The following is a 57,671-nucleotide window of genomic DNA, read 5'->3' as shown; positions in this document are numbered from 1 at the left end:
TTCAAAAGACCAGACCTTCCCGAGCGACCCGATTGGCGACGGGCGTTGTTTCTATACCGATGGCCCACGCGTCCACGAATTCCTGCAAGAAATGAGTCGCGATGTGTTTATTCCACGTGACCTGATGACGGTGGGCGAAATGTCCTCCACTACGCTCGATAACTGTCAGCAATACGCCTCGCTCGATGGCAACGAACTGTCGATGACCTTTAACTTCCATCATCTGAAAGTCGATTATCCGGGCGGAGAAAAATGGACGCTCGCCAAACCGGATTATGTGGCGTTGAAAGCACTGTTCAGCCACTGGCAGCAAGGGATGCACAACGTGGCGTGGAACGCGCTGTTCTGGTGTAACCACGATCAGCCGCGCATCGTTTCGCGCTTTGGTGACGAGGGCAAATACCACGTTCCGGCGGCAAAAATGCTGGCAATGGTTTTGCACGGCATGCAGGGCACGCCGTACATCTATCAGGGCGAAGAAATAGGCATGACCAATCCGCATTTCGCAAAGATCACCGATTATCGCGATGTGGAAAGTCACAACATGTACGCCGAATTGCGCTCACAGGGCCGTGATGCCGACGAGCTTTTGGCGATCCTTGCCAGTAAATCTCGTGACAATAGCCGCACGCCGATGCAATGGAACGCTGAAAAACACGGCGGTTTCACGACCGGCGAACCGTGGATTGGCCTCGGCGATAACGTGCAGCAGATCAACGCCGACGTAGCATTGAAAGATCGTGATTCCGTGTTTTACACCTATCAGCAGCTTATTGCTCTGCGTAAAGCAGAGCCGCTGCTGATATGGGGTAATTATCTCGATCTGCTGCCGGAGCATCCGTCGCTATGGTGCTATCGCCGTGAGTGGCAAGGCCAGCAGTTGTTGGTGATCGCAAATCTCAGCCGGGATCAGCAACACTGTGAGCTGGAAGCGATGGAAGGCGAGTGGGAAGTGGCGATAAGCAACTACCCACAGCCGCAAGACAAACCGGGCACGATGACGCTGCGCCCGTTTGAAGCCATTTGGTGGACCCAGAAAACCGAACGGTGATTATCGTAAGCCGGATAAGCGTTCACGCCATCCGGCATTAGACCAGCAGAAAAATGCCGGGCGGCGCGTAGTTTGCCCGGCCTACCACGCCCCTCAGGCAATTACGCGTTCGGCAACCCCTCCACCGCCGCAAACACTTCAGCGATGGCTACAGCACCTGGATCGGTCACACCTTCAAGATTTTCTTTATTGACATAGGACGAACGCCCCGCCCCCGCTTTCTGCATTCTTGCCGTACTTTCAGCCCCGGTTTTGGCAGCATTAACGGCGGCTTGTGGTCCTTGATCGCGCAGCGCTTCTAGCGCTGGTTGTAGAGAGTCGATCAGAGTGCGATCACCAAGATCGGCGCCACCGTAATGCTTCATCTGCAGCAAACCGCTCAATAGCGCATCCGGCAGTTTTTTACCGTCATGGAGCGCTTGCCCGGCTGCGGTAAAGAAGATAGACATCAGCACGCCGCTCGACCCACCCATCACCGTTGCTAGCCGTTCACCAATCAACTGCAAAAGTAGCGCGCTATCGTTCAGCGGCAGTTTGCCCTCTTTCAGCAAACGGGCAATGTCCCTTGCTCCTTCGGCAAAGGTCGATCCCGTATCACCATCACCCACTTTCGCATCCAGCGCGTTGAGGTGATTTTCGAGATCGATAAGCGTTTGAGTCGCGGCAGCCAGAACCGCTTTCGCGTGCGAATTGTCAGACGGCGTAATCTCCAGATTGTCCTGGATTTTACCGTGCGCTTCGGTTTTCAATGGCGCAAAAGCAACAGGCTTCTGCCAGCCAATGGTTTCCACTTCGGCCTGTAACGCCAGCTCAAACGCTGGAGTCAGCTTGAGAACGGAGAGCGAAAAACCTTTCATGTCGAGCGAGCTGACCAGCGCGGCAGGACCAATCAACCAACTTATCTGATCTTTCAGCGCCGAATGCGCCAGTTCTTTGGTCAGCAGCGCCATCTCCAGCGCCGACACGCCGCCGAGGTTGTTGATTAGCACCGCCACCTTCGCGTCGCCCACTTTCTGTTGCAACGGCTTTACCAGGGTGTCGATAATCGACTTGCTGTTGTGGCTCTCGACCACCGACGCTCCCGGCTCGCCGTGAATACCCAATCCAAGTTCCACGTGACCGGGCTTGATCCGCCCTTCTTCTTCATCGCTGCCCGGCAGATTACAACTTTCCATCGCCACGCCAAGACTGAACACACTGTCGCACGCATGCTGCGCGATACTGCGTACTTCGCTGAGGGTTTTACCTTGTTCTGCTGCATGGCCCGCTATCTTGTGCACCAGCGCCGTGCCCGCAATACCGCGCGGCTGTTTGTTATCCGGCAGCGCAATGTCGTCGGCGACGATCACCATCTCGACTTTCAGGCCATGACGTTTGGCTTTTTCCGCTGCCAGACCGAAGTTCAGACGGTCTCCGGTGTAGTTTTTGACAATCAGCAGGCAGCCGCGATCGCCTGTCACTGCCACAATAGCGTTGAGAACGGCGTCTACGCTCGGCGACGCGAACAAGTCGCCACACACCGCTGCGGTGAGCATGCCTTTGCCAACAAACCCGGCGTGCGCGGGTTCATGACCGGAGCCGCCGCCTGAAATCACCGCCACTCGACTTTTATCCCAATCGCCCCGCGCAATGATACGAATCGCCGGGTCGATATCCAAACGCACCAGATTGCCGTGCGGCGCGGATAAGACTATGCCTTCAATGGCATCGTTGACCAGCTGTTTGCGGTCATTAAAGAAGAATCTGGACATTACCTTCCACTCTTTTGAAACAGGTATGCAAAGCATAGTCGGCGCTGCGTGTTACGCCGCAAAGACCAGAATTGCCTGAGCATAATTTCTGCGGCTTTGACCTATACTCGACGCATGAGAAACGGAGGAAACATCATGAGCTCACCTTTGCTAATTGCCCGAACAACGGATCAACAACTCTCTTTACTGCCCGGAATGGCCAACCGCCACGGACTGATCACTGGCGCGACAGGGACAGGGAAAACAGTGACCCTGCAAAAAATGGCGGAGTCGTTTTCGGAAATTGGCGTGCCCGTCTTTATGGCTGATGTGAAAGGTGACTTAACCGGCGTGGCACAGGAAGGTCAGGCTTCTGAAAAATTAATGGAGCGGCTGAAAAAAATCGGCGTGACCGACTGGCAGCCGCATAGCAATCCGGTGGTGGTGTGGGATATTTTTGGCGAGAAAGGGCATCCGGTTCGTGCGACTGTCTCTGACCTCGGTCCACTGTTGCTCGCGCGCTTGCTCAATCTGAACGACGTACAGTCGGGCGTACTGAACATCATTTTCCGTATCGCTGACGATCAGGGGCTGCTGTTACTCGATTTCAAAGACCTGCGTGCCATTACCCAATACATCGGTGATAACGCCAAATCGTTCCAAAATCAGTACGGCAACATTAGCGGGGCGTCCGTGGGTGCCATTCAGCGTGGGCTGTTAACGCTCGAACAACAAGGCGCGGAGCATTTCTTCGGCGAGCCGATGCTCGATATCAAAGACTGGATGCGCACCGACAGCAATGGCAAAGGGGTTATCAACATTCTGAGCGCCGAAAAGCTCTACCAAATGCCGAAACTGTACGCCGCCAGCCTGCTGTGGATGTTATCAGAGCTGTATGAACAACTGCCGGAAGCGGGTGATCTCGATAAACCGAAATTGGTGTTCTTCTTCGATGAAGCGCATTTGCTGTTCAGCGATGCGCCGCAGGTGCTACTTGATAAAATCGAGCAGGTGATCCGCCTGATCCGCTCAAAAGCGGTGGGCGTCTATTTCGTTTCGCAGAACCCGTCAGACATTCCGGATAACGTGCTTGGGCAGTTGGGTAATCGCGTTCAGCATGCGCTGCGCGCCTTTACCCCAAAAGATCAAAAAGCGGTGAAAACAGCGGCGCAGACCATGCGCGCGAATCCGGCGTTCGACACCGAAAAAGCAATTCAGGAACTCGGCACTGGCGAAGCATTAGTGTCATTCCTCGACGAGAAAGGCAGCCCATCGATGGTTGAACGCGCAATGGTGATTGCGCCTTGTTCGCGTATGGGGCCAGTAACCGATGACGAGCGCAACGGCCTTATCAACAATTCGTCGCTGTATGGCAAGTATGAAGATGCCGTCGACCGCGAATCTGCGTTCGAGAAACTACAAAAAGGCGTGCAGGCGACAACAGAACAGCAGAACGCACCTCCGGTGAAAGGCGCTACCGCCGACGTTGATGACGGTATTCTTGGCGGCTTGAAAGATATTTTGTTTGGCACGACCGGGCCGCGTGGCGGCAAGCGAGATGGTGTCGTACAAACTATGGCGAAAAGCGCAACGCGACAGATTACCAATCAAATTGTACGTGGGATGCTGGGCAGTTTGCTTGGGGGAAGAAGACGGTAATTGAGGGTTGTTGCCAGTGAAGTGTCGCTGAATTGCCCGGCGGCGCTTCGCTTGCCAGGCCTACAGAATCCGGGCCAGCAGGACCGTTCTTTTGTAGGCCGGGTCAGGCGTAGCCGCCACCCGGCACAACATGTTACCCGCGCTGACGTACCGCTTCGAACAGACAGATGCCTGTGGCAACGGAAACGTTCAGTGACGACACGCTACCCGCCATCGGGATGCTGATCAGCTCATCGCAGTGCTCACGGGTCAGGCGACGCATCCCTTCCCCTTCCGCACCCATTACCAGCGCCATACGGCCCGTCATTTTGCTCTGATACAGCGTGTGGTCAGCTTCACCAGCGGTGCCGACGATCCAGATATTCTCTTCCTGCAACAGACGCATGGTGCGCGCCAGGTTGGTGACGGAAATCAGCGGCACATTTTCAGCGGCTCCGCAGGCGACTTTTTTCGCCGTCGCGTTAAGTTGCGCGGAACGATCGCGCGGCACAATCACCGCATGAACACCCGCGGCATCCGCGCTACGCAAGCATGCGCCGAGATTATGCGGATCAGTAACGCCATCAAGGATCAGCAGGAAAGGGTTCTCGAACTGAGCGAGCAAGTCTGGCAGATCGTTTTCCTGATACTTACGCCCCTCTTTCACACGGGCGATGATCCCCTGATGCACAGCGCCTTCGCTTTTTTCGTCAAGGTACTGGCGGTTAGCGACCTGAATCACCACACCTTGCGCTTCCAGCGCGTGGATAAGCGGCATCAGACGTTTATCTTCGCGGCCTTTCAGAATAAAGACTTCCTGAAAACGCTCCGGGGCGCGCTCCAACAGGGCCTGCACCGCGTGGATGCCGTAAATCATTTCACTCATGAATATACTCGTAAATTGTTGATCGTTAATCCCCTCGCCCCGGCCTCTCTTTTTAGAGAGAAGCGAGGGCGAAGGTTAAAATTACTCGGCTACGTTTTTCTTCGTTGCGCGTTTAGCCCTGGTGGCCGATGCGATTTTCTGCGTTTTTTCCGACGGCTTTTTGGCTTTTTTACTGGCAGCTTCTTTCTTCGCCGCTTTTGGCTTCTGTTTGGCCTGGCCTTTCTCGCCACGGAACGCGCTATCCGGCTCAAAGTTTACCTTTTTGCCAGCCTGACGACGTTTGCTGCCAGACTTACCGTTACCCGGTTTTTTCGCATTTTCACGTGCGGTTTTACCGACGTTACGCGGGCCACGCTCGCTGGAAATCAACGAGAAGTCGATTTTACGCTCATCCATGTTGACGGCTTCCACGCGCACTTCCACGCGGTCGCCCAGACGGTAAGTCTGCCCGCCAGATTCGCCAATTAGACGCTGACCAATTTGGTCGAAACGATAGTAGTCATTGTCGAGCGAAGAGACATGCACCAGACCGTCGATGAACAGATCGGTCAGACGCACAAAGAAGCCAAAGCCGGTGACGCTGGCGATAACGCCCGGGAAGACATTCCCCACCTGATCCTGCATGAAGTCGCACTTCAGCCAGTCAGACACTTCACGGGTCGCTTCGTCGGCGCGGCGTTCGGTCAAGGAACAGTGCTGACCCAATTGCAGCATCTCTTCCATGGTGTAGTGCCAGCCGCCGGTATCCGTTGAGTTGCCTGTATGGCCTTCATCTTTCGCCAGCAGATATTTAATGGCGCGGTGAAGCGACAGGTCCGGATAACGACGAATCGGGGAGGTAAAGTGCGCATAAGATTGCAGCGCCAGGCCGAAATGACCGCGGTTTTCTGGATCGTAGATCGCCTGTTTCATCGAACGCAGCAGCATAGTTTGCAGCATTTCGTGATCCGGACGATCAGCGATGGAGGTCAGCAGATCGGCGTAATCGCGCGGCTCTGGCTTCGCACCACCCGGCAATTCAAGGCCTAGTTCCGCAAGGACTGTACGGAAAGAGGTGATCGCTTCTTCGGTAGGCTTATCGTGAATACGGAACAACGCAGGCTCCGACTCTTTCTCGACAAAACGCGCTGCCGAAATATTGGCGAGGATCATGCACTCTTCAATAAGCTTATGGGCATCGTTGCGCTGGGTTTGCTCAATGCGCTCAATGCGACGCTCGGCGTTGAAGATAAACTTCGCTTCTTCGCTTTCAAACGAGATCCCACCACGCTCCGCGCGGGAGACATCCAGCACTTTGTAGAGGTTGTGCAGCTCTTCGATATGCTTCACCAGCGGGGCGTACTGCTCGCGCAGATCCTGATCGCCTTGCAGAATATGCCAGACTTTGTTGTACGTCAGGCGAGCATGAGAACTCATTACCGCTTCGTAGAATGTATAGCTCGTCAGGCGGCCTTTAGCCGAAATGGTCATTTCACAGACCATACAGAGTCTGTCGACCTGCGGGTTCAGAGAGCACAGACCGTTGGACAGCACTTCCGGCAGCATCGGCACAACCTGCGACGGGAAGTAAACTGAAGTGCCACGGTTGCGGGCTTCGGCATCCAGTGCGGTCGGTGGACGCACGTAATAACTGACGTCAGCGATAGCTACCCACAAACGCCAGCCGCCGCCGCGTTTCTTCTCACAGAATACGGCGTCATCAAAGTCACGGGCGTCTTCACCGTCGATGGTCACCAGCGGTAAATCACGAAGATCCACACGGCCGATTTTTGCTTCTTCCGGCACCTGTTCTTTCAGGTTGGCAATCTGTTTTTCGACTTCTGGCGGCCAGACGTAAGGAATGTCATGGGTACGCAGCGCCATATCAACGGCCATGCCGGTGCCCATGTTATCGCCCAGCACTTCCACAATTTTACCGATGGCTTTGGTACGGCGCGTCGGACGTTGAGTCAGCTCAACGACCACCACAAAGCCCATCATCGCGCCCATCAGATCTTCTGCCGGGATGAGAATATCAAAACTCAGACGGCTGTCGTCTGGCACCACAAAGCCGATGCCCGCATCGGTAAAGTAGCGGCCCACGATCTGCCCGGTTCTTGGCTCCAGCACGCGAACAATGCGCGCTTCGCGACGGCCTTTACGATCGGCACCCAGCGGTTGCGCCAGCACCAGATCGCCGTGCATGCACATTTTCATCTGTTCAGATGAAAGATAGAGATCGTCTTTACGCCCTTCGACGCGCAGGAAGCCAAAGCCATCGCGATGACCAATGACTTTCCCCTTCAGCAAATCAAGACGTTCCGGCAGCGCATAACACTGGCGGCGGGTGAAAACGAGTTGCCCGTCGCGCTCCATGGCGCGCAGGCGGCGACGCAGGGCTTCCTGCTGTTCTTCACCTTCGATATTCAGCTCATTCGCCAGCTCATCTCGGCTGACGGGTTTTTCGCGTTTGGTGATGAATTCGAGGATGAATTCCCGGCTAGGGATTGGGTTCGCGTATTTTTCAGCTTCGCGTTCTTTGAAAGGATCGTGTGACATAGCGGTTCCTCCGTTGTCAGCTCCAATGAAGTGATGGTTCACTCCACCAGCAATAATTTATAAAGCGGTTGATTCTCTTCAACCAAATCGGCCAGTGTGTAGTTATCCAGCTCCTTGAGAAAACTGTTCACGGCCTTAGAAAGCGCCTGTTTCAAACGGCAGGCGGGCGTAATGTGGCAAAATTCGCTGCTGCAATTCACCAGCGTTAAAGGTTCTAATTCACGCACCACATCGCCAACACAAATGTCCTTTGCCGGTTTGCCCAGACGAATACCCCCGTTTTTTCCGCGCACGGCATCTACGAAACCTGCACGGCTTAACTGGTTGATTATTTTAACCATATGATTACGGGATACGCCATACACCTCTGTCACCTCAGAGATATTGGTCATTCGACCGTCCGGCAGCGATGCCATATAGATTAGCGCACGCAATCCGTAATCGGTGAAACTCGTTAACTGCACATCAACCTCAAAGCAGGGAAAAACGGGGTGTTATTACCATTGATGATAAACCAGCCAGCTAAATAGCGGTTAATTAATTTAAGCAGAGGAAGGTGGAAAGCGGGAACAGAGGGGCGCAAGAGTTGCGCCCCTGGCATGATTATGCGTCGAACGGGTCGCGCAGGATCATGGTTTCACTACGGTCTGGGCCTGTTGAAATAATATCAATCGGCACACCGGTCAGTTCTTCGATACGTTTTACGTAGTCCAGAGCAGCCTGTGGCAAGCCACTGCGCTCTTTCACACCGAAGGTGGTCTCAGACCAGCCCGGCATGGACTCATAAATCGGCTCGATACCTTCCCAGTCGTCTGCTGCCAGTGGAGTGGTGGTCACTTCACGGCCATCAGGCATACGGTAGCCTACGCAGATTTTCACTTCTTTAAGACCATCCAGAACGTCCAGTTTGGTCAGGCAGAAGCCAGAGAGGGAGTTGATCTGTACAGCACGGCGCACAGCAACCGCATCCAGCCAACCACAGCGACGACGACGACCGGTGGTCGCACCAAACTCGTTACCCTGCTTGCAGAGGAACTCGCCGGTTTCATCGAACAGTTCGGTTGGGAATGGACCTGCACCTACACGGGTAGAGTAGGCTTTGATGATGCCCAGTACGTAATCAACATAACGTGGACCCAGGCCGGAACCTGTCGCTACGCCACCTGCGGTGGTGTTGGAAGAGGTCACGTACGGATAAGTACCGTGGTCAATGTCCAGCAGCGTACCCTGAGCACCTTCAAACATGATGAAATCACCACGCTTACGCGCTTGATCCAGCAGTTCGGAAACGTCGACAACCATAGCGGTCAGGATGTCAGCAACCGCCATGACATCATCCAGCACTTTCTGGAAATCAACGGCTTCGGCTTTGTAGAAGTTCACCAGCTGGAAGTTGTGATATTCCATCACTTCTTTCAGTTTGTCGGCGAAGGTCGCTTTGTCGAACAGGTCACCAACGCGCAGGCCACGACGGGCCACTTTATCTTCATAAGCAGGGCCGATACCACGACCGGTGGTGCCGATAGCTTTTGCACCGCGCGCTTTTTCACGAGCTACGTCCAGCGCAACATGATAATCAAGGATCAACGGGCATGCTTCGGAGAGCAGCAGACGTTCGCGAACCGGGATCCCACGGTCTTCCAGTTCTTTCATCTCTTTCATCAGTGCAGCAGGAGACAGCACAACGCCGTTACCGATGATGCTGGTCACGTTGTCACGAAGAATGCCTGATGGAATAAGATGGAGGACGGTTTTTTCACCGTTGATTACGAGAGTATGGCCTGCGTTGTGACCGCCCTGGTAGCGTACAACATATTTAGCCCGTTCAGTCAGGAGATCGACGATCTTCCCTTTACCTTCGTCACCCCATTGGGTGCCCAGTACGACGACGTTGTTACCCATTTTTCAAAATCACCGTTTGCTTAAAAAAGGATTCTACCATCGCTTTTTCAGAGATACAGCACTTTTTCCAGGCAAAATCCGACCGGGCAAGCTAACAGGGTGTCAACCCAACGCTTTTGTCAACATGTAGTAGATAACCACGCCAGCAACCACAAGACCGCCGCCAAAACGACGTAAAATATGATCCGGTAACTGCGAAAGTGCGGCCACCATTTTGCGCCACGCCTGCGGATAGAGCATCGGCCCAAGCCCTTCAAGGACCAACACCAGCGCAAGCGCGAGCCAAATTGTTGAGTTCATGGTTTATCCTGATAAAAGAAAACCACCGCCAGTGCGGTGGTTTTTCAATAAAGCGACTGCCGGGTAGTTTAGCGCGTTGCGCTGGTCGGCGTCTTCATGTAGCGGAAGAAATCGCTGTCCGGGCTGAGCACCATCACATCCTGATTGCTCTGGAAGCTGTTCTCATAGGCACGCAGGCTACGGATAAAGGCATAGAAATCCGGATCCTGGCTGAATGCATCAGCAAACAGTTTCGCAGCCTCAGCATCACCTTCACCGCGCAGGATACGACCCTGACGCTCAGACTCTGCCAGTGTTTTAGTCACTTCATAATCCGCTGTTGCACGCAGTTTTTCAGCTTCTTCCTGACCCTGTGAACGGTGGCGACGGGCAACCGCTTCACGCTCAGCGCGCATACGATTGTAAATCGCTTCCGACACTTCCGCCGGGAGGTTGATCTGCTTGATGCGGACATCAACCACTTCAATCCCTAACGCCGCCATGCTGTTGGTATTGATAACAGGCACTTTACCGTTGGTTTCCGCCGCTACACGCTCAGCGGCTTCAGCGATAGCGCTGTCTGCTGCTGGCGTTTCGACTTCGTCATCCGCACCAGAAGAACCGGAGTTCAGGGCATCGCGCACTTCGATAGTCAGACGACCACGGGAATCGGTCACGATGTCTTTCACATCCAGACGACCAATTTCAGAACGCAGACGGTCAGAGAACTTACGTTTCAGCAGCACTTCTGCCTGAGAGACGTCACCGCCGCCCGTTGCCAGATAGTAGCGGCTGAAATCGCTGATACGCCATTTGATGTAGGAATCAACGATCAGATCTTTCTTCTCTTTGGTGACGAAGCGATCGGCCTGGTTGTCCATAGTCTGAATGCGCGCATCCAGCGTTTTAACAGATTCAATAAACGGCACTTTGAAGTGCAGACCTGGCGCGTACACCAGCGGTTTATTTTCATCGTCACGAACGACTTTACCAAATCGCAGCGTAATACCGCGCTCGCCCTCTTTCACCACGAATACTGAGGTGTAGAGACCCACCAGCACGATGATAATTATCGCAATTACTGACTTACGCATCGTTATTCCCCCTGACGCTGGTAGTCGTTACGCTGCGCATTAGCACGGCGTTGGTCCATGATATTGTCATCGGTTGAAGACGGTGCGCTGCTACTGCTACCGGCACTACTGCTCGAGCTGGACGCAGGCGGCAGGCGCAACAGGCTGTCGGCGCCACTGCTGTCACTCTTTTTTGCAGGTGCGGCACTGCCACCTTTCAGCATCTGGTCGAGCGGCAGAACCATCAGGTTGCCCCCTTTATCGTTGACCAGCACTTTACGGGTATGGCTCAGCACTTTCTCCATGGTTTCGATATACAAACGTTCACGGGTAATTTCCGGTGCAGCCTTATATTCAGGCAGAAGCTTGGCGAAACGCGCCACTTCACCTTGTGCTTCGAGGACAGTCTGGGTTTTGTATGCACGCGCTTCTTCGAGAATACGCTGCGCCTGACCGTTCGCACGAGGCTGAACTTCGTTGGTGTACGCTTCCGCTTCACGGATGTACTGCTGCTCGTTCTCACGCGCGGCAATGGCATCATCAAACGCGGCTTTCACTTCTTCCGGCGGACGGGCCGTCTGGAAGTTGACGTCCAGCAGAGTGATACCCATGTTGTACGGTTTAATGGTCTCTTCCAGCTCACGCTGAGTATCGCTACGAATAACGGTACGACCTTCGGTCAGGATGCGATCCATGGAGTATTTACCGATAACACCACGCAGGGCACTGTCCGTTGCCTGACGCAGGCTGTCATCAGGACTGGTGACGCTGAACAGGTATTTCTGCGGGTCGGTAATGCGGTACTGCACGTTCATTTCAACGCGCACCACGTTTTCGTCAGACGTCAGCATTACGCCGGACGCTGCAAGCTCGCGAACCGCTTCCACGTTCACCGGAGTCACTTCATCAACAAACGTTGGCTTCCAGTTAAGACCTGGCTCAACCAGATGGCTGAATTTACCAAAGCGCGTTACCACACCGCGTTCTGCTTCCTTAATGGTATAGAAACCGCTCGCCGCCCAAATGATGACGACAGCCGCAGCAGCGATACCCACGATGCGTCCACCCATTGGCGCGCGCGGCCCTTGAGAAGAGCTGGTGCCACCGCCTGAACCACCTTTACCGCCACCCAAGCCACCGAGCTTTTTGCTCAGTTTGCGGAAGATATCATCCAGATCAGGAGGCCCCTGATCGCGACCACCTTTGTTTCCATTTCCCCCAGAGTTGCCGCCTTGATTATTGCTGCTTCCCCACGGGTCGCGGTCTTGTCCGTTATTACCGGGCTGATTCCACGCCATGTATATGCTCCATATTTGTTATGCGGTGTATACTCTTCATATTTCAAGCGACAGGGGCGTGGCTGCACTCCTTCCCCCCAGTCACTTACTAAAGTAAGCTCCTGGAGATTCACTCCCTTGCCGCCTGCCTGCCACTCGAACTATTTAGAGTATCTGGCTGTATTGCCAGGTATAAAGGCGAATAATCTTCAGGCTAACTGTCTGTCAGACGATGTAGTCTGACAGCGCAGGTTCTTGCTTACAGAGGCGACGCCAGTCCACGATCGGCATACGAATTTCCAAACCGACGCTGCCGTCCTCCTCCATCCACTCTTTTTCTATCGCCTGAAGCTGATAAAACCGGCTTCGTAAACGCCCTTCCTGCGGGGGTAAACGCAGCGTGTGCTGTGCCACCTCACCGGAAAGCCGCTCGGTTAAAGCCTGGAAAAGCAGTGGTACACCCACTCCGGTCTGAGCAGAAAGCCAGACCCGAATCGGTTTGTTTTCATCATCTCTGTCGATACGCGGTTCGAAATCGTCCAGCATATCGATCTTGTTCATCACCATCAGTGACGGGATGTCGTCAGCCTCGATTTCATCGAGAACAACATTTACCGCATCAATGTTTTCCTGCAAGCGAACATCCGCAGCATCCACCACGTGCAACAGCAGCGTCGCCTGACGCGTCTCCTGCAAGGTCGCTTTAAACGCCGCCACTAAGTCATGTGGCAAATGGCGAATAAACCCGACGGTATCAGCCAGTACGGTTTCGCCCACATCGTCGACGTTAATCCGGCGCAGAGTTGGGTCAAGTGTCGCAAACAGTTGGTCTGCGGCGTAAACCTGCGCCTCTGTAATCTGATTAAACAGCGTCGATTTCCCGGCGTTGGTGTAACCCACCAGCGACACAGTTGGGATATCGGCTTTCTTGCGTGAACGGCGTCCCTGTTCACGCTGCTTCTCGACTCTCGCCAGACGAGAGAGAATGAGCATGATGCGGTTTCGCAGCAAACGACGGTCAGTTTCGAGCTGGGTTTCACCCGGGCCGCGCAAACCAATTCCGCCTTTCTGTCGTTCAAGGTGGGTCCAGCCGCGTACCAGACGCGTAGCCAGATGGCGCAACTGCGCCAGCTCAACCTGCAATTTCCCTTCATGGGTGCGGGCACGTTGAGCAAAAATATCGAGAATAAGACCGGTACGATCGATAACCCTGCACTCGCACAAACGCTCCAGGTTTCGCTCCTGGGCCGGACTTAATGCATGGTCGAATAAGACAACGGACGCACCCGTCGCTTTCACGGCTTCCGCAATTTCGACAGCCTTACCTTCACCAACAAAATACTTTGGGTGCGGCGCTTTACGGCTACCGGTAATCACCTGCAATGCTTCGACACCGGCGGAAGAGACCAGGGATTCGAACTCCTGAAGGTCTTCCATATCTTTGTCTTGCGTAAAATAGATGTGTACCAGCACCGCCTGCTCACCGGCGTCATAACGGTCAAACAAGCGTAATATCTCCTAAAATACCAGCGGGGAACCGGATAATCTGGCTCCCCGACATGGAAAAACAGCCAGCAACCTTATTCGGTTTCTTCGCTGTCTTGCGGCGCAGATGAAGACTGCGCGTTGCTACCATGATGGTAGTTGCTACCTGTAGTCGTACCGCCGGCGTTATTGCTATGATGAGAGACCGGACGAGACGGAACTACCGTAGAAATTGCGTGCTTATAGACCATCTGGCTGACCGTGTTTTTCAACAGGATCACGAACTGATCGAAAGACTCAATTTGACCTTGCAGCTTGATACCATTCACCAAATAAATAGAAACTGGAACACGTTCCCGACGCAGTGCGTTCAGAAACGGATCTTGTAAAGATTGCCCCTTAGCCATTCTCTTTTCCTTATATGCTTGTTATACCCAGGTTTTCAGGGTGTTACCCACAAACTTCGGGCTTGTACTTAGAACCTTACGATTCTGAAAAATTGCGCACGATACGTCTTAATTTTACACGTTCAGTCCAGACCCGCACCAACAACCTTTAACATATCGTTGAACGCCTGTTCAGGTTGTTCACTGTCTAACCAGTGAACGCCATCCCAACCGCGCAACCAGGTTACCTGGCGCTTGGCCAACTGTCTCGTGGCGCAAATACCTCTATAAACCATTTCATCATATGAAATTTCGCCTTCAATGTACGACCACATCTGGCGGTATCCCACACAACGAACGGAAGGCATATCCGTATGCAAATCACCACGGGCAAAAAGCGCCCGTACTTCTGCTTCAAAACCTGAAGCCAACATCTGATGAAAACGCTGCTCAATTCGTTGATGGAGCAGTTCACGGCTCGCCGGGGCGATGGCGAACTGATGCACCTTATACGGCAGAGCTTCTCCTGACGTTTGCGTCAGTTCCGTTAAAGTTTTACCCGAAATGAAAAAAACTTCCAGTGCCCGGGAAAGTCTTTGCGGATCATTTGGATGAATACGTGCGCCCGCAACCGGATCGATTTCGACGAGTTGCTGATGCAGTGCATTCCACCCTTGCTCTGCTGCCTGTTGTTCAATTCTGGCTCTGATGACCGGATCTGCCGACGGTAACGGCGACAACCCCTCCAACAATGCCTTGAAATACAACATGGTACCACCCACCAACAGCGGGATTCGCCCTGCTGCGGTAATCTCTGCCATCTCGGCCAACGCATCGCGGCGGAAATCCGCTGCGGAATACGATAGAGCCGGATCGAGAATATCCAGCAACCGATGCGGTGCAGCGGCAAGCTCCGCCGCATCCGGTTTCGCGGTTCCGATATCCATCCCTCGGTAAATGAGGGCAGAATCCACGCTAATCAACTCTACGGGCAAAACTTTACGCAACTCAATGGCTAGCGCGGTTTTACCGGAGGCCGTCGGGCCCATCAAAAATAGGGCCTTTGGCAGGCCTGCTTCTGTTACATCACTCATGTTTAAGGGCATTCATCGCCGTATTCAAATCAACAGGTTGTAACAGGCCACCCGGCGGCGCTTTCACCAACTGTGGACACAGACGTTCGACGTCGGTCAGCATGGCAATCGCCTGCGCCATATTCCACTGCGCGTGTTCACTTGCGAGGTTACGCGCCAGCCATTGCGCCAGCGTTCCTGCCTCGAAGGTTGATTGCTGCGCGAGGTAGCCTATCAGTTCAGGAATCAAGATTTGTAAATTTTGTTGTCTTAAGGGTAAAGGCACCGCTCGCACCGTCACATGATGCGCTTCTGATTGAATTTCAATGCCTAATTGCCCTAATACTGTCAGGGACTTTTTGAGTGCCGCTTGCTCATCTGCCGAGATTTTTAAGCGCAGCGGGATCAGCAATGGTTGCGCGCAAACAGTGGTACTTTCCGGCGAAAGTTGCGCCTGACGCAGCCAGCGTTCGGCAACAGGCAAAGCCAATACACTCAATTTGCCGTCACGTTCGAGCAGTGCGCGGTCACCCGCCACAATCGTCAGCACCCGACCAAAGCTATGACTGTGCCCCGCAAGACTTTCCGCAGCAGGCTCGGCCTTCGTTTTGTGTTCAGCGACGGGGGTATTCAACAATTGCTTATACAGCGCGCCCTGCTGTTTCTGATAGCCCGGCTGCGCATTCGGCCAGTTTGCACCAACCTGAGTACGTGTGCTTTCGCCAGCAGTTGAAGCGCCGGAGGCAGAACCGTAGCGTGGCGCGACAGGTTCGCGTGCAACAGCAGGTTCGGCAAAATGATTACGCCCGGCGGCTACCCGGTTTTCCGGTAGTGCGCGCGGGGCCGGCATTTCATCTTCTTCAACCAGCGCCAGTGGCGCGGCGATTTGCTGTTGCAGTACGCTCACTACGCCCTGATAGATAAAATCATGTACCAGTCGCGACTGATGGAAACGCACTTCGTGCTTCGCCGGATGCACATTCACATCCACCTGATGCGGGTCGATGGTCAGATACAACACAAACGCGGGCTGTTCCCCGGCCCCCAACTTGTCTTCACAAGCCTGGCGAATCGCGTGATTAATCAATCGGTCACGCATCATGCGGCCATTGACGTAGCAATACTGGATTTCAGTAAACTGACCGTTAGAGTGCTGCGGATCTGCCACCCAACCGTGCATCGCTAAATCACCGTGCTGCCATTCGATAGCCAACGCATGCTCGACAAACGGTGTGCCACAAATAGCTGCCAGGCGGCGTTCTTTCTGCCCGTCCTGCGCCACGGCACGATACTGACGCACCATTTTGCCGTTGTGACTGAGGTTGATAGTGACGTCAAAACGCGCCAACGAGATACGGCGGATCACTTCGTCGATATGGTTAAATTCGGTTTTCTCGGTGCGCATGAATTTGCGCCGCGCCGGGGTGTTGTAGAACAAATCCAGCACTTCAAGGGTGGTGCCGACAGGATGCGCCGCGGGTTTCACCGTCACATCCATGTCGCGCCCTTCGGCATACGCCTGCCAGGCTTCCGGCTGTTCGGCAATGCGCGAGGTTAACGTCAAACGCGAAACGGAGCTGATACTTGCCAGTGCTTCGCCGCGAAAACCAAGGCTAATGATCGCCTCAAGGTCATCAAGCGATGCGATTTTACTGGTGGCATGACGAGCCAGCGCCAGCGCCAGTTCGTCTTTTTTGATGCCGCAGCCGTTATCTCGAATGCGGATGAGCTTCGCCCCGCCGCGTTCGATATCGATATCGATGCGGGTCGCTCCCGCATCCAGACTGTTTTCAACCAGCTCTTTCACTACCGACGCAGGGCGTTCGACCACTTCACCCGCGGCAATCTGGTTCGCAAGCTGTGGCGGCAAAACCTGAATCGGCATGAAGCACTCCTTAATTGATTAACGTCCCATTAGGGCCTGTGGCGCTGGCCGTCTGTGAGGCCTCACCGCGCGGTCCGCTCTGCACTGGATGCGCGTTAAAGTAGTTACGCAGTCCGTTGAAAATCGCCTCGGCGATCTGCTGCTGATAGTCATCACTGCCCAACAGGCGCTCTTCGCCACTGTTGCTGATAAAGCCGGTTTCAACCAGAATCGACGGGATATCCGGCGAGCGTAAAACGCCAAGGCTCGCGTGCTCAGGACGACGTTTATGAATATTGCCGACGCGCTGGAGCTGGCCTAACACATCAACCGCCACATCATACCCGACACGCTGAGAATGGCCGAATTGTAAATCCAGTACAGCCTGACTCAGATACGGGTCAGCCTGACTATTCGCCAGCACATCGCCCGCCCCGCCGAGCAATTCAGACTGCTTCTCGTGCTGTTCAAGCCAGCCCGCCATTTCACTGTTTGCGCGGCGGTTGGAAAGCACCCACACCGATGCGCCGGTCGCATCACGGTTAGGCGCAGCATCCGCATGAATTGAGACCAGGAAATTGGCATTCTGTTTACGCGCCACATCTGAACGGCCCATTACAGAAATGAAGTAATCCCCGTCGCGAGTCAGCACGCCCTTAAACATCGGGTCATTATTTAGCAACGCGCGCAGTTTGCGGGCGATAGAAATGGTGACGTTTTTCTCTTTGGTGCCGCCAGGACCTATAGCTCCCGGATCCTGACCACCGTGGCCTGCATCAATCGCAATAATCACTTTGTCACCGCTGGTGCTGACCGGGCGAGAACGTGCCGCTGGACGTGTTTCCGTGTTGCTGCTGGTCACGCCAGTAAGGCGATCGTTTGGCGCTTTAAAGGGATTACGGGGAGGTTCAACCGGGCGTGATGCCACGGCAACAGGCGGCGCTTCCACACGCTTCGCCACAACCGGAGGCGGCGGTGGCGGTGGCGCATCGGCATTAATGGTAAAGACCACCGTGTAAGTGCCGCCACTTTGCTGCTTCACCGCACGGGTTTTGCCGTCGCCGGTTAAATCAACGACCAGGCGTAAAGATTGAGCGTCTTTCGGCGTACCGGAGCGAATACTTTTCACCAGATTATCACCACTGAAATTGAGCGGTAATCCCTGGATGACGCCGGTCTGTTTGATGTCGAGTGCCACGCTGCGCTTGCCTTCCTGCGAGAAGGAATAGTCAGGGTCACCCATAAAACTGAATGTGATACGTGCCTGTTTATCACCGTTGGACACCTGAATATCGGATAAACTCGCCGCCGTTGCCTGCCAGCAAAACAGCATCATGATGCCAGCAATCCATCCACTTTTAACGCGATACGTCATCCCGCCATCCCTCAGGTTAACTGGCTAAGTGTGCCAGTAAAGATTCACCCAGTGAGGAGACTGCTGTCACGCGCGCCTCTCGCCCTTGATCCTGGTATTCCAGGTGAATTTCGACATCCGGTTCAGGCAGCACACCCGCGCCCTGTTGCGGCCATTCCACCAGGCAAATGGCATTGTCAGTGAAGTAATCGCGGATCCCCATAAATTCAAGCTCCTCGGGATCGGCAAGGCGGTATAAATCGAAATGGTACACCATCAGATTTTCGAGGGTGTAGGGTTCCACGAGCGTATAAGTCGGGCTTTTAACGTTGCCTTTATGGCCCAGCGCCTGCAAAAATCCGCGGCTAAAAGTGGTTTTCCCGGCGCCCAAATCGCCGTAGAGATAAATGACGGTCGCGCCTGTGCAGGCCCCGGCAAGCTGGTTGCCGAGATCTAATGTTGCCTGCTCATTGGATAAGGGAATCACTCGATTTATCATGGTTTACGTCAATCACATCCGGGTTAACAACACGCACAAGCGTGGAAAAAAGATCGGTGGCAAGCATGCCACGGGTTCCTGATTGCGCGGCCAGTACGTCAGCAGCCGCGCCGTGCGCCACACAACCGGCACAGGCAGCATCATACGGCGAGAGGTGCTGGCCTAGCAACGCGCCAATAATGCCTGACAACACGTCACCCATACCGCCGCTCGCCATTCCTGCGTTTCCGGCATCGACAATGGCGATACCACTCGCTTCATCCGCAACGATCGTTCCTGCGCCTTTTAGCACGACGACACCGCCATACCGTTTTACCAGACGCTGCGCAGAAAGTAAGCGATCACTTTCAATTTCTGCCGTGCTGCAATGGAGTAATCGGGCGGCCTCACCGGGATGCGGCGTCAATACGCGATTGTGACGTTTATCCGGGTTGATTGCCAGAAGGTTCAGCGCATCGGCGTCCCAAAGCATGGGCTTACGGACGTTTTCCACTTTACGCAGCGCCTGTTTGCCCCAGGTTTGTTGCCCAAGACCGGGGCCAATGACCACCACATCAGCCCATTCCAGCGCATCATCAAGGCTTTGCGGAGTGACTTCATGCACCATCAACTCAGGGCGAGCAGTCACAATGGGGGCGATGTTCTCCACGCGAGTGAGTACTCGCACCAGCCCTGCTCCCGCACGCAGCGCGGCTTCACCGGCCATACGAATCGCGCCCGCCGTGCCATGATCGCCGCCGATAATCACCAGCTTACCGTGATCGCCCTTATGCGACGTCGGGCGACGCGGTGGCAGCCACTGTGACAATTGGCTGGCATCCACACGCATTAGCTGTGTGGTTTGCGTATTCAGCCAGGCATCAAGGCCTAAAGCATGATGATGCAGCACACCGGTCACATCGCGCGCTTTGCCGGTCAGCAAGCCCGGCTTTAGCGCGATAAACGTAATGGTATGGGCGGCGTGAATCACCGCGCCTGGCGTCGCGCCCGTTTGGGCGAGCAATCCGGAAGGAATATCGAGCGCTACTGTGGGCGCGGAATGGCGGTTAGCATGAGCAATCAATGACTCGACAGGCTCACGCGGTGCGCTAGTCAGCCCGGTGCCGAGTAGCGCATCAATGATCAGGTCAATCTCTTCAGGCCAGACACTCTCGTGAGCATGAATAACGCCTCCGGCATTTAGCCACGCATCGCGCGCTTCGCTTGCCTCGTCCGGCAACGGCTTAACGTTATCCTGCGCCAAAAGCGTGACGACAATACCTGCCGCCTGCGCCAGACGCGCTACTACGTAGCCATCACCGCCGTTATTGCCGTGTCCGCATAGGATCAGCCAGTGTCTGGAAGCAGGATAATTTTGGCGCGCGACAGCAAAAGCCGCTTCTCCTGCGCGCAGCATTAATTCGTAGAGCGTCAGACCAAGCGCATCGGCGGCCTCTTTTTCGGCGCGACGCAGGTCATCCGCAGACCAGATGGTGTGTGGTATACTTGCGGGGTTTCTCGTCATCGTATGGTCCGTCATGTCACAGCCCCTCAATCTCAATCAATTAGCGCAAGACATCAAACAGTGGGGCACCGAGCTGGGCTTTCAGCACGTCGGTATCACCGATACCGATCTCAGTGCCAGCGAACCGCAACTGCAGGCATGGCTGGACAAACAGTACCATGGCGAAATGGAATGGATGGCGCGCCACGGCATGCTACGCGCACGCCCTCACGAACTTCTGCCCGGCACGCTTCGCGTCATCAGCGTGCGGATGAACTATCTGCCTGCTAACGCGGCGTTTGCCAGCACCCTGAAAAACCCGTCGCTTGGTTATGTCAGCCGTTATGCCCTTGGACGTGATTATCATAAGCTACTGCGTAACCGCCTTAAAAAGCTTGGCGAAAAAATTCAGGGTCATTGTGCCTCGCTGAATTTTAGACCTTTTGTCGATTCCGCGCCTGTTCTGGAGCGCCCGATAGCCGAAAAAGCCGGGCTTGGCTGGACAGGTAAGCACTCACTTATTCTCAGCCGTGATGCGGGTTCGTTCTTTTTCCTCGGTGAATTGCTGATAGACCTGGCGTTACCCATTGATAAACCAGTGGAAGAGAACTGTGGACGCTGCGTCGCCTGCATGACCATCTGCCCCACGGGAGCCATCGTTGAGCCATACACCGTCGATGCACGCCGCTGCATTTCCTATCTGACCATCGAACTGGAAGGCGCTATCCCCGAAGAATTCAGGCCGTTGATGGGAAATCGCATCTACGGATGTGATGATTGTCAGTTGATTTGCCCGTGGAACCGTTATTCGCAGCTCACGGATGAAGAGGATTTCAGTCCGCGCAAAGCGTTGCATGCCCCGGAGCTCATTGAGCTGTTTGGCTGGAGCGAAGCGCATTTTCTGAAAGTTACCGAGGGTTCGCCGATTAGGCGAATCGGTCATTTGCGCTGGCTGCGTAATATCGCCGTCGCATTGGGTAACGCGCCGTGGGACGAAAATAATTTACACGCGCTGGGGAGCCGTCGAGGTGAGCACCCACTTCTCGATGAACACATAGATTGGGCGGTTGCGCAGCAAATTGAGAAGCGGAATGCCTGCGTGGTAGAAGTGCAATTACCGCAGAAACAGCGTCTGGTGAGGGTAATCGAAAAGGGTCTGCCGCGGGATGCCTGATTCATTCACAGGGTGTGAATAAAAATAAAAACACATTGAAATTCAAGGGGGCAAAATTCGTCAAGCGATCTTAGCAACAATTTTAAATCTATTTTTATTGTTATAAATCAATCAACTAAAAAGTTACTATTCACACATTGAAGCATCTTGATTTTCCAGGCAATTTCCTGGTTCTGTGGATAAGTCTGTTTACAAGAGTGTGTCAGAGAAAATAAAAATCGTCCCCAACGTTATTTAACGCTGTGGATAAAAGGATTGGATTGAAGAAATTTGGAGCGGGAAACGAGACTCGAACTCGCGACCCCGACCTTGGCAAGGTCGTGCTCTACCAACTGAGCTATTCCCGCTTGGGTGGTGCGTCGTATCTTGCGATACTTTCAACTTGTGATGCACAAATTTTGGAGCGGGAAACGAGACTCGAACTCGCGACCCCGACCTTGGCAAGGTCGTGCTCTACCAACTGAGCTATTCCCGCTTGGGTGGTGCGTTGTATCTTGCGATACTTTCAACTTTGATGCACAAATTTTGGAGCGGGAAACGAGACTCGAACTCGCGACCCCGACCTTGGCAAGGTCGTGCTCTACCAACTGAGCTATTCCCGCAAATCTGTGACTTCGTAACGTGTAATTCTCTGTCGTTACGGGAGGCGCATTATACGAGAATTCGAAGCACCTGCAACCCCCCTCTAAACGATTTTTTTGAAATTCAGTTCAAGTGCTGCAATATTCGTCACATTGCCGATTTTTACGCCAAATGCCTGATTCATTGGCCCGGCAGGCAAATACCACCGGGCATTTCCCTTACAACTTAATGAAATTCTCGCGGTAATAAGCCAGTTCTGCCACCGACTCACGAATGTCATCCATCGCCTGATGGGTTCCCTCTTTCTTAATGCCATCGAGAATTTCTGGTTTCCAGCGACGCGCCAGCTCTTTCAGCGTGCTGACGTCCAGATTACGATAATGGAAGTAGGATTCCAGCTCTGGCATATACTTAACGAGGAAACGGCGATCCTGGCCGATGCTGTTGCCGCAGATAGGTGATTTACCTTCCGGCACCCACTGTTTCAGGAACTCAATGGTCGCAAGTTCTGCTGCGCGATCGTCAGACGTACTTGCCTTTACTCGCTCAACCAAACCGCTGCCAGTATGCGTGCGCACGTTCCAGTCATCCATCAGCGCCAGTTGAGCATCAGACTGATGCACCGCCAGGGTCGGTCCTTCAGCCAAAATGTTCAGGTTCGCATCGGTCACGAGCGTGGCGATTTCAATAATGCGATCGCGCTCGGGATCGAGGCCAGTCATTTCAAGATCGATCCAAATGAGGTTGTTTTCATTTGCACTCATGCTATTTTCCATCCTTCTCGCGTCACAGTGACAGTGACTATATTCATATAAAATAGCGTGTATCATAGAGGTTTTGCCCCTCAGGGGCGACCAGGAGTCAGCACGATTGAGTAAAAATAAACTCTCCAAAGGTCAGCAACGCCGGGTGAAAGCCAACCACGAGCGCCGTCTTAAAACGACTTCGGAGAAGCCCGATCTCGATGACAACCTGTTTGGCGAAAAAGCTGAAGGCATCGTTATCAGCCGCTTTGGCATGCATGCCGATGTGGAATCCACCGAAGGCACGACCCACCGTTGTAACATTCGCCGCACCATTCGCTCGCTGGTTACGGGTGACCGTGTCGTCTGGCGTCCAGGAAAATCTGCCGCAGAAGGCGTTAACGTCAAAGGCATCGTGGAAGCCGTTCACGAACGGACGTCGGTACTGACGCGTCCAGACTTTTATGACGGTGTAAAACCGATTGCCGCGAACATCGACCAGATTGTTATCGTGTCTGCCATTCTGCCTGAGCTCTCGCTGAACATTATCGACCGTTATCTTGTTGCCTGCGAAACACTCGACGTTGAGCCGCTTCTCGTTCTGAATAAAATCGATCTTCTTGATGACGAAGGCCTTGCGTTCGTAAATGAGCAGATGGATATCTATCGCAAAATTGGCTACACCGTACTGATGGTGTCGAGTCACAAAAAAGATGGTCTGAAACCATTAGAAGAGGCGCTAACCGGGCGTATTAGCATCTTTGCGGGTCAGTCTGGCGTGGGTAAATCCAGCCTGCTAAATAACCTGCTTGGCCTGCAAACAGAGATCCTCACCAACGATGTCTCTGACAACTCAGGCCTCGGCCAGCACACCACCACCGCCTCGCGTTTGTACCATTTCCCACACGGTGGCGATGTGATTGACTCACCGGGCGTACGTGAATTTGGCCTTTGGCATCTGGAGCCTGAACAAATCTTCAACGGTTTTGTCGAATTCCACGACTACTTAGGCGACTGCAAATACCGCGACTGCAAGCACGACAACGATCCGGGCTGCGCAATTCGTGAAGCGGTCGAAAAAGGTGAAATCGCCGAAACGCGCTTTGAAAATTATCATCGCATCCTCGAAAGCATGTCCGAGGTAAAGTCGCGTAAAACCTTTTCTGAAAGCGGCAACTGACATTTAAGCTGAACGCCGATAGAATCAGCCCCTTTTTGAATAGGCTCGGAATTGAGCCTGAATGGCATAACCATTGGCCTGGAGGCTAACTTGCTAAATTCATTCAAACTTTCGCTTCAATACATTCTGCCTAAACTGTGGCTCACCCGCCTCGCAGGCTGGGGCGCAAGCAAACGAGCAGGCTGGCTGACAAAGCTTGTCATCGACCTGTTCGTCAAATTCTACAAGGTCGACATGACAGAGGCGCAGAAGCCAGATACCGCCAGCTATCGCACCTTTAACGATTTCTTCGTCCGCCCATTGCGCGATGACGTTCGTCCTCTCGATACCGACCCAAGCGTACTGGTCATGCCTGCAGACGGCGTCATCAGCCAGCTCGGTAATATCGATAACGACAAGATTTTGCAGGCGAAGGGCCATGACTACAGCCTGGAAGCGCTGCTGGCAGGCAACTACCTGATGGCGGATCTCTTCCGCAACGGCTCTTTTGTCACCACCTATTTGTCGCCACGCGACTATCACCGTGTGCACATGCCGTGCAACGGCATCCTGCGTGAAATGATCTACGTTCCGGGTGACCTTTTCTCCGTTAATCATCTGACCGCGCAGAACGTGCCGAACCTGTTCGCACGTAACGAACGCGTCATCTGTCTGTTTGATACTGAATTTGGCCCAATGGCGCAGATTCTGGTCGGCGCGACCATCGTCGGCAGCATTGAAACCGTTTGGGCGGGCACAATCACCCCACCGCGTGAAGGCGTGATCAAACGCTGGACGTGGCCTGCGGGTGAAAGCGAAGGTTCTGTTGCACTGCTGAAAGGCCAGGAAATGGGTCGTTTCAAACTCGGATCAACAGTGATTAACCTGTTTGCGCCAGGCAAAGTGCAGCTAGCTGAAAAACTGGCGAGCCTGTCGGCAACAAAAATTGGAGAGCCGCTGGCGGTTTCCACTGAAATTTTTGCCACCCCGGAAGCTGAAGTCGTGACTCCGGTGGCAGAAACTCTCGAACCTGTGGTCGATGACACTGCAGCCGTAGACGAAATCGTCCCACCGACTACCGATAAAACCGACCAGGGCTAACCAGAAGGATCGCTGACGTGCGCCTGATTATCACTTTTCTGATGGCCTGGTGCCTCAGCATGGGGGCGTACGCAGCAAGCGCCCCCGACAGCAAACAAATCACCCAGGAACTGGAACAGGCGAAAGCGGCGAAGCCCGCTCAGCCTGAAACCGTCGCGGCGCTCCAGTCCGCGCTGAATGCGCTCGAAGAACGTAAAGGTTCGCTTGAGCGCGCTCAGCAGTATCAACAATCCATTGATAACTTCCCCAAACTTTCCCAAACGCTCCGTTCGCAACTGGCTAAACAGAGCGATGAACCGCGTCCAGTGCCGGAGGGACTCACCACCGATGCACTGAATCAGGAAATCCTGCAGGTCAGCAGCCAACTGGTGGAGAAAAGCCGCCAGGCTCAGCAAGAGCAGGAACGCGCACGGGAAATTGCCGATTCGCTTAGCCAGTTGCCGCAGCAACAAACTGATGCGCGCCGCCAGCTCAATGATGTTGAGCGCCGGGTTGGCACAGCCTCCGGCAAGGGAGCGCAAGCGCAAAACCTGAGTTTGCAGGCAGAATCCGCCAAACTGAAAGCGCTGGTCGATGAGCTCGAATTGGCGCAGCTTTCTGCCAACAATCGTCAGGAACTGGCGCGTATGCGCTCGGAACTTGCACAAAAACAAAGTGAACAACTGGATGCTTACCTTCAGGCGTTGCGTAATCAGCTCAACAGCCAGCGCCAGCGTGAAGCTGAAAAAGCACTGGAAAGCACCGAATTATTAGCCGAAAACAATGCCGATCTGCCGCCGGAAATCGTTGAGCAATTCACCCGCAACCGTGAGCTCTCGCAGGCGCTAAACCAACAGGCGCAACGTATGGACCTGGTAGCTTCGCAGCAGCGGCAGGCCACTAACCAGACATTACAGGTGCGTCAGGCGCTGAATACTCTTCGCGAGCAATCGCAGTGGCTGGGCTCGTCTAATTTGTTGGGCGAAACGCTGCGTGATCAGGTTTCGCGCCTTCCCGAAATGCCGAAACCGCAGCAGTTGGATACCGAAATGGCGCAGCTACGCGTTCATCGGTTGAAATACGAAAAGATGCTGAGTGACAAACCAGTGAAACAGGCCAATGGGAAGCCGCTCACCGCCACTGAATCACGTATTCTGGAAGCTCAACTGCGCACTCAGCGCGAATTATTGGGTTCGCTGCTACAAGGCGGCGATACGTTGATCCTTGAACTCACTAAACTGAAAGTCACCAATAGTCAGTTAGAAGATGCGCTCAAAGAAATTAACGAAGCCACCCACCGCTACCTGTTCTGGACGTCTGATGTCAGCGCGATTGGCTTCGCGTGGCCACTGGAAATCGCGCGAGATCTGCATCGCCTGATTTCACTCGACACCTTTAGCCAGCTCGGCAAAGCCTCGGTAATGATGCTGACCAGCAAAGAGACGCTCATCCCATTGTTCGCCGCACTGATTCTGGTCGGTTTCAGCATCAGCTCGCGCAAGCACTTCACGCGCTTCCTGGAGCGTTCCAGCAACCGGGTGGGCAAAGTGACACAGGATCACTTTTGGCTCACGCTGCGTACGGTCTTCTGGTCGATTCTGGTCGCCTCGCCGCTGCCGGTGCTGTGGATGACCCTCGGTTATGGCTTACAGGAAGCCTGGCCGTACCCGCGAGCAGTGGCTATTGGCAACGGCGTTACCGCCACCGTACCGCTGCTGTGGGTGGTGATGATTTGCGCCGCCTTCGCCCGCCCAAATGGCCTGTTCATCGCGCATTTCGGCTGGCCGCATACTCGTGTCGCGCGGGCAATGCGCTATTACTTAATGAGTATCGGGCTTATCGTGCCACTGATTATGGCGCTGTTTATGTTCGACAATCTTCGTGACCGCGAATTCATCTCATCCCTGGGCAGACTCTGCTTCGTGCTGATCTGTGGCGCGCTGGCAATCGTGACACTGAGCCTGAAACGCGCCGGGATCCCGCTGTACCTCGATAAAGAGGGCAGCGGTGACAACATGCTCAACCGGATGTTGTGGAACCTGATGATGGGTGCGCCGCTGGTTGCTATTCTGGCAGCTTTAATCGGTTATCTGGCAACGGCTGAAGCGTTGTTGGCGCGTCTGGAAACCTCTGTCGCCATCTGGTTCCTGTTGCTGGTAATTTATCACGTGATCCGTCGCTGGATGCTGATCCAGCGCCGTCGTATCGCCTTTGATCGTGCCAAGCATCGTCGTGCAGAAATGTTGGCCCAGCGTGCGCGAGGCGAAGAAGAACCGCATCACAACACCACGCTTGAAGGTTCGCCGGAAGTGGATCTCAGCGAAGTGGATCTCGACACCCTCAGCGCACAGTCGCTGCGGTTGGTGCGTTCCATTTTGATGCTGATCGCGCTGGTGTCGGTGATTGTGCTGTGGTCAGAAATTCACTCGGCATTTGGCTTCCTCGAAAACATCTCGCTGTGGGATGTTACCTCGACGGTGCAAGGAGTCGAAAGCCTTGAACCGATTACGCTCGGGGCCGTACTTATCGCCATTCTGGTGTTTATCGTCACCACGCAATTAGTGCGTAATCTGCCTGCTCTGCTTGAACTGGCGGTGCTGCAACACCTCAGCCTGACGCCGGGAACCGGCTATGCCATCACCACCATCACCAAATATTTATTGATGCTGATTGGCAGCCTGGTGGGCTTCTCGATGATTGGAATTGAGTGGGCGAAATTGCAGTGGCTGGTCGCCGCCCTCGGGGTCGGTCTCGGTTTTGGCTTACAGGAGATCTTCGCCAACTTCATTTCTGGCCTGATCATCCTGTTTGAAAAACCGATCCGTATTGGCGATACCGTGACGATCCGCGATTTGACGGGGAGCGTCACGAAGATCAACACCCGCGCCACAACGATCAGCGACTGGGATCGCAAAGAGATCATCGTGCCGAACAAGGCGTTTATCACTGAGCAGTTTATCAACTGGTCACTGTCGGATTCCGTTACCCGTGTGGTATTGACCGTTCCAGCCCCGTCAGATGCCAACAGCGAAGAAGTGACACAGATTCTGATGACGGCCGCAGAACGCTGCTCGCTGGTTATCGACAATCCGGCACCGGAAGTGTTCCTGGTGGATTTGCAGCAGGGCATTCAGATTTTCGAGCTGCGTATCTACGCCGCCGAAATGGGGCACCGTATGCCGCTGCGTCATGAAATTCACCAGTTGATTCTGGCTGGTTTCCGCGAGCACGGCATCGATATGCCATTCCCACCGTTCCAGATGCGTTTAGAAACGATGGACGCACGAAAAATGGGAAGGACACTGACATCAACGGGGCGTAGCCGCCCGGCGGGAAGTTTGTAAGTTCAAGCGTTCGGCCTCGCCCTCTCCCCGACAGAAGAGGGCGAAGAGGCTACTACGCTCTATCGACCGTAAAGGCCATTACATCGCCGATGCTTTCAGCGCCTAACGCCAGCATCACCAGGCGGTCGACACCCAGTGCGACACCGGAGCTGTCCGGCAGCCCTGCTTTCAGTGCTTCCAACAGATTGACGTCGATAGGTTGTTGCGGCAAGTCGCGCGCGGCGCGTTTGCGGTTATCCTGTTCGAAACGTTGCTGCTGTTCGCGCGCATCGGTCAGTTCGTGGAAACCATTCGCCAGTTCAATCCCTTTGTAATACACCTCGAAGCGTTCCGCTACGCGGTGATCTTCGGTACTGATTTGTGCCAGTGACGCCTGACTTGCCGGGAAGTGGTAAACAAACGTCGGGCGGTCTTTACCGATATGCGGCTCGACGCCCATTGCAAACAGCAGTTGAAGCAGCGTATCGCGATCTTCTTCGGTGTCGGCGATGTTGCTCAGATCGAGTTTCGCCGCCACTTCACGCAGCTGCGTTTTATCCGCCGACAGCGGATCGATTTCCAGATGACGCTGAAACGCCTGCTGATAAGAGAGACTTTCCGCAGGCTGGCATTCCAGCACCTGTTGCAGTAAATCATCGACTTCGTTGATCAGGCGATACATGTCGTAATGCGGACGATACCACTCCAGCATGGTGAATTCCGGATTGTGATGACGCCCCATCTCTTCGTTACGGAAACTTCGGCACAACTGGAACACCGGGCCACAGCCAGCAGCCAGCAGGCGCTTCATGTGGTATTCCGGGCTGGTCATCATGAAGAGATTGATTCCCTGAGAATGGCCAGGGCCGACGAAACGCGTCTCAAACGGCACCAGATGGATATCCGTTACCGTCGCCTGACTCATGCACGGCGTTTCCACCTCCAGCACGCCGCGGTCGGTAAAGAAGCGACGGATTTCCGTCATGATAGCCGCGCGTTTTAACAGATTGGGGATGGAGGCGCTCGGCTGCCAGGTGGCCGTTTCGCTCATGGTAAAACTCTCCGAAGACAAACAAAGGCACGGAGTCTACCCGCAAGCGTTGCACGAGACAAATTTTGCACCCTGAAATCGCCTGTTCACAGCGTAAACGGGATTTCGTGACGCACTCTATCAATTTCGATGATAAATCATCGGACGGATCAGCAAAAAAATCGAACGCGTCAAATTTCCCTCACATCCTTGCGGATATACTGCGATACCCATAAAGGAGCAGTGGTAACGCTTTCGCAATGGCCGTACCGTCTCAGTGAACTACCTTTGGTAAGGCGTGTTGCGAAATAACAACAATTCTGGAGGAATGTCGTGCACACCTTTCATGCCGATCTGGTCGTTATAGGCGCTGGCGGGGCGGGATTACGAGCGGCCATTGCCGCAGCGCAAGCCAATCCCAACGCTAAAATCGCACTGATTTCAAAAGTCTATCCTATGCGCAGTCACACCGTTGCCGCCGAAGGCGGTTCCGCAGCGGTTGCCCAGGATCATGACAGCTTTGAGTACCATTTCCACGATACCGTAGCCGGGGGCGACTGGCTCTGCGAGCAGGATGTCGTCGATTACTTCGTTCACCACTGCCCCACCGAAATGACTCAGCTCGAGCAATGGGGTTGTCCGTGGAGCCGCCGTGAAGACGGATCGGTGAACGTGCGTCGCTTCGGTGGAATGAAAATCGAACGTACCTGGTTCGCCGCCGATAAAACCGGCTTCCATATGCTGCACACCCTGTTCCAGACTTCCCTGCAATTCCCGCAAATTCAACGTTTTGACGAGCACTTTGTGCTGGATATTCTGGTCGATGACGGTCAGGCGCGCGGTCTTGTGGCCATGAATATGATGGAAGGCACGCTGATGCAGATCCGCGCCAATGCGGTGGTGATGGCAACCGGCGGTGCCGGGCGTGTGTATCGCTACAACACCAACGGCGGCATCGTCACTGGCGATGGTATGGGCATGGCGCTAAGCCACGGCGTACCGCTGCGTGATATGGAATTCGTTCAGTATCACCCGACTGGCCTGCCCGGCTCCGGCATTCTGATGACCGAAGGCTGTCGCGGTGAAGGCGGTATTCTGGTGAATAAAGACGGTTATCGCTATTTGCAGGATTACGGCATGGGTCCGGAAACACCGCTTGGTGAGCCGAAGAACAAATATATGGAGCTGGGCCCTCGTGACAAAGTGTCGCAGGCGTTCTGGCACGAATGGCGTAAAGGTAACACCATCCCGACGCCGCGTGGCGACGTGGTCTATCTCGACCTGCGTCACCTCGGTGAGAAGAAACTGCTCGAACGTTTGCCGTTCATTTGCGAACTGGCAAAAGCCTACGTGGGCGTCGACCCGGTGAAAGAACCGATCCCGGTTCGTCCAACCGCACACTACACCATGGGCGGCATTGAAACCGATCAGCAGTGTGAAAGCCGTATCAAGGGCCTGTTCGCCGTCGGGGAATGTTCCTCTGTTGGCCTGCACGGCGCAAACCGCCTGGGCTCCAACTCACTGGCTGAACTGGTGGTGTTTGGTCGCATGGCCGGTGAACGCGCCATGGAACGAGCGTCAACCGCAGGTGTTGCCAACAGCGCAGCGCTGGATGCTCAGGTTGTTGATGTCGAAAAACGCCTGAAAGCGCTGGTTAACCAGGAAGGCAACGAGAACTGGGCGAAAATCCGCGATGAAATGGGTCTGTCGATGGAAGAAGGCTGTGGTATCTACCGTACGCCGGAGCTGATGCAGAAAACCATCGATAAGCTGGCGGAATTGCAGGAACGCTTTAAGCGCGTGCGTATTACCGATACCTCGAGCGTGTTCAACACCGACTTGCTTTATACCATCGAACTGGGTCATGGCCTGAATGTCGCCGAGTGTATGGCGCATTCTGCCCTCGCACGTAAAGAGTCTCGTGGCGCACATCAGCGTTTGGATGAAGGCTGCACCGAGCGTGATGACGTTAACTTCCTCAAGCACACCCTCGCTTTCCGCGATGCCGATGGCACGACACGCCTCGACTATAGCGATGTGAAAATCACCACCCTGCCACCAGCGAAACGCGTTTATGGGGCAGAAGCGGAAGCAGCCGAGAAGAAGGAGACGGCAAATGGCTGAGATGAAAAACCTGAAAATCGAGATCGTGCGCTACAACCCGGAAGTGGACACGGCCCCGCACAGCGCGTTTTATGACGTGCCTTATGACGAGCAAACGTCGCTACTCGACGCACTCGGTTACATCAAAGATAACCTCGCGCCAGACCTGAGTTATCGCTGGTCTTGCCGAATGGCGATTTGCGGCTCCTGCGGCATGATGGTGAATAAGGTGCCGAAACTGGCCTGTAAAACCTTCCTGCGCGAATACGTGAATGGCCTGAAAGTCGAAGCGTTGGCGAACTTCCCGATTGAGCGCGATTTGGTGGTCGATATGACCCACTTTATCGAAAGTCTGGAAGCAATTAAGCCCTATATCATTGGCAATCCGCGCACGCCGGAACAGGGCCCTAACAAGCAGACTCCGGCGCAGATGGCGAAATACCATCAGTTCTCCGGCTGCATCAACTGTGGTCTGTGCTACGCCGCCTGCCCGCAGTTTGGGCTTAATAAAGAGTTTATTGGTCCAGCGGCCATTACTCTGGCACATCGTTATAACGAAGACAGCCGCGATCACGGCAAAAAGGAGCGCATGGCGCAACTGAACGGCAAGAATGGCGTCTGGAGTTGTACTTTTGTCGGTTATTGCTCGGAAGTCTGTCCGAAGCACGTCGACCCGGCCGCCGCCATTCAGCAGGGCAAAGTGGAAAGCTCGAAAGACTTTCTTATCGCCACCCTGAAACCACGCTAAGGAGTGCATCATGACAACTAAACGCAAACCCTACGTGCAGCCAATGACCGCGACGTGGTGGAAGAAACTGCCCTTTTATCGCTTCTATATGATTCGGGAAGGCACCGCAGTTCCGACGGTCTGGTTTAGCATCGTATTGATTTACGGGCTGTTCGCCCTGAAGCATGGCGCCGAATCCTGGGCCGGATATGTCGGTTTTCTGCAAAACCCGATTGTGGTCATTCTGAATCTGATAACCCTGGCGGCAGCGTTGCTGCATACCAAAACCTGGTTCGAACTGGCGCCAAAAGCGGCGAACATTATCGTTAAAGGCGAAAAAATGGGGCCAGAGCCGGTTATTAAAGGGCTGTGGGGAGTGACGATTGTCGTCACCGTCGTCATCCTGTTTGTCGCACTGTTCTGGTAAGGAGACCACTATGATCAATCCAAATCCAAAACGTTCGGACGAGCCCGTTTTTTGGGGGCTGTTTGGCGCAGGTGGCATGTGGGGGGCGATTATCGCGCCAGTCGTTGTCCTGCTGGTCGGCATTTTACTGCCGCTCGGTCTGGCACCACATGACGCATTCAGCTACGAGCGCGTGCTGGCCTTTGCACAGAGCTTTATCGGCCGTGCGTTTCTGTTCCTGATGATTGTTCTGCCGCTGTGGTGCGGCCTGCACCGTATTCATCACGCCATGCATGACCTAAAAATTCATGTGCCGAATGGTAAATGGGTGTTCTACGGACTGGCGGCCATTCTGACCGTCATCACCCTTGTGGGTGTACTTTTCATCTAAAGCTGAGATGCCCGGCACACGTCGGGCATATTTCTTTCCCCGCGCCGCACTTTTTCCCCGTTAGGTATCTACACTTACAAAAAAACCTGCAAGGACCTTACTATGCGTCTGCTGCCTATCATTGCGACTGTTGCTGCTGCGTTTTTGGTTGTTGCCTGTAGTAACCCTGTTCCGCCTCCCGGGGTGACCGTCGTTTCTCCGTTTGATGCCAATCGATACCTCGGCACCTGGTATGAAATTGCCCGTCTGGACCACAATTTCGAAAGTGGTCTGGAAAAAGTCACCGCCACGTACAGCTCGCGCAGCGATGGGGGGATTGACGTTCTGAACAAAGGCTATAACCCGGATCGCGGGATATGGCAGAAAACAGATGGCGTGGCTTATTTCACCGGCTCACCGGACAGGGCCGCGTTGAAAGTCTCCTTCTTCGGCCCGTTCTACGGCGGCTATAACATCATTGCGCTGGATAAAGAGTACAAACACGCGCTGGTGTGTGGACCGGACCGCGATTACCTATGGATCCTCGCACGCACGCCGACCATTTCCGCAGAAATGAAGCAGCAGATGCTGGATCTCGCGACCCGGCAGGGTTTCCCCGTTCAGAAATTAATTTGGGTCAATCAGACGTATTAGTGGGCGCTGAGTTTCAGGCCGATAATGCCGCAGACAATCAACACGAGGCTGAAAATACGCGCCACACTGGTTGATTCACCGAGCAGAAGCATGCCGGTTACGGCCGCACCGACTGCACCGATACCGGTCCAGATGGCGTAAGCGGTGCCGACAGGCAGGGTTTTCATTGCCCACGACAACAGTGCGATACTCGCTATCATCGCCACCGCCGTAATGACGCTAGGCACCAGGCGTGTAAAACCATGGGTATATTTCAGGCCGACAGCCCAGACCACTTCGAGAAGACCTGCAACAACAAGGATTAACCAGGACATTTTGACTCCGTATAGGGGCCGTCCCCGGTTTTTTAGATACGCTCGCAGGTCGTCCTGCAAGGTGATGAAGAGTGTTTATTTTAACCGCTACTTTCAGAGATGCAAGTAGTTTGCGTTAAGTTCATTTTCTTCGACGATTAAGTGAAATAGGCGCATTTCAGTGCTGAGATCGCCTTTTTGTCTGACAGAGACATTCTCTATGATGGCTCACTGATCCTATTGCATCTGCACACTATGAAGCGCTTACCTACCCAGTATGTATAAAATCCTGATTATTGACCGCTGTAGTTTCAGCCACCTTGGGCTGGAAAAATGGTTACAACAGGTCAATGGTGGTTCATCAACATTTTTGGTCACTCACCTGAACAGCTTATTACTGGCGAAAGCCCATGTCGAAAGCTGGCAGCCGCATTTAGTCATCGCTGATTTCATCAGCTTTCAGCACGATCTTCAGCAGTCACATTTTTTGCCTGCACTATTAACCATTTGCGAACAGCGTTCGCGCCTGATTCGCTTGCAGAGTGAGCCCTTCATTTTTAAAAATGTCGGTGAGACGCTCTCCAAAAAAGCCACGCTCGACACGATTGGGCGAACCATTATGACGATCCTGCACAGCAGGCCAATCGCCAATCCAGCACGCATCGCTACGCCGCTGCTCACACGTCAGGAAGAAAAAGTATTGTCACTATGGATGGATGGCGCCAGCAATCAGACGATTGCCAACGAAATGCAGATCAACGGGAAAACGGTGTATACCTATAAGCGCAATATCCGCATGAAGCTTAAAGTCGAAAATCGTTTTTCGCCTTTTATTCCCTCAGCCGAATGTGTGGAATAGCGGTACGGCCAGACAGCCGTACCGAACATCGTTAGTTCTGTGCTTTGGTCGCTGCACCTGAAATAGCGTTGCCGCCATCAGAAATATCTTCCCCCATCCCTTTGGTCGTATTACACGCCGTAAGCACGGAAGAGAGCACCAGGAGAGAAAAGAACGCAGCAATGGTTTTCTTAAGCATAATGTCATCCTTTTATTGCCAGTAAGTAGTCTTTCTGTAGCAACATAAGCATAGACAAAATCGCCCGTTTTGGATGAAAACAGCGAAATTTTAAGACGATGTGAAGAAATTAACTGGCGGCGTGCGAGATGGAGTTGCCCAGATGCTGGACGTCCTGACCGAAGCCACGGAAGGTGTTGCAGCCTGAAAGCAGCGTAGCGCTGAACAACAGTATAAAGAAGAGTTTGAGTAGACGGTTCATCATCCCTGCTTCCTGAAAAAAAGTCGGCACAACGAAAGCGGTGCCGACTTTTTTATAGCATGAATTACTTCACGCGAGAAACGTATTCGCCAGAGCGGGTGTCAACTTTGATCACTTCGCCAATCTGTACGAACAGAGGAACTTTAACCACTGCGCCAGTGGTCAGCGTCGCTGGCTTGCCGCCAGTACCTGCGGTATCACCTTTCAGGCCTGGATCGGTTTCAACGATTTCCAGCTCAACGAAGTTCGGTGGGGTCACAGCGATTGGGCGACCGTCCCACAGGGTTACGATGCACTCAGCCTGGTCCAGCAGCCATTTGGCATTTTCACCAACAGCTTTCTCATCGGCAGCCAGCTGCTCGAAGGTTTCGTTGTTCATGAAGTGATAGAACTCACCGTCGTTGTACAGGTAAGTCAGGTTCATATCGACAACGTCTGCACCTTCGGCGGAGTCGGTGGATTTGAAGGTTTTCTCAACACGGGTGCCGGTCAGCAGACGACGCAGCTTAACGCGTGCGAACGCCTGACCCTTGCCTGGTTTTACGAATTCGCTGGATTCGACCGAGTACGGTTCGCCATCCATCATGATTTTAAGACCGGCACGGAAATCGTTGCTAGAATAAGTCGCCATAAGGCCCTCTAAATTTGTTAACTGGTAGCTAAGCCACAAAATGGCGCATATTGTAACCCTAAACACCCCATCCAGAGAAGATTGGTTATCGCAACTTGCCGATGTAATCACCGATCCTGATGAACTGTTGCGTCTCTTAAATGTAGACGCTGATGAAAATTTGCTCGCCGGACGCGAAGCAAAACGGTTATTTCCCTTGCGTGTACCGCGTGCGTTTGCCGCGCGAATGCAAAAAGGTAACCCCAAAGACCCTCTTTTGCTCCAGGTTCTGACCTCACAGCAGGAGTTTGTTACCGCGCCCGGTTTTAGCACCGACCCGCTGGAAGAACAGCACAGCGTGGTGCCAGGGTTGCTACACAAATACCGAAACCGCGCCCTGCTGCTGGTGAAAGGCGGCTGTGCGGTGAATTGCCGCTACTGCTTCCGTCGCCATTTCCCTTATGCCGATAATCAGGGCAATAAGCGCAACTGGCAGACCGCGCTGGACTACATCGTAGCCCATCCGGAGCTTGATGAAATCATCTTCTCCGGCGGCGACCCGCTGATGGCAAAAGACCACGAGCTGACGTGGCTGATTGACGCGCTGGAAGCCATTCCGCACGTCAAACGCCTGCGCATTCATAGCCGATTGCCTATCGTGATTCCTGCACGTATCACCGATACGCTAACGGAACGTTTTGCGAACTCATCACTGCAAATTCTGTTGGTGAACCATATTAATCACGCCCAGGAAATTGATGATGAATTTCGTCTGGCAATGCGCAAACTGAAAACAGCAGGCGTTACGTTGCTGAATCAGAGCGTTTTACTGCGTGATGTGAACGATAACGCGCAAACGCTGGCCGAGTTGAGTAATGCTTTGTTTGATGCGGGCGTGATGCCTTATTACCTGCACGTTCTCGATAAAGTGCAGGGCGCGGCGCATTTTATGGTCAGCGATAACGAAGCCCGCACCATTATGCGTGAGCTGCTGACGTTGGTGTCGGGCTATATGGTGCCGAAACTGGCCCGTGAGATTGGCGGTGAACCAAGCAAAACGCCGCTCGATTTACAGCTACGTCAAAGCTAGCGCCAGACTAAAAGTCCGGAAACCGACTCTTCCCCACTTCCTGCGGGTGTTATTTTAGCCCCCGCTTAAATCAGGGAGAACAAGATGAGCTCAACCATTTCCGGCATCAACACTGGCGTCATTCGCCATGGCGACCAATTTCTGGCGCTGGCGTTAAAAATCAATCATCCACACGAACAGCAGTTACTGTTTATCCCCGCTTTGCTGTTGCGCGATCTGTTTATCTGCTTTGAATACCGGCTGCACCTGCAAAACCAGCGCAATGCCAAAGACAAGGCCGCCTTCAAAAAGCAGCAGGAAACCGCCACAGCGGCGATGCATAAGCATATTCCCACGCTGACTCAGAGCGAACTGCTGCAGGCAGATGTGCGACAACGCGTTGAGAAAATTGAACCGCAAAATAAAAATAAAACTGCATTGCAGTTGGCGTTGACGCTTCAGGGTGGTAATCAGGTCTCGCTAACGATCGATGATGCGCAAATCGCGTTATTCGTTAGCGCGATAACGCATGCGATTAACAACGCTGGAATGCACCCGCTGTCGCTGCGCCTTTCTTCGTTGCTGGATTTTTTACCGCTGTACGATGCTGATATTCAGTCCGACGACAAATTCGAGTATGACACTTATACCCACCCCGCCTGGAAGCTCTCGCTTTTCAGCGAAACAGTGGCGTTGGTGTATCACTACACAGATGAACACGGTGAAAAACAGGTGTGCGGTACGGTGGTTAAATCCCGCTATCGGGGCGACAACAAAGAAATACTGGCTATCGCTCAACGGCTGCTGGCGTTTAGTCCACGACTAAAAAAGCTGGAAGGAAAACCGTGTCAGGTTTCGGTGAGCACACTGGCTTCAGGAGCCACCCATGTACCGCGCGAAAACTGCTTGCGGGCGATGCATGCTCTTTGGCAAAAATCGATAAACACTAAATAACAAAACGCCCTCAAGGTTGAGGGCGTATTCAGAACTGAAAAATATCAGTTAGGGCATTTATAAACCTGGCCGATCATTTCGCTGTCGGTCGGTACAAAGCTTGAAAGCATGCCTTGTGTCGGGCTGCTTACACCGTAAATGACGTTTCCGCCCAATGCCGCAGCCTGATTACGCAGTGCGTTTGCCGCGCCACGCATAGAACCGCCTTCTTCACCATGCTGACCAGAGAGCCAGTTGCTCTGCTTGCCTGTTGCGGTGCCGACCAGTTGGCATTCGGTGCCCGGTTTGTCTTCAACAAAGCGAACATTTTGCCCGCCTGCGGTCAGTTCATTGCTGGAACTGCAGCCTGCCAGCACTAAAGCGGCACCGACGATCCCTGCACAGACTATTACGCGCATGTTATTCCTCGTTATTGATGGGCTGGACACAACTTGTCCGTGTGAACGTTATACTAAAAAGATGACCAAAAGAAAAACCCCCGTGACATTATATGCCACAGGGGTTTATTTCTGGATGAATGAGTGGGGCGAATTACATCATTCCGCCCATGCCACCCATACCGCCCATACCACCCGCACCTAAATCAGGCGCATCACCTTTTGGCAGGTCAGTGACCATACATTCGGTGGTGATCATCAGGCCAGCAACGGATGCCGCGTACTGCAGCGCAGAACGGGTTACTTTGGTTGGATCCAGGATACCCATGTCGATCATGTTGCCGTATTCTTCGGTCGCTGCGTTGTAACCATAGTTACCGTCGCCCGCTTTCACGGTGTTCGCGACAACTGATGGCTCTTCACCACAGTTCAGCACGATCTGACGCAGTGGGGATTCCATTGCGCGCAGCGCAACTTTGATACCCACGTTCTGGTCTTCGTTCAGGCCACGCAGCTCACCCAGCTTGCTTGCAACACGGATCAGCGCAACGCCGCCGCCTGCAACCACGCCTTCTTCTACTGCAGCACGGGTAGCGTGCAGAGCATCTTCAACGCGTGCTTTCTTCTCTTTCATTTCAACTTCAGTTGCAGCGCCTACTTTGATAACGGCAACGCCGCCTGCCAGTTTCGCTACACGTTCCTGCAGTTTTTCACGATCGTAATCAGAGGTGGCTTCTTCAATCTGCTGACGAATCTGAGTCACACGACCCTGGATTGCCGCTTCTTCACCCACGCCATCGATGATGGTGGTGGTGTCTTTGTTGATAACAACACGTTTCGCCTGACCCAGATCTTCCAGCGTCGCTTTTTCCAGCTCCATACCGATCTCTTCAGAGATAACAGTACCGCCAGTCAGGGTTGCGATGTCCTGCAGCATAGCTTTACGACGATCGCCGAAGCCTGGTGCTTTAACCGCAGCCACTTTCACGATGCCACGCATGGTGTTAACCACCAGCGTCGCCAGCGCTTCGCCTTCAACGTCTTCTGCAACGATAACCAGCGGTTTGCCTGCTTTCGCAACGGCTTCCAGCACTGGCAGCATTTCGCGGATGTTGGAGATTTTTTTGTCAGCCAGCAGGATGAACGGGCTTTCCAGCTCAACAGCGCCAGTTTCTGGCTTGTTGATGAAATATGGGGACAGGTAGCCACGGTCAAACTGCATACCTTCAACTACGTCCAGTTCGTCTTGCAGACCAGTACCGTCTTCAACGGTGATAACGCCTTCTTTACCGACTTTATCCATCGCTTCAGCGATGAGTTTACCTACGGTTTCGTCGGAGTTAGCAGAGATAGTACCAACCTGAGCGATAGCTTTAGAATCAGAGCAAGGCACGGACAGGGTTTTCAGTTCTTCAACCGCTGCCGCAACAGCTTTGTCGATACCGCGTTTCAGGTCCATCGGGTTCATGCCAGCCGCAACAGCTTTCAGACCTTCAGTGATGATGGACTGAGCCAGTACGGTTGCAGTGGTGGTGCCGTCGCCTGCTGCGTCGTTCGCTTTAGAGGCCACTTCTTTTACCATCTGCGCGCCCATGTTTTCGAACTTGTCTTCCAGTTCGATTTCACGTGCTACAGAAACACCGTCTTTAGTAATCGTCGGAGCACCGAAAGATTTATCCAGAACCACGTTACGGCCTTTAGGGCCCAGGGTTACTTTCACTGCATCTGCCAGTACGTTTACGCCGCGCAGCATTTTCACACGGGCGTCGTTACCGAATTTTACGTCTTTAGCTGCCATTTTCTCTTTCCCTTAAATTCGTATGTTCAGTGTCGCGCGTGGATTACGCTTCAACAATTGCCAGAATGTCGCTTTCGGACATGATCAGCACTTCTTGGTTGTCGATCTTCTCGGACTTCACGCCGTAGCCATCGTTGAAAATCACGATGTCGCCTACTTTCACGTCCAGCGGTTGCACAGAACCGTTATCCAGGATGCGGCCTTTACCGACAGCGATGATTTCGCCACGAGTTGATTTGCCTGCCGCAGCGCCGGTCAGAACGATGCCGCCTGCAGATTTGGATTCAACTTCTTTACGTTTGACGATCACACGATCATGTAACGGACGAATACTCATTGATAGCTCTCCTTTGAGAAGGTCTTTATCAGTTATGGGTGACGCCGGGCCGCAATCGGTTTACCGGCTAGTGACCTGAGAGATGGGGGCCGCCTCACGCACCTTCAAGGGGCAAATCCAAAAAAAATTTTTAACGCGGCATTAATCACAAAAGGCTTGCGCCCCAGGTAAAAGGAATTACTGGTCGTCTTTATCTTCCAGACGATTACGTGGGTCATCTTTACGCTGATATTCCCCTTCAAACGTATCTCCGTTCGAACCACCCGCAGTGAATCCACCGCCCGGCGTGCGCGCAAAGCGCAGGTGTGGCATCAGCTTAAGCGTCAGATGTTTTTGCACAGGCGGCAGTAACAGCAACATGCCGAGGAAATCGGTGAAGAAGCCTGGCAGCACCAACAGCAGACCGGCAATAATCAGCGAGACGCTTTTGATCATTTCCGCCGCAGGGCTTTCACCTGCCTGCATTTTTTGCTGCATCAGCATAAAGTTTTTGAAGCCCTGGTTACGCACCAGCGACATCCCGATGACTGAGGTGAAAATCACCAGCAGCAGGGTCATCAATACGCCCAACACGTGTGCGACCTGAATAAAAATCGAGATCTCGATGTAGACGTATAAGAAAACGGCAAGTAAAGGTATCCAGCGCACTGGTGTCTCCTGTTAAGCAACCGCCGCTTTCGGCGACGGTTTAAATGAGTTTGCGATTCGCATGATCTGGAGATGGAGGCAAAATCACCATTTTCAATCGGCGCAGCCGTTCTTTTTTCCCCTACACTCTTTGCGGTGATTCATTTCACAGATTAATAAATCTGATGCGAATCGGCGCATAATAAGTGATCCAGATTACGGCAATTCGCTATTATCAGCATATGATCATGGGCTCTGGGTCGATTAAGGAAATAATCGTCGGCCAAAAAACACACATGACCCCACTCATCCTGTGTGTTGAGCAAATTCATTAGCAGCTTAATCAAGAAGGTTCACATGTTAAACAACATTCGTATCGAAGAAGACTTGTTGGGTACCAGGGAAGTTCCAGCGGACGCTTACTACGGCATCCACACTCTTAGAGCGATTGAAAACTTCTACATCAGTAACAGCAAAATCAGCGACATCCCCGAGTTTGTCCGTGGAATGGTCATGGTGAAGAAGGCCGCCGCACTGGCAAATAAAGAGCTGCACACCATTCCTAAAGGTGTCGCTAACGCCATTATTGCCGCATGTGATGAAGTCCTGAATAACGGCAAATGCATGGATCAGTTCCCGGTCGACGTCTATCAGGGCGGCGCGGGGACTTCCGTGAACATGAACACCAACGAAGTGCTGGCGAACATCGGTCTGGAGCTGATGGGGCATCAGAAAGGGGAATATCAGTACCTGAACCCTAACGATCACGTGAACAAATGCCAGTCCACCAACGACGCATACCCAACCGGTTTCCGCATCGCGGTCTATGCCTCTGTGACCAAACTGATTGATGCCATCAATCAATTAGGCGACGGCTTCCAGCGCAAATCCGTTGAGTTCGAAGACGTGCTTAAAATGGGTCGCACCCAGTTGCAGGACGCAGTGCCGATGACACTCGGTCAGGAGTTCCACGCGTTCAACGTGCTGCTGAACGAAGAAACCAAAAACCTGCTGCGCACTGCGGAGTTACTACTGGAAGTGAACCTCGGTGCGACCGCTATCGGCACACGCCTGAATACGCCGGACGGCTATCAGCAACTGGCGGTGCAGAAACTGGCGGAAGTCTCCAACATGCCGGTTGTGCCTGCCGAAGATCTGATTGAAGCCACCTCCGACTGTGGCGCGTATGTGATGGTACACAGCGCCCTGAAACGCCTGGCGGTGAAGCTGTCGAAAATCTGTAACGACCTGCGCCTGCTCTCTTCCGGCCCACGCGCGGGCCTGAACGAAATCAATCTGCCAGAGCTGCAAGCAGGCTCGTCTATCATGCCAGCCAAAGTGAACCCGGTGGTGCCAGAAGTCGTCAATCAGGTGTGCTTCAAGGTTATCGGCAACGACATTACCGTGACCATGGCATCCGAAGCGGGTCAGCTCCAGCTGAACGTCATGGAACCAGTCATTGGTCAGGCGATGTTTGAGTCCATCCACATTCTGACCAACGCCTGCTACAACCTGCTGGAAAAATGCATCAACGGCATTACCGCCAACAAAGCGGTGTGCGAGAGCTATGTCTACAACTCCATCGGCATCGTCACTTATCTCAACCCGTTCATCGGCCACCACAACGGCGATATCGTCGGCAAAATTTGTGCGGAAACCGGCAAGAGCGTACGTGAAGTGGTGTTGGAGCGCGGTTTGCTCACCGAAGCGGAACTGGACGATATCTTCTCCCCGCAAAACCTGATGCACCCGGCTTATAAAGCTAAGCGCTTTACCGATGAAAGCGAACAGTAATAATTCAGGTTAACATTATGTAAGGCACGTCAGCGGTGACGTGCCTTTTTTCATTTTTGGAACATCAAAAAAATAACATTTACGTATCCAACATCTAACATTCAACATTCAAGGAAGCGGTCATGATAGTCATCGAACTTATCATTGTATTAGCGGCGATTTTTCTCGGCGCAAGGTTAGGAGGCATTGGTATCGGTTACGCGGGCGGTTTGGGCGTGTTGGTGCTGGCAATTATTGGCGTGAAACCAGGGCATATCCCGTTTGACGTTATCTCAATAATCATGGCGGTGATTGCGGCGATTTCTGCCATGCAGATCGCTGGCGGCCTCGATTACCTCGTCAATCAAACCGAAAAGCTGCTGCGTAAGAACCCAAAATACATCACCATTCTTGCGCCGATCGTCACCTATTTCCTGACCGTTTTCGCAGGCACCGGTAATATCTCCCTGGCAACGCTGCCCGTGATTGCCGAAGTGGCGAAAGAGCAAGGCATCAAGCCCTGCCGTCCACTTTCAACAGCCGTTGTTTCTGCTCAGATAGCCATTACCGCATCACCCATTTCCGCTGCGGTGGTGTATATGTCTTCGGTGATGGAAGGCCACGGTATCAGCTATATTCATCTGCTGTCGGTGGTTATCCCGTCGACATTGATGGCGGTACTGCTGATGTCTTTCCTCGTCACCATGCTGTTTAACTCAAAACTCTCCGACGACCCGGTGTACCTGAAACGTCTGGAAGAAGGCCTGGTTGAACTGCGCGGCGAACGCCAGATGGAAATCAAACCGCGCGCCAAACTTTCAGTGCTGATGTTCCTGCTCGGCGTTGTGTGCGTAGTGGCTTATGCCATCATTAACAGTCCAAGTCTGGGCCTCGTCGCCACACCACTCATGAACACGACTAACGCTATTTTGATTATCATGCTGAGCGTCGCGACACTCACCACAATCTTGTGCCGCGTCGAAACCGACAGCATTCTCAGCTCCAGCACCTTTAAAGCCGGGATGAGCGCCTGTATCTGTATTCTGGGCGTGGCGTGGCTGGGCGATACTTTTGTGTCCGCGAATATTGACTGGATCAAAGAGACTGCGGGAACCGTTATTCAGGGCCATCCATGGCTGCTGGCCGTTATCTTCTTCTTCGCTTCTGCGCTGCTCTATTCTCAGGCGGCAACGGCGAAAGCACTGATGCCAATGGCGCTGGCGCTGAACGTCTCTCCACTGACGGCGGTCGCATCCTTTGCGGCGGTATCTGGCCTGTTTATTCTGCCGACGTACCCGACACTCGTCGCCGCGGTGCAAATGGATGACACCGGCACCACACGCATTGGTCGCTTCGTATTTAACCATCCGTTCTTTATCCCGGGCACTATGGGCGTGATTTTCTCCGTGTGCTTTGGTTTTGTGCTCGGCAGCCTCATTCTGTAAAGCACACCCGCGTGTAAAAATCCTTAAAGTCGGGCCGCTCAGCGGCCCGAGTCATTCCTCCCCCGCCAGCGCATCGTGCTATAGTGCCTTTTTTCGCCGATACGAGGTTGACGATGACCCTGCCCGACGCCGTTGTTGTGCTCTGTACCGCCCCGGATGAAGCGACCGCTCAGGACCTGGCAGCCAAAGTATTGGCTGAAAAGCTGGCGGCTTGTGTCACGCTGTTACCGGGTGCCACATCGCTCTACTACTGGGAAGGCAAGCTCGAACAGGAGTATGAAGTGCAGATGCTGCTGAAATCCGACACGGAACACCAGCAGGCATTGCTCGACTGCCTGAAGTCACATCACCCGTATCAGACGCCAGAATTGCTGGTTTTACCCGTTTCCCACGGAGACAAAGATTACCTCTCATGGCTCAACGATTCCTTACGCTGATCCTGCTGCTGTGCAGCACCACAGCCTTCGCCGGGCTGTTTGACGCGCCCGGTCGCTCCAATTTCATACCTGCCGATCAAGCTTTTGCCTTCGATTTTCAGCAGAACGCCCACGACCTTAATCTGAGCTGGCAGATCAAAGACGGCTATTACTTGTACCGTAAACAGGTCAGTATCACGCCCGCTCAGGCATCGATTGCCCCCTTGCAATTGCCCAACGGCGAATGGCATGAAGATGAATTTTTTGGCAAAAGTGAAATTTATCGCCATAAGCTGATGCTGCCCGTCACTATCAGCCAGGCGAGCAAAGGCGCAACGCTGACGGTGACGTATCAAGGCTGTGCCGAAGCCGGGTTCTGCTATCCACCCGAAACCAAAGTCATCCCGCTGAATGAAGTAGCCGCTGCGGCAGCTATTTCATCCGCAGCCCCAACCGGCGAAAAAGCGCCGTCCAGTGATACCACCGGGACGCTCCCGTTCTCGGCCCTTTGGGCGCTGTTGATTGGTATCGGGATCGCCTTCACGCCGTGCGTATTGCCGATGTATCCGCTGATCTCCGGGATTGTGCTCGGCGGCAAAGAACGCCTCTCCACGGGCCGCGCACTGCTGTTGGCGTTTATCTACGTTCAGGGCATGGCGCTGACCTACACCGCGCTCGGTCTGGTGGTGGCTGCGGCAGGATTACAATTCCAGGCAGCACTCCAGCATCCTTACGTCTTGATTGGCCTGTCGGCGGTGTTTGTCCTGCTGGCACTGTCGATGTTCGGCCTGTTCAGTCTGCAACTGCCTTCTTCGCTGCAAACACGCCTGGCGCTGATGAGTAACCGCCAACAAGGCGGCTCAGCAGGCGGCGTCTTTGCGATGGGCGCGATTGCCGGGCTGATTTGTTCGCCGTGCACAACCGCCCCGCTCAGCGCTATCCTGCTGTACATTGCCCAAAGCGGTAATCTGTGGCTTGGCGGTGGAACGCTGTATTTGTATGCGTTGGGCATGGGCTTACCGCTGATTCTGGTCACCGTTTTTGGCAACCGTCTGCTGCCGAAAAGTGGCCCTTGGATGGCGCAGGTCAAAATTGCGTTTGGTTTTGTGATCCTGGCGTTGCCGGTGTTCCTGCTGGAGCGCATTATCGGTGACGTTTGGGGGCTGCGGTTGTGGTCGATACTTGGCATCGCATTCTTCGGATGGGCATTTATTACCAGCCTGACAGCGAAAAAATCGTGGATGCGCGTAGTACAAATTGTCCTGCTGGCAGCCGCATTTATCAGCGCCCGTCCGCTCCAGGATTGGGCTTTTGGTACAGTATCAACGCAGCAGCAAGCACATCTGAACTTCACTCGCATTGCCAACATCAATGACCTTAATCAGGCATTGGCGCAGGCCAAGGGTAAACCGGTGATGCTCGACCTCTACGCCGACTGGTGCGTAGCCTGTAAAGAGTTCGAGAAATACACCTTTAGCGATCCGCAGGTTCAGCAGGCGCTGAAAGAGAGCGTTTTGCTCCAGGCCGACGTGACGCGCAACACAGCTGAAGACGCGGAACTGCTTAAACAGTTGCAAGTTCCCGGTCTACCCACCATTCTGTTTTTTGATGCCGCAGGTAAAGAGATCCCAGCCATGCGGGTTGCCGGGTTTATGGACGCCGCCACGTTTCATGCGCATTTGCAGAAACTGGCCCGGTAAACGACACTTTTAAAGGGATTAACGGAGGATAAAGCCGTGCAACGCGAAGACGTATTGGGGAAAGCCCTGCAATTACTTGAGATTAAAGGGATTGCCGACACAACACTGGAGATGGTGGCCAAAGAGGTCAATACTCCGCTCGACTCCCTGAAGCGTTTCTGGCCCGATAAAGAAGCGCTGCTGTATGACGTATTGCGTTTTCTCAGCCAACAGGTGGATATCTGGCGCCGCCAGTTAATGCTCAACGAAGCGCTCACCAGCGAGCAAAAGCTGTTGGCCCGCTATAGCGCGTTGACCGAATGCGTCAGCAACAATCGCTATCCAGGCTGCCTGTTTATTGCCGCCTGTACGTTTTATCCGGATCCAGAGCATCCTATCCATCAGTTAGCGGATTTACAGAAACGTGCCGCCCATGAGTTCACCCATGAGCTGCTGACGAAGCTCGAAGTCGATGACCCGACGATGGTCGCAAAGCAAATGGAACTGGTGCTGGAAGGCTGCCTGAGCCGTTTACTGGTCAAGCGTAGCCAGCAGGATGTCGACACCGCACAGCGGCTGGCAGAGGATATTTTACGCTTCGCACAGTGCCGCTCCGGAGGCGCATTAACCTGACTGTTGGTTGATTGACCTGAATCGCAGCGAATTCGTGCAAATTGCCGCAAAGTTAAGCAAACGCGCTGATTATCCGTGATTTGGGTTGACGCGAAACGCTGATTAGGGTTTAATTCGCCCCGTTGCCCGGATAGCTCAGTCGGTAGAGCAGGGGATTGAAAATCCCCGTGTCCTTGGTTCGATTCCGAGTCCGGGCACCACTATTTAAAGAAACCAGCCTACGGGCTGGTTTTTTGCTTTCTGAGATACGGACTCTCCATCGAACTTCGTTCGATTATTTGCCGCAAGCGGCTCACCCCTTCGGGGCCAGCGCGACAAGCGCGCTGTTCAACGCCTTCGGCGTTAGTCCGAGTCCGGGCACCACTATTTAAAGAAACCAGCCTACGGGCTGGTTTTTTGCTTTCTGAGATACGGACTCTCCATCGAACTTCGTTCGATTATTCGCCGCAAGCGGCTCACCCCTTCGGGGCCAGCGCGACAAGCGCGCTGTTCAACGCCTTCGGCGTTAATCCAAAGAATAAATTCTTCCCCAAAAATCAAATATAATAGCTTCTAATATGAGTCCCATATGAGAGCCTATCTGAATTTAAGAAGCTATATGCCTGTGCCGCTATCCCATGACAGGTCTCACGATACGTTATGGAATGGATGTTAATAATGAAAATGGATAGCTCGAAAAAAATATTTATCCTGTTCTTACTTGGAACATTACCTTTTATATCCTCAACAACTTATTTTTTATATACAACAAATTCAATCCGCAAAAATGAAGTGATAAGCAACCTGAGGAATTTTACTGTTGAGATTGTTAATGATTGTGTCATGGAACCTAAAAAAGCCACGACCCTTGCATTTAATGCACTTGAGAAATCGGCTTTAGTCACTGAAGACTCAATATCGAATTTCGTCTCTAATAAAAAAACCAAAAAAGAGAATGCAATAATATCAACTTTAGTCAATTCAAACGTCTACATCAGTGGCGTTATCGCTACCGACAACGACGATAATTACCGGATCTACCCTCCTTCTGCAACAACAAAGTTCACACCTAGCCAACAGGATTGGTATACATCAGGAGCCAAGTCTGGTGTTATAAATTACTCAGACTACAACATTACCGTCAAGAAGAATGGCAAAGAACAAAAAGTGCCGGTAATGCTCGGTTCCGCCGACATGTATGATGATGATATTAATAAAGTGGGCAATATAACATTAGGTGTAACGTTAAAAACACTAAGTGAGAAAATAAAATCAAAGACAATCCCTTTTGACGGTTCATTTTTCATAGCTAACTTAAGTGGAAAAGTCATTATGGGAACAAATACCAATGGGACCCTTACTTTAAAAGTTCCTAATCAATGGATGAAAAAAGCAGAAAGTAAGGAAGAAGGCTTTTTCTTCGATCCTACTTTGCATAAATACATTTATTTTAAGTCATCGAGCAATCCAGACTGGACAGCATTTACAATTATTCCAGAGGATAGTTTTGATGCGTTTGTCAATAATGGAAGGAACGCATCAATACTGCTGACGATAATTGGCTCAATCTTTAGCATAGGGATATACATGGCAATGTCTACTTATATAAAGTCCCTTCTTACAACCATTTATATGCAATCAAATGGAATTGATATAAAAAAGAAAAATACAACATTCGAAAGCGTCTCGGAAGTCATCTCTGATAAAAGTAAAAAGTTAAAATCAGCAAACACTGCATCTTTCATCGACGAGTTAACGGGATTATTTAACAGAAGAAAACTGTCCCTTGACATATCTAATTTGATTTCATCAGAAAGTAATTTTTTCTTCGCATTGCTCGATCTTGATAATTTTAAAAGCATCAACGACGTCTTCGGCCACGTCAATGGTGATTCGGTACTGAAGTATATAAGCATGTCTGGAATGGAAATTATGGGTGATCATCATAAGATCTACAGATACGGCGGTGAAGAACTGGCGGTAATTTTCAAAGGCAGTAATAAAAATGAATACCTGCAGTTGTTAAATACATGGAGAACCCAGGTCGCACAAAAAAAATGGCGAGAGAAAGGGCTTTCAGCTTCCTTTAGTGGAGGATTCTGCTCCTATTCCAACAATGAAAGTGAGGAACAGTTATTTTCTCGGGCAGACAAATTATTGTATGACGCAAAACGACGAGGAAAGAATCAAATCGTACACCATCAATCACTTTCGCAAGTTATCTGATGATGAAACAAATGGTTTGATAAAAGATAGAGTCACAGCTACGAGCTGTGGCTTTTATCTTTGCGTAACCCCTCTCTCGCGGCCATACCCAATTCCATTACGAACCGAATTTGGCACTGTATATTTCTTTCGGAATAGGACGTGAGAAAAGATACCCTTGTCCCAGGGTGACATTTTCCTTGAGCAAGAATGAGACTTGATTCATTGTCTGAACGCCTTCCGCAATAATGGTGATATTCAAGTTGTGAGCTTCTTTTATTATCTTGCTGGCTTCGTCTAAACGGGTATTGGCTAATAAACTTCGATCCAGTTTGATATATCGGCCTGGGAAGACTTCATTCTTCATTAAGAAATCGTCAATATTGCAAACATCTCCCCAGGCAATATTAAACCCATGACCCTGTAATTTATTAAGATTAGAGATCATAAGTTCCGTAAGTTCACTGTCATTGCCAGTAATCTCCAGAATAATGCTCGCTGGGGCAATTAAAGATTCATCCCCCATCATAATCACAGCATCGGCATAATTTTCCCTTTCCAGCTCAACCCTGGAAACATTAATATTATACAATCGATTGTCATTTTCGACCGAGAGGAAATTACTTATATATTTGAATGATTCCTCGACAACAAAGTGTCCAAGATTAACAATACCTTCGCCATGCTTTTCTAACTGGAGAATAAACTGAAACGGAAGGATTGATTCATTTAGATATTTCCCCCGAACAAGTATCTCGCCCCCGACACACTTAAAATGAGATAGCTGAAATAAAGGTTGAAACCAAATTTCGATAGGAAACGGCTTATGGTTATTTGATACTTTTTTTATAATTCTTTCTGTTGAGTTAAACATACCTTTCCTCAATTAAAACTATCCCAACGAACTGATTTAGTTATAAATCACCCGCCGGGACCCAAGATAGTGATCCTGCCAGAAGTTGTCGGCGAGGTAGCTGATACGCACATTTAGCCCAGTACGTGGGGCCTCGATGAATTTCCCGTCACCCAGATAAACGCCAACGTGATCGGCTTTATTTTTTTTATGAATGCCAAAAAATACCAGATCACCGCGATGCAGTTTTTTCTGTTTCACACGTTTGAAGTTTTTGGACGTATACATCCCATGCGCAGTACGCGGCATTTGCTGTTTCGTGGCTGTGGTGTAGGCGTACCAGACCAGGCCGCTGCAATCAAAGCCCGCCTTTGGTGAGGCGCCGCCCCAGACATAAGGTTTGCCGAGCTGCTTTTTGAGCTTCACCATGACTTTCATCAGTGAGCGCTCCATCTGCCCACTCATTTCCATCAGCGGCCATTGGCGGCCCAGCGCTCCTGGTTTCCAGTGAACCTGGTCGGTGAGATATTCGCGGTTTTCCGCTCGCTCTATCCGCTTCTTCTCGGCATCACGACGTTTCTGTTCTGGTGTCGGCGGTACATTCGCCAATCTGAGCCGCGATTTGGCCATCAGCTTTTGGCGGTTTTTCATCCGCGCGTGCGCTTTTTTATCCACCACTTTGGTGGAGACCGGCTTTTTACTTTTCACACTTATGTGCTTCTTCTTCGCGAAAGCATCAGTCGGTGAAAGAGTCAGCCAGACAGCCAGAAACCCGCACAACAGACGTGCTGCGAGGGGGTAAGAAAATACATTTTTAAAAGCGTTTTTGACGTTCCACATTGTCCTGACTCGCTACTTTCCTTGTGCGATTTTCTCGGTTATCGGCTTTATCACTTTTTCGCCATGTGAACCGAAGAACTGGTACAGCGCATCGCTGGCTGAATGGGTGAGCACCATGATTTCAATTCGCCGATTGACCGAACTGAGGGGGTTTTTCTCATCAAACAACATCCCGTCAGCCAGACCACTGACCTGGATAATTTTCCCCGACGCAAGGCCAGACTCGGCTAACACACTTCTTGCCTGAAGTGCACGTTCACCGGACAAGTTCCAGTTGTTGTAGCCTTTGCCATTTTTATACGGCGTGGCATCGGTGTGACCGGTGATCATTATCTTGTTGTCGACTTTGTTCAGCGCAGGCGCGAATTCGTTGAGCAACTTATAGAAGAACGGGGTGATTTTAGCGCTGCCGCGCTGGAACATTTCCCGCTTGTTGTCATCGGTGATGAGAATACGCAGACCCTGAGGCACGATATCAATCTGCAAATTCGACTGCGCATGATAGGAATCCGTAATGCGCATAATAATTCGCGCCAGATCGTCCAGTTCATAGCGTTGTGTCGATGTTCCACCGGCTTTGCTTTTACTGTCTGTATTCAGCAGTTCCGACAGTTTGACCTTCCCAACATTAACGCTCTGAATATCTTTGCGTGGTTTAGGCGGCAGAGGATTACTTTTGGTGTTCGTCGACATCAGGCTCATTTGAGCCCCGCTGCCAAACTCCTGGCTGACCGGGGAAATATTGTTGCCATTGAAAACGGAGCTGCCTTCCATAGACTCGATAAGCGACTTCGTCTTCTCTTGCTTAATCGCGCCCATGATCCACAGCACCATAAACAACGCCATCATCGCAAGGGTAAAATCGGCAAACGCCACTTTCCAGGCACCGCCATGGTGTGCATGGTGCCCTTTACGAGAAGAGCGCTTGATAATAGTAGTGTGGCCCTCGTTATTACGCATCAGCCTCACCTACCATTCGATTAACCCAGCTGTCGAGTCGGGCAAAGGTCGGTTTGGCATCGAGCGGCAACATTTTACGACCCGCATCCACAGCCAGCAGCGTAGGTTTGCCCGCAACGTGGTTAACCAACACGGTACGAACACATTCCAGTACCGCCATTTTCGTTTTAGTACGCTGTTCCATTGCGCTGGCAATCGGATCCATGAAGCAGTAGCAGAAGAACACGCCCAGGAATGTCCCTACCAGGGCATGTGCAACTTTTGCACCTACTTCGGCAATCGAACCGTCAATGGACTGCATGGTGATGATGATCCCCAGTACCGCGGCACAAATACCAAACCCAGGCATCGCTTCGGCAATACGTTGCAGTGAGCGTGATGGCTGTAGCAACGACTCTTCCATCGCGACCAGTTCCTGTTCAAGTAAGCCTTCCAGTTCGTGCTCGTTGATTTTCCCCATCGCCATCAAACGGAAGTTATCGGAGATAAAGGTAATCAGCGCTTTTTCCTGCAACAACAGTGGGTACTTCTGGAAAAGGGGGCTGTTTTCCGGAACTTCAATGTGCTCATCCAGGGTTTTCAGACCACCGTCCTGCACCAGTTCCAGCAATTCATACAGCAGCATCAGCAACTGGCGCTGATACTCTTCGGTTTGCTCATTTTTCTGCATAATGCCGCGCAACTGACGCAGCATTTCAGCCAATACGTTCTTCGGGTTTGCCAACACCATCGCACCCAACGCGGCGCCGAGGATGATAAGAATTTCACCGGGCGCCCAGAGGGCCATCAGGTTGCCGCCTGAATAAATAAAGCCGCCGGCAACGCACGCAATGATGAGGGAAAGGCCTAATAATTTCTGCATAAGAGGTTCACTTCTGGAAATACGATTGAATTTTTTCAGTAATCTTTTTATTGAGCTGACAAATACGCGCTTCGGTGAGATCAAGCACCAACGCAATTTCTTTCAGACTCAATTCTTTCTGGTAATAGAGCGTCAGGATCAGTTGTTCCCGCTCATCCAGACTGGCGATAGCCGTGTGTAACGTTTTGCTTGTTATCACGTCATCTTCGAGCAGTCGGGTGTGCATGGAGCCGCCCTGAACGCCTTTGCTGAGTAAATCGTCAAGGCTTTCCAGAGAACTTGCGCAATCCAGTTGCAGATGCTCCTGATATTCTTCTGCGGTGATAGAGAGTCTCGCTGCAATATCCTCGAACGTCGGGGTTCTCCCTAGTTCGCGGGCTATCTGGCGAATTTCATCATTAATTTTGTGCGTCTTTTGACGCAAACGACGAGGTCGCCAGTCGAGCTGACGAAGTTCATCGAGAATGGCGCCACGAATACGTTGAGCCGCGTAGGACGCAAATTGTTCATCCGGATGCCCGTAACGACGCAATGCCGTCAGCAGGCCCATCAAGGCAATTTGTTCCATATCATCCCTGTCGATAACACTGTTGGTCTGATAAGCGAGTTGCTTAATCATTTTATGGACCAGTGGCAACCAGGCGTTAACATACTTCGCCTCCTCGGCTGCCGTCAGCTTATCTTTGGCAATAAAATCCATCATTTTCATTACGCCACAATAATATTACTGGTAAACCATTTTGCTGATAATTACATCGGAGAAAGGTTTTGGAGAATGCAATTTATTCAGCCGCTCGGTGTATGCCGCCAATAATTTCTGGCGGACGGTATCCATCGGCATTTCACGCAATTTGTCGTAATCCATAGGGGAAAGCAAAGACACTGTTACCCCACGCAGAACCGGCGACAATGCGGTGACTTCTTTGACGGCCTCTTCCTCAGTTGAGGCAAAGGCCAGATCCATCAGTAGATAATGCTGCCCACTGATTTCACTTTGTAACGTCACGACGACGTTTTTCACTTCAACAAATGTTTTAGGTTTTCCCGTATCATGACTGGAGAAAATATCGGGACCTTTTTTAATATCCACCCCATTTTTTGCCAGCATTTGCGTGCCAAAAATGGTAATAACGGCGGTGAGTACCGAAATAATTGCGGCACCAACAATACCCAGAGCTACTTTTTTCATTGTCATTTTATAAACTCACTACACTTTCAATAAAATCGACTCATCATCCTGATGAGATGAATATTGCTCGTCACTTGCCATGTCCGTACCGGTTAAGACCGACTCGCTGAGATCAGCAAACGCATTTTGACGCTGACCCTGCTGCTGTCCGGAGTTCTGCGAAGAAACCTGAACATTGACCTGGACAAAGTTCTGTTCCACCAGGCTCTGGCGCAATTCATGGCTAATCTGTTGCAGAGAACGGTAAACCTCGCCATGGTTGGCCTGGATATGCACCTGCATACGGCCATTTTCGATCTGCATCGAGATATCAATTTTCCCCATATCCGGGGGATCGAGGCGGATAGTGGCGTGCTGAATTTTGTCTTTGACCTGCACTTGCAGGCGTTCACCCAACGCGGACTGTAATTGCTCCGACCAGCGTGTGCCTTCGTCGCTCAGCTTGACCGCTGGTAGTGAGAAACGGCTGGCTGAATCCGCCCCTGTGCTTTGCGTAGATGTATTTACCGGGCTTGCTGAAGTTGCGTTTGCGCCGTTTACCGCCGTGCTACTGGCTCCGGAATTGAGTGTCGCGACGTCCTGCGCTGACGCAGCCAATGGCTGAGTCATAACCTGTTTGACGCTGGCGCTTGCCACATCTTTTGGATCGGATTTCGCATCTGCAGGTGTTGTTTCACCCATTTTTGGCTGTGCATTCTCAGCCTGTAATGCAGAGAGCTGGGTTGGACGCGCGGTTGCATCCAACGCTTGTACCGCCTTCGCCTCCCCTTCCTGACTCACACCTTCACCACTGCTTTTCAGTGGCGTAGATTTCACGGGATGCTGGCTTGCCGTCAGCAATGCTTCCAGAATCGCCGCGCTGGCGTCTTCGGCATTTTCCCCATCCTTCACAGGATGCTTTTCATCAGCCTCAGTGAGTTTTTCACTGAGCTTAGCGCTGTCTTTGTCACCTTTGCCGGTCAGCGCGGTCAGTAACGCCGCCAGCGTAGTATCGAAACCGGCATCGGTATCCACATCGACACCGGAAGTCGCATCCGTCACGGAACTTACTGGTGGCTGCTTTACCAGGCTGTCCGACCCTGCCACGGCATTTTGTGCCGCAGGCAAGTTTTTCCCGACATTGTCCGGGGAGATAAAGGTGTTAGTCAGCTGCATTACCGATTGTCCTCCGTGGTTACAAACGCGGCATAAGCGCTTGCGCCTTCCTTGTTTTTACGTGCCTGCACCATTTTTTCTTCCAGCACGTCACTTTCTTGCTGGCAATATTGGTAAACCTTGCGGTGTAACGTGCGCAGTTCAGCCAATTGACGGGTCATGGAAGGGCTCATTTTGCGCCCTTTCATGTCACTCAAAAGCTGGGCGATTTGCTTATCGACCTGCTGGAGTTTCAGCCACTCTTTACTGGTAGCCGCTTTTTCCAGTTCACGAGCCAGCCAGGGAATAATGGCCAACTCATCCATTTTGCTGCCCCATTTTTTCCCAGCCTTCACGGATGTTGCTGAGGATTTTTTCAACTTCTTCGATGCTTTCAATAGACAATTTATGGCTGGCGTCATAAAGACGGTAGACACAATAGTCATAGAGATTGGCGAGGGTGAGCGCGAGCTCGCCCCCGTTTTCAAAGTCCAGCGCACTGGTCAGTGCATTAAGAATATCAATGCACTTATTCACGCTGGTGACTTTGCGTTCGAAGCGGCGCGCCGCAATGTGGCTTTTCGCACGAACCAATTCGTCCATTAGACCTTTGAACAGAATCAAAACCAGCTGATGTGGGTTCGCTCCTGCGGCCTGTATTGCCAGATCGGATTGCTGATACTGACCGAAACCTTCCTGGTTGTTTCCATACATAATCTTTTATGATCCTTACGCTAAGCCAAACATACTCATGGTGTTGTTAATCTGCTGCATCGTTGATTGCAGCTGGGTAAACTGGGTCAAATAACGGCTGTAAGCATTGTCATATCGGGTATTCATCATCTCTGTTTTGGTATCAATATCGGTCTGCTGACGATCCAGTGTTTCCTGTTTTCCTTTCAGCAGACCGTTGGTGGTATTCAGATAACGATCCAATGACTTATCCACGGCTTTAAGCATGCCGTCATTGCCGTTGAAAAATTCGGTGAAAGACTCAGGGTCTTTGTTTAGCTGTGCTTCGAGCTTCTCGTTGTCAATTTCCAGCGTGCCGTCTCGCGCCGCTGTGATACCAAATTCGTTGAGTTGATGATCACCATAGGACTGACGCATAACGCTGTTAATCGTGTTTTCTAGCGTCGTCATGCTGGCATCACCCGCAAGCGCACCACGCCCTGAACCGTCACTCCCTGTCGTCGTCAGTGAATCCAGTGTGGTTTGCAGCGTGTTGTACGCATCAACAAACTCTTGCGCCTGGTTTTTGGTTTCTTCTTCATCGGTACCGATGTTGATAACCAATGGTTTACCGACTTCAGTGGTGCCCGTCAGGTTGATGGTGACGCCTTCAACAATGCCTTCCAGCTTGTTGGTGCTGTTCGTAAACTCGAGGTCTCCCATGCCGATTCGGGCATCCTGAGCTTCTGAAATCACAGTACCCGTTCCCAGAACATCTGCTCCGGCACCACTCAGTGAAAGCGTATTTTTCGCACCCGTTTCATCACTGCTGAGCATCATCATGACGTTTCCGTCGGTACGCACCAGCGATGCGGTAACGCCAGTGTTATCGTCTGAACCGTTGATCTGCGCAGTCAGTTCGCCAAGGGTGTTAGCCTCGTCCATATTGACCGTGAAGCTTGTCGCATCCTCGCCGTCACCGAGAGTAATGGTCATCTCGCCGGTCGCGTTTTTCACCATATCGTCGGTCAGATCGTTGAAACCAATCTGCTGTGCGCTGGCCAACTGCTTGACATCGATGTTGTAGTTGCCTTTACGTGCCGCCGAGTTGGTGGTTATCGAGGCAATACCTTCCTGGTTCATCGTCGCCGTGGTCTGCAACATGCCGTTATTCGACTTGTTAAGGCCAGTAATGGCGGTGCGGAAATCGGTCAAAGCTGATTTCAGTTTTGTCAGCGCGCTTTGCTGTGCACTCAGAGTAGATGACTGACGAGACAACGAGCTCTGCGTTGTCATGATGTCGTAGGTCGCCATCTGCGTTGCCATGGTTTGCGGATCAAGACTGCTAATATCGGTCATTATGTTCTCCTTGTGGCTTTCCCACTCACAGTTTTATTGCAAGCATCGTGCCAACTTTTAAAAAGTATTTTTATCAGTGCATTAGGATTAGAGGGGAAAGTGGTTTTCCTTCCGAACCTCAAAAAGCGGAAGTCATTCAGTTGAAACAAAAACACCGCCATGCAGCGGTGTTTTTTTACTCGGAGCGGGTAAAGATTAACCCAGCAGGGACATGACCATGCCAGACATGCTGTTGGACTGTTTCAGCATGGACATAGAAGTCTGTGCCAGCATCTGGTTACGGCTCATGCTTGACGCTTCGGTTGCGAAGTCAGCATCAGTGATGTTGCCCGCTGCCAGGTCGGTGTTGTCTTTCATGTTTGCCAGGTTGGCAGACGTGTGGCCCAGACGGTTGATGTTCGCACCGATGCTTGAACGGATAGTCCCCACGTTTTTCAGGTCAGTATCAAGGCTGTTCATC

56 protein-coding genes and 4 tRNA genes (1 of these 60 running past the window's edge) are annotated in these 57,671 nt (G+C 52.4%); 21 read left to right on the top strand and 39 right to left on the bottom strand.

The window, feature by feature from the left end; translation table 11 throughout:
• Positions 1–1,051 carry the 3' portion of an alpha,alpha-phosphotrehalase gene (gene treC / locus VH187_RS05220; protein ID WP_329700430.1) on the top strand. The gene continues 614 nt to the left of window position 1, outside the view, so the window shows 1,051 of its 1,665 coding nt (coding positions 615–1,665); its start codon lies beyond the left edge, outside the window; its stop codon occupies positions 1,049–1,051.
• Between the two features lie 101 nt (positions 1,052–1,152).
• Here the strand turns inward: treC and VH187_RS05215 are convergent, their stop codons facing one another.
• Positions 1,153–2,802 (bottom strand): dihydroxyacetone kinase subunit DhaK, encoded by a 1,650-nt coding sequence (locus VH187_RS05215; RefSeq protein ID WP_329700429.1) that lies wholly within the window; start codon positions 2,800–2,802, stop codon positions 1,153–1,155.
• Between the two features lie 135 nt (positions 2,803–2,937).
• On the opposite strand from VH187_RS05215, the gene VH187_RS05210 reads away from it, so the two are divergent.
• Positions 2,938–4,440, top strand: coding sequence for a helicase HerA-like C-terminal domain-containing protein (locus VH187_RS05210; protein WP_329700428.1), 1,503 nt, complete (start codon positions 2,938–2,940; stop codon positions 4,438–4,440).
• A gap of 133 nt (positions 4,441–4,573) precedes the next feature.
• Here the strand turns inward: VH187_RS05210 and rlmB are convergent, their stop codons facing one another.
• From rlmB to nnr, 14 genes are all read right to left on the bottom strand, one after another.
• Entirely contained in the window at positions 4,574–5,305 is a 732-nt protein-coding gene (rlmB, locus tag VH187_RS05205) for a 23S rRNA (guanosine(2251)-2'-O)-methyltransferase RlmB (RefSeq protein ID WP_329700427.1), read from the bottom strand.
• Positions 5,306–5,386: 81 nt separating this feature from the next.
• Entirely contained in the window at positions 5,387–7,843 is a 2,457-nt protein-coding gene (gene rnr / locus VH187_RS05200) for a ribonuclease R (protein WP_329700426.1), read from the bottom strand.
• Positions 7,844–7,881: 38 nt separating this feature from the next.
• Entirely contained in the window at positions 7,882–8,307 is a 426-nt protein-coding gene (gene nsrR, locus VH187_RS05195) for a nitric oxide-sensing transcriptional repressor NsrR (RefSeq protein WP_329700425.1), read from the bottom strand.
• A 139-nt stretch (positions 8,308–8,446) separates the two neighbouring features.
• Positions 8,447–9,745: an adenylosuccinate synthase gene (locus tag VH187_RS05190; protein WP_329700424.1), complete on the bottom strand. Its 1,299-nt coding sequence runs from the start codon at positions 9,743–9,745 to the stop codon at positions 8,447–8,449.
• A gap of 102 nt (positions 9,746–9,847) precedes the next feature.
• Entirely contained in the window at positions 9,848–10,045 is a 198-nt protein-coding gene (locus VH187_RS05185; RefSeq protein ID WP_329700423.1) for a DUF2065 domain-containing protein, read from the bottom strand.
• A 68-nt stretch (positions 10,046–10,113) separates the two neighbouring features.
• The gene (gene hflC / locus VH187_RS05180; protein ID WP_329700422.1) at positions 10,114–11,118 is read right to left on the bottom strand and encodes a protease modulator HflC; all 1,005 of its coding nucleotides are present in this window, start codon (positions 11,116–11,118) and stop codon (positions 10,114–10,116) included.
• 2 nt (positions 11,119–11,120) lie between these two features.
• The gene (hflK, locus tag VH187_RS05175; RefSeq protein WP_329700421.1) at positions 11,121–12,395 is read right to left on the bottom strand and encodes an FtsH protease activity modulator HflK; all 1,275 of its coding nucleotides are present in this window, start codon (positions 12,393–12,395) and stop codon (positions 11,121–11,123) included.
• 204 nt (positions 12,396–12,599) lie between these two features.
• Complete coding sequence (gene hflX / locus VH187_RS05170) at positions 12,600–13,880, bottom strand: ribosome rescue GTPase HflX (RefSeq protein ID WP_329700420.1); 1,281 nt, start codon at positions 13,878–13,880, stop codon at positions 12,600–12,602.
• 74 nt (positions 13,881–13,954) lie between these two features.
• Positions 13,955–14,266, bottom strand: a complete 312-nt coding sequence (hfq, locus tag VH187_RS05165) for an RNA chaperone Hfq (RefSeq protein WP_329700419.1) — start codon at positions 14,264–14,266, stop codon at positions 13,955–13,957.
• 122 nt (positions 14,267–14,388) lie between these two features.
• On the bottom strand, positions 14,389–15,339 hold the full coding sequence (miaA, locus tag VH187_RS05160; RefSeq protein WP_329700418.1) for a tRNA (adenosine(37)-N6)-dimethylallyltransferase MiaA: 951 nt from the start codon (positions 15,337–15,339) through the stop codon (positions 14,389–14,391).
• Positions 15,332–17,203, bottom strand: coding sequence for a DNA mismatch repair endonuclease MutL (gene mutL / locus VH187_RS05155; RefSeq protein WP_329700417.1), 1,872 nt, complete (start codon positions 17,201–17,203; stop codon positions 15,332–15,334). The genes miaA and mutL overlap by 8 nt, the downstream gene beginning before the upstream one ends.
• A 10-nt stretch (positions 17,204–17,213) precedes the next feature.
• Positions 17,214–18,557, bottom strand: a complete 1,344-nt coding sequence (gene amiB / locus VH187_RS05150; RefSeq protein WP_329700416.1) for an N-acetylmuramoyl-L-alanine amidase AmiB — start codon at positions 18,555–18,557, stop codon at positions 17,214–17,216.
• Positions 18,558–18,573: 16 nt separating this feature from the next.
• On the bottom strand, positions 18,574–19,035 hold the full coding sequence (gene tsaE / locus VH187_RS05145; protein WP_329700415.1) for a tRNA (adenosine(37)-N6)-threonylcarbamoyltransferase complex ATPase subunit type 1 TsaE: 462 nt from the start codon (positions 19,033–19,035) through the stop codon (positions 18,574–18,576).
• A complete protein-coding gene (nnr, locus tag VH187_RS05140; protein ID WP_329700414.1) occupies positions 19,004–20,554 on the bottom strand; it encodes a bifunctional ADP-dependent NAD(P)H-hydrate dehydratase/NAD(P)H-hydrate epimerase in 1,551 nt (516 codons plus the stop codon). The genes tsaE and nnr overlap by 32 nt, the downstream gene beginning before the upstream one ends.
• Between nnr and queG the strand changes: the two genes are divergently transcribed.
• Positions 20,553–21,692 carry a tRNA epoxyqueuosine(34) reductase QueG gene (gene queG, locus VH187_RS05135; protein WP_329700413.1) on the top strand — a complete coding sequence of 380 codons (1,140 nt, stop codon included), beginning with the start codon at positions 20,553–20,555 and terminating at the stop codon, positions 21,690–21,692. The genes nnr and queG overlap by 2 nt on opposite strands.
• Before the next feature lie 271 nt (positions 21,693–21,963).
• Here queG and VH187_RS05130 read toward each other — a convergent pair.
• The 4 genes from VH187_RS05130 to orn all read right to left on the bottom strand — a co-directional run bounded on the left by VH187_RS05130 (position 21,964) and on the right by orn (position 23,038).
• Positions 21,964–22,039 (bottom strand) — tRNA-Gly (locus VH187_RS05130).
• 52 nt (positions 22,040–22,091) lie between these two features.
• Positions 22,092–22,167 (bottom strand) — tRNA-Gly (locus tag VH187_RS05125).
• A gap of 51 nt (positions 22,168–22,218) precedes the next feature.
• Positions 22,219–22,294: transfer RNA gene (locus VH187_RS05120), tRNA-Gly, on the bottom strand.
• Between the two features lie 198 nt (positions 22,295–22,492).
• Positions 22,493–23,038: an oligoribonuclease gene (gene orn / locus VH187_RS05115; RefSeq protein WP_329700412.1), complete on the bottom strand. Its 546-nt coding sequence runs from the start codon at positions 23,036–23,038 to the stop codon at positions 22,493–22,495.
• 106 nt (positions 23,039–23,144) lie between these two features.
• Here orn and rsgA point away from each other — a divergent pair, with 106 nt between their 5' ends.
• The 3 genes from rsgA to mscM all read left to right on the top strand — a co-directional run bounded on the left by rsgA (position 23,145) and on the right by mscM (position 28,600).
• Complete coding sequence (gene rsgA / locus VH187_RS05110) at positions 23,145–24,197, top strand: small ribosomal subunit biogenesis GTPase RsgA (RefSeq protein WP_329700411.1); 1,053 nt, start codon at positions 23,145–23,147, stop codon at positions 24,195–24,197.
• 90 nt (positions 24,198–24,287) lie between these two features.
• Positions 24,288–25,277, top strand: a complete 990-nt coding sequence (asd, locus tag VH187_RS05105) for an archaetidylserine decarboxylase (protein ID WP_414713906.1) — start codon at positions 24,288–24,290, stop codon at positions 25,275–25,277.
• Positions 25,278–25,294: 17 nt separating this feature from the next.
• Positions 25,295–28,600: a miniconductance mechanosensitive channel MscM gene (gene mscM / locus VH187_RS05100; protein ID WP_329700410.1), complete on the top strand. Its 3,306-nt coding sequence runs from the start codon at positions 25,295–25,297 to the stop codon at positions 28,598–28,600.
• 52 nt (positions 28,601–28,652) lie between these two features.
• Here the strand turns inward: mscM and epmA are convergent, their stop codons facing one another.
• The gene (gene epmA, locus VH187_RS05095; RefSeq protein ID WP_329700409.1) at positions 28,653–29,630 is read right to left on the bottom strand and encodes an elongation factor P--(R)-beta-lysine ligase; all 978 of its coding nucleotides are present in this window, start codon (positions 29,628–29,630) and stop codon (positions 28,653–28,655) included.
• A gap of 312 nt (positions 29,631–29,942) precedes the next feature.
• Here epmA and frdA point away from each other — a divergent pair, with 312 nt between their 5' ends.
• From frdA to blc, 5 genes are all read left to right on the top strand, one after another.
• On the top strand, positions 29,943–31,733 hold the full coding sequence (gene frdA, locus VH187_RS05090; protein ID WP_329700408.1) for a fumarate reductase (quinol) flavoprotein subunit: 1,791 nt from the start codon (positions 29,943–29,945) through the stop codon (positions 31,731–31,733).
• On the top strand, positions 31,726–32,460 hold the full coding sequence (locus VH187_RS05085; protein WP_329700407.1) for a succinate dehydrogenase/fumarate reductase iron-sulfur subunit: 735 nt from the start codon (positions 31,726–31,728) through the stop codon (positions 32,458–32,460). Before frdA ends, VH187_RS05085 begins: the two co-directional genes overlap by 8 nt.
• 10 nt (positions 32,461–32,470) lie before the next feature.
• Positions 32,471–32,866 carry a fumarate reductase subunit FrdC gene (gene frdC / locus VH187_RS05080; protein ID WP_329700406.1) on the top strand — a complete coding sequence of 132 codons (396 nt, stop codon included), beginning with the start codon at positions 32,471–32,473 and terminating at the stop codon, positions 32,864–32,866.
• A gap of 10 nt (positions 32,867–32,876) precedes the next feature.
• Positions 32,877–33,236, top strand: a complete 360-nt coding sequence (gene frdD, locus VH187_RS05075) for a fumarate reductase subunit FrdD (RefSeq protein WP_329700405.1) — start codon at positions 32,877–32,879, stop codon at positions 33,234–33,236.
• Between the two features lie 102 nt (positions 33,237–33,338).
• Entirely contained in the window at positions 33,339–33,869 is a 531-nt protein-coding gene (blc, locus tag VH187_RS05070) for an outer membrane lipoprotein Blc (protein WP_329700404.1), read from the top strand.
• Here blc and sugE read toward each other — a convergent pair.
• Positions 33,866–34,183, bottom strand: coding sequence for a quaternary ammonium compound efflux SMR transporter SugE (gene sugE, locus VH187_RS05065; protein ID WP_329700403.1), 318 nt, complete (start codon positions 34,181–34,183; stop codon positions 33,866–33,868). The two genes, blc and sugE, sit on opposite strands and share 4 nt — an antisense overlap.
• Before the next feature lie 256 nt (positions 34,184–34,439).
• Here sugE and VH187_RS05060 point away from each other — a divergent pair, with 256 nt between their 5' ends.
• Positions 34,440–35,021, top strand: a complete 582-nt coding sequence (locus VH187_RS05060; RefSeq protein ID WP_329700402.1) for a LuxR C-terminal-related transcriptional regulator — start codon at positions 34,440–34,442, stop codon at positions 35,019–35,021.
• A gap of 31 nt (positions 35,022–35,052) precedes the next feature.
• On the opposite strand, the gene ecnB is transcribed toward VH187_RS05060, so the two are convergent.
• The 3 genes from ecnB to efp form a co-directional block, all read right to left on the bottom strand.
• Positions 35,053–35,199 (bottom strand): lipoprotein toxin entericidin B, encoded by a 147-nt coding sequence (ecnB, locus tag VH187_RS05055; protein ID WP_329700401.1) that lies wholly within the window; start codon positions 35,197–35,199, stop codon positions 35,053–35,055.
• Between the two features lie 109 nt (positions 35,200–35,308).
• Positions 35,309–35,443 (bottom strand): entericidin A/B family lipoprotein, encoded by a 135-nt coding sequence (locus VH187_RS05050; protein WP_329700400.1) that lies wholly within the window; start codon positions 35,441–35,443, stop codon positions 35,309–35,311.
• A gap of 61 nt (positions 35,444–35,504) precedes the next feature.
• Positions 35,505–36,071 carry an elongation factor P gene (efp, locus tag VH187_RS05045; RefSeq protein WP_329700399.1) on the bottom strand — a complete coding sequence of 189 codons (567 nt, stop codon included), beginning with the start codon at positions 36,069–36,071 and terminating at the stop codon, positions 35,505–35,507.
• 40 nt (positions 36,072–36,111) lie between these two features.
• Between efp and epmB the strand changes: the two genes are divergently transcribed.
• Entirely contained in the window at positions 36,112–37,140 is a 1,029-nt protein-coding gene (gene epmB / locus VH187_RS05040) for an EF-P beta-lysylation protein EpmB (RefSeq protein ID WP_329700398.1), read from the top strand.
• Positions 37,141–37,224: 84 nt separating this feature from the next.
• Complete coding sequence (gene yjeJ / locus VH187_RS05035; protein ID WP_329700397.1) at positions 37,225–38,073, top strand: YjeJ family protein; 849 nt, start codon at positions 37,225–37,227, stop codon at positions 38,071–38,073.
• A gap of 44 nt (positions 38,074–38,117) precedes the next feature.
• Here yjeJ and VH187_RS05030 read toward each other — a convergent pair whose 3' ends face one another.
• The 4 genes from VH187_RS05030 to VH187_RS05015 all read right to left on the bottom strand — a co-directional run bounded on the left by VH187_RS05030 (position 38,118) and on the right by VH187_RS05015 (position 41,233).
• Entirely contained in the window at positions 38,118–38,471 is a 354-nt protein-coding gene (locus tag VH187_RS05030) for a DUF4156 domain-containing protein (protein WP_329700396.1), read from the bottom strand.
• 133 nt (positions 38,472–38,604) lie between these two features.
• The gene (gene groL, locus VH187_RS05025) at positions 38,605–40,248 is read right to left on the bottom strand and encodes a chaperonin GroEL (protein WP_329700395.1); all 1,644 of its coding nucleotides are present in this window, start codon (positions 40,246–40,248) and stop codon (positions 38,605–38,607) included.
• Positions 40,249–40,291: 43 nt separating this feature from the next.
• Positions 40,292–40,585 carry a co-chaperone GroES gene (locus VH187_RS05020; RefSeq protein WP_329700394.1) on the bottom strand — a complete coding sequence of 98 codons (294 nt, stop codon included), beginning with the start codon at positions 40,583–40,585 and terminating at the stop codon, positions 40,292–40,294.
• A gap of 177 nt (positions 40,586–40,762) precedes the next feature.
• On the bottom strand, positions 40,763–41,233 hold the full coding sequence (locus tag VH187_RS05015; protein ID WP_329700393.1) for an FxsA family protein: 471 nt from the start codon (positions 41,231–41,233) through the stop codon (positions 40,763–40,765).
• Positions 41,234–41,569: 336 nt separating this feature from the next.
• Here VH187_RS05015 and aspA point away from each other — a divergent pair, with 336 nt between their 5' ends.
• The 7 genes from aspA to VH187_RS04980 all read left to right on the top strand — a co-directional run bounded on the left by aspA (position 41,570) and on the right by VH187_RS04980 (position 49,363).
• The gene (aspA, locus tag VH187_RS05010) at positions 41,570–43,006 is read left to right on the top strand and encodes an aspartate ammonia-lyase (RefSeq protein ID WP_329700392.1); all 1,437 of its coding nucleotides are present in this window, start codon (positions 41,570–41,572) and stop codon (positions 43,004–43,006) included.
• A 122-nt stretch (positions 43,007–43,128) separates the two neighbouring features.
• Positions 43,129–44,430 carry an anaerobic C4-dicarboxylate transporter gene (locus tag VH187_RS05005; RefSeq protein WP_329700391.1) on the top strand — a complete coding sequence of 434 codons (1,302 nt, stop codon included), beginning with the start codon at positions 43,129–43,131 and terminating at the stop codon, positions 44,428–44,430.
• A 113-nt stretch (positions 44,431–44,543) separates the two neighbouring features.
• The gene (gene cutA, locus VH187_RS05000) at positions 44,544–44,867 is read left to right on the top strand and encodes a divalent cation tolerance protein CutA (protein WP_329700390.1); all 324 of its coding nucleotides are present in this window, start codon (positions 44,544–44,546) and stop codon (positions 44,865–44,867) included.
• Entirely contained in the window at positions 44,843–46,546 is a 1,704-nt protein-coding gene (locus tag VH187_RS04995; RefSeq protein WP_329700389.1) for a protein-disulfide reductase DsbD, read from the top strand. Before cutA ends, VH187_RS04995 begins: the two co-directional genes overlap by 25 nt.
• A gap of 36 nt (positions 46,547–46,582) precedes the next feature.
• Positions 46,583–47,158, top strand: a complete 576-nt coding sequence (locus tag VH187_RS04990) for a transcriptional regulator (RefSeq protein ID WP_329700388.1) — start codon at positions 46,583–46,585, stop codon at positions 47,156–47,158.
• Positions 47,159–47,282: 124 nt separating this feature from the next.
• Positions 47,283–47,358 (top strand) — tRNA-Phe (locus VH187_RS04985).
• A 439-nt stretch (positions 47,359–47,797) separates the two neighbouring features.
• Complete coding sequence (locus VH187_RS04980) at positions 47,798–49,363, top strand: sensor domain-containing diguanylate cyclase (protein ID WP_329700387.1); 1,566 nt, start codon at positions 47,798–47,800, stop codon at positions 49,361–49,363.
• Positions 49,364–49,460: 97 nt separating this feature from the next.
• Here the strand turns inward: VH187_RS04980 and VH187_RS04975 are convergent, their stop codons facing one another.
• The 11 genes from VH187_RS04975 to VH187_RS04925 form a co-directional block, all read right to left on the bottom strand.
• Positions 49,461–50,216 (bottom strand): EAL domain-containing protein, encoded by a 756-nt coding sequence (locus VH187_RS04975; protein WP_329700386.1) that lies wholly within the window; start codon positions 50,214–50,216, stop codon positions 49,461–49,463.
• 36 nt (positions 50,217–50,252) lie between these two features.
• Positions 50,253–50,903 (bottom strand): C40 family peptidase, encoded by a 651-nt coding sequence (locus VH187_RS04970; RefSeq protein ID WP_329700385.1) that lies wholly within the window; start codon positions 50,901–50,903, stop codon positions 50,253–50,255.
• Positions 50,904–51,047: 144 nt separating this feature from the next.
• Positions 51,048–51,995 (bottom strand): putative lateral flagellar export/assembly protein LafU, encoded by a 948-nt coding sequence (lafU, locus tag VH187_RS04965; RefSeq protein ID WP_329700384.1) that lies wholly within the window; start codon positions 51,993–51,995, stop codon positions 51,048–51,050.
• On the bottom strand, positions 51,988–52,857 hold the full coding sequence (motA, locus tag VH187_RS04960) for a flagellar motor stator protein MotA (RefSeq protein ID WP_329700383.1): 870 nt from the start codon (positions 52,855–52,857) through the stop codon (positions 51,988–51,990). The genes lafU and motA overlap by 8 nt, the downstream gene beginning before the upstream one ends.
• A gap of 7 nt (positions 52,858–52,864) precedes the next feature.
• On the bottom strand, positions 52,865–53,566 hold the full coding sequence (locus VH187_RS04955; protein WP_414713905.1) for a FliA/WhiG family RNA polymerase sigma factor: 702 nt from the start codon (positions 53,564–53,566) through the stop codon (positions 52,865–52,867).
• Between the two features lie 15 nt (positions 53,567–53,581).
• On the bottom strand, positions 53,582–54,052 hold the full coding sequence (locus VH187_RS04950) for a flagellar basal body-associated FliL family protein (RefSeq protein WP_329700381.1): 471 nt from the start codon (positions 54,050–54,052) through the stop codon (positions 53,582–53,584).
• A gap of 12 nt (positions 54,053–54,064) precedes the next feature.
• Positions 54,065–55,201 (bottom strand): flagellar hook-length control protein FliK, encoded by a 1,137-nt coding sequence (locus VH187_RS04945; RefSeq protein WP_329700380.1) that lies wholly within the window; start codon positions 55,199–55,201, stop codon positions 54,065–54,067.
• Positions 55,201–55,506 carry a hypothetical protein gene (locus VH187_RS04940; protein WP_329700379.1) on the bottom strand — a complete coding sequence of 102 codons (306 nt, stop codon included), beginning with the start codon at positions 55,504–55,506 and terminating at the stop codon, positions 55,201–55,203. Before VH187_RS04940 ends, VH187_RS04945 begins: the two co-directional genes overlap by 1 nt.
• Positions 55,499–55,894, bottom strand: coding sequence for a flagellar export chaperone FliS (fliS, locus tag VH187_RS04935; protein ID WP_329700378.1), 396 nt, complete (start codon positions 55,892–55,894; stop codon positions 55,499–55,501). Before fliS ends, VH187_RS04940 begins: the two co-directional genes overlap by 8 nt.
• A 15-nt stretch (positions 55,895–55,909) precedes the next feature.
• Entirely contained in the window at positions 55,910–57,211 is a 1,302-nt protein-coding gene (fliD, locus tag VH187_RS04930) for a flagellar filament capping protein FliD (RefSeq protein WP_329700377.1), read from the bottom strand.
• A 195-nt stretch (positions 57,212–57,406) separates the two neighbouring features.
• Positions 57,407–57,671, bottom strand: a 265-nt coding sequence (locus VH187_RS04925; RefSeq protein WP_329700376.1) for a flagellin, incomplete at its 5' end; no start/stop codon positions are given.

Origin of the sequence: Scandinavium sp., from assembly GCF_036271055.1 — a bacterium.
GTDB lineage: Bacteria > Pseudomonadota > Gammaproteobacteria > Enterobacterales > Enterobacteriaceae > Scandinavium.
The sequence above is the reverse complement of the archived record's forward strand: the minus strand, read 5'-3'. Positions and strand labels throughout refer to the sequence as shown.

Excerpts from the sequence above, each read along its gene's own strand:
- yjeJ (WP_329700397.1), top strand. The coding sequence starts at position 37,225 with ATGAGCTCAACCATTTCCGGCATCAACACTGGCGTCATTCGCCATGGC.
- fliD (WP_329700377.1), bottom strand. The coding sequence starts at position 57,211 with ATGACCGATATTAGCAGTCTTGATCCGCAAACCATGGCAACGCAGATG.
- queG (WP_329700413.1), top strand. The coding sequence starts at position 20,553 with ATGTCACAGCCCCTCAATCTCAATCAATTAGCGCAAGACATCAAACAG.
- cutA (WP_329700390.1), top strand. The coding sequence starts at position 44,544 with ATGACCCTGCCCGACGCCGTTGTTGTGCTCTGTACCGCCCCGGATGAA.
- ecnB (WP_329700401.1), bottom strand. The coding sequence starts at position 35,199 with ATGCTTAAGAAAACCATTGCTGCGTTCTTTTCTCTCCTGGTGCTCTCT.
- sugE (WP_329700403.1), bottom strand. The coding sequence starts at position 34,183 with ATGTCCTGGTTAATCCTTGTTGTTGCAGGTCTTCTCGAAGTGGTCTGG.
- efp (WP_329700399.1), bottom strand. The coding sequence starts at position 36,071 with ATGGCGACTTATTCTAGCAACGATTTCCGTGCCGGTCTTAAAATCATG.
- lafU (WP_329700384.1), bottom strand. The coding sequence starts at position 51,995 with ATGCGTAATAACGAGGGCCACACTACTATTATCAAGCGCTCTTCTCGT.
- VH187_RS04975 (WP_329700386.1), bottom strand. The coding sequence starts at position 50,216 with ATGTTTAACTCAACAGAAAGAATTATAAAAAAAGTATCAAATAACCAT.
- VH187_RS05185 (WP_329700423.1), bottom strand. The coding sequence starts at position 10,045 with ATGAACTCAACAATTTGGCTCGCGCTTGCGCTGGTGTTGGTCCTTGAA.
- blc (WP_329700404.1), top strand. The coding sequence starts at position 33,339 with ATGCGTCTGCTGCCTATCATTGCGACTGTTGCTGCTGCGTTTTTGGTT.
- tsaE (WP_329700415.1), bottom strand. The coding sequence starts at position 19,035 with ATGATAAATCGAGTGATTCCCTTATCCAATGAGCAGGCAACATTAGAT.
- frdC (WP_329700406.1), top strand. The coding sequence starts at position 32,471 with ATGACAACTAAACGCAAACCCTACGTGCAGCCAATGACCGCGACGTGG.
- rlmB (WP_329700427.1), bottom strand. The coding sequence starts at position 5,305 with ATGAGTGAAATGATTTACGGCATCCACGCGGTGCAGGCCCTGTTGGAG.
- hflK (WP_329700421.1), bottom strand. The coding sequence starts at position 12,395 with ATGGCGTGGAATCAGCCCGGTAATAACGGACAAGACCGCGACCCGTGG.
- mutL (WP_329700417.1), bottom strand. The coding sequence starts at position 17,203 with ATGCCGATTCAGGTTTTGCCGCCACAGCTTGCGAACCAGATTGCCGCG.
- VH187_RS04980 (WP_329700387.1), top strand. The coding sequence starts at position 47,798 with ATGGAATGGATGTTAATAATGAAAATGGATAGCTCGAAAAAAATATTT.
- VH187_RS04995 (WP_329700389.1), top strand. The coding sequence starts at position 44,843 with ATGGCTCAACGATTCCTTACGCTGATCCTGCTGCTGTGCAGCACCACA.
- nnr (WP_329700414.1), bottom strand. The coding sequence starts at position 20,554 with ATGACGGACCATACGATGACGAGAAACCCCGCAAGTATACCACACACC.
- VH187_RS05210 (WP_329700428.1), top strand. The coding sequence starts at position 2,938 with ATGAGCTCACCTTTGCTAATTGCCCGAACAACGGATCAACAACTCTCT.
- hfq (WP_329700419.1), bottom strand. The coding sequence starts at position 14,266 with ATGGCTAAGGGGCAATCTTTACAAGATCCGTTTCTGAACGCACTGCGT.
- motA (WP_329700383.1), bottom strand. The coding sequence starts at position 52,857 with ATGCAGAAATTATTAGGCCTTTCCCTCATCATTGCGTGCGTTGCCGGC.
- VH187_RS04945 (WP_329700380.1), bottom strand. The coding sequence starts at position 55,201 with ATGCAGCTGACTAACACCTTTATCTCCCCGGACAATGTCGGGAAAAAC.
- orn (WP_329700412.1), bottom strand. The coding sequence starts at position 23,038 with ATGAGTGCAAATGAAAACAACCTCATTTGGATCGATCTTGAAATGACT.
- fliS (WP_329700378.1), bottom strand. The coding sequence starts at position 55,894 with ATGTATGGAAACAACCAGGAAGGTTTCGGTCAGTATCAGCAATCCGAT.
- miaA (WP_329700418.1), bottom strand. The coding sequence starts at position 15,339 with ATGAGTGATGTAACAGAAGCAGGCCTGCCAAAGGCCCTATTTTTGATG.
- VH187_RS05060 (WP_329700402.1), top strand. The coding sequence starts at position 34,440 with ATGTATAAAATCCTGATTATTGACCGCTGTAGTTTCAGCCACCTTGGG.
- VH187_RS04940 (WP_329700379.1), bottom strand. The coding sequence starts at position 55,506 with ATGGATGAGTTGGCCATTATTCCCTGGCTGGCTCGTGAACTGGAAAAA.
- VH187_RS05050 (WP_329700400.1), bottom strand. The coding sequence starts at position 35,443 with ATGATGAACCGTCTACTCAAACTCTTCTTTATACTGTTGTTCAGCGCT.
- hflC (WP_329700422.1), bottom strand. The coding sequence starts at position 11,118 with ATGCGTAAGTCAGTAATTGCGATAATTATCATCGTGCTGGTGGGTCTC.
- VH187_RS05005 (WP_329700391.1), top strand. The coding sequence starts at position 43,129 with ATGATAGTCATCGAACTTATCATTGTATTAGCGGCGATTTTTCTCGGC.
- rnr (WP_329700426.1), bottom strand. The coding sequence starts at position 7,843 with ATGTCACACGATCCTTTCAAAGAACGCGAAGCTGAAAAATACGCGAAC.
- aspA (WP_329700392.1), top strand. The coding sequence starts at position 41,570 with ATGTTAAACAACATTCGTATCGAAGAAGACTTGTTGGGTACCAGGGAA.
- VH187_RS05215 (WP_329700429.1), bottom strand. The coding sequence starts at position 2,802 with ATGTCCAGATTCTTCTTTAATGACCGCAAACAGCTGGTCAACGATGCC.
- VH187_RS05030 (WP_329700396.1), bottom strand. The coding sequence starts at position 38,471 with ATGCGCGTAATAGTCTGTGCAGGGATCGTCGGTGCCGCTTTAGTGCTG.
- epmA (WP_329700409.1), bottom strand. The coding sequence starts at position 29,630 with ATGAGCGAAACGGCCACCTGGCAGCCGAGCGCCTCCATCCCCAATCTG.
- epmB (WP_329700398.1), top strand. The coding sequence starts at position 36,112 with ATGGCGCATATTGTAACCCTAAACACCCCATCCAGAGAAGATTGGTTA.
- VH187_RS05085 (WP_329700407.1), top strand. The coding sequence starts at position 31,726 with ATGGCTGAGATGAAAAACCTGAAAATCGAGATCGTGCGCTACAACCCG.
- VH187_RS05190 (WP_329700424.1), bottom strand. The coding sequence starts at position 9,745 with ATGGGTAACAACGTCGTCGTACTGGGCACCCAATGGGGTGACGAAGGT.
- groL (WP_329700395.1), bottom strand. The coding sequence starts at position 40,248 with ATGGCAGCTAAAGACGTAAAATTCGGTAACGACGCCCGTGTGAAAATG.
- VH187_RS04955 (WP_414713905.1), bottom strand. The coding sequence starts at position 53,566 with ATGAAAATGATGGATTTTATTGCCAAAGATAAGCTGACGGCAGCCGAG.
- frdD (WP_329700405.1), top strand. The coding sequence starts at position 32,877 with ATGATCAATCCAAATCCAAAACGTTCGGACGAGCCCGTTTTTTGGGGG.
- amiB (WP_329700416.1), bottom strand. The coding sequence starts at position 18,557 with ATGACGTATCGCGTTAAAAGTGGATGGATTGCTGGCATCATGATGCTG.
- VH187_RS04950 (WP_329700381.1), bottom strand. The coding sequence starts at position 54,052 with ATGACAATGAAAAAAGTAGCTCTGGGTATTGTTGGTGCCGCAATTATT.
- VH187_RS05020 (WP_329700394.1), bottom strand. The coding sequence starts at position 40,585 with ATGAGTATTCGTCCGTTACATGATCGTGTGATCGTCAAACGTAAAGAA.